The sequence below is a fragment of the Amycolatopsis sp. NPDC001319 genome, from assembly GCF_042896185.1.
Lineage (GTDB): Bacteria > Actinomycetota > Actinomycetes > Mycobacteriales > Pseudonocardiaceae > Amycolatopsis.
Window position 1 is genome coordinate 389,324 of sequence record NZ_JBIAWY010000002.1, and the last position, 57,671, is coordinate 446,994.

The window sequence follows — 57,671 nt, forward strand, 5'->3', positions numbered from 1 at the left end:
GGACCTGGTAGTGATCGAGTCCGGCTTCGTTCTTGGCCTGCTGGAAGCATTCCTCGATCCGCCAGCGGGTGCCGGCGATCCAGGCCAGGTCCAGCAGCGTCGAGCGGCGGGGTCCATAGCAGACGTAGTAGGCGATCTCGGACGGATCCGAGAGTGAGCGGCGGGCGAGCAGCCAGTGTCCGCGCCCGGGCGGCCAGCCGATCCGGATCGGCACTCGCGCCCAGTCGTACTCGCGCGGCCCGTGCGCCCCGGCCCCGACCGACAGCCTCCGCCACGCCCGGGCAGGCAGGCTAGCGATCAGCTGGTCGGCTCTGGCTTCGCGACCGCCGGTGGTGACCAGGGTGTCGTTGACCTTGGTGGCCAGCACGTGTGCGGCGTCGTGTGCTTCCAGCCACAACCGCAGGTATTTGACCTGACCGTAGGCTTCGTCAGCGGTGATCCACCCGAAGGGCACCTTTGTGGCGAACGCCCGCGCCAGCATCGCCATGGCCTGGCGCGGCTTGGTCTCGAACCCGGTCCCTTCCGGGATCCCCGCCCGCCGGCACCGGGCGGGGTCGGCGATCCAGGGCTCGGGCAGATACAGCTCGCGGTCGATCAGCGCATGCCCACGCTCGGAGGCATAGGCCAGGAACGTACCGATCTGACAGTTCTCGATCCGCCCGGCAGTGCCCGAATACTGCCGCTGCACCCCGGCCGACATCGTGCCTTTCTTCAGGAACCCGGTGTCGTCCACGATCAGCACCCCACCCGGCTCACCCAGATGCTCGACCACGTAGTCGCGAACGTCGTCACGAACACCGTCGATGTCCCAGTCCGCCCAGCGCAGCAACCGCTGCATCCCATCCGGCGACACCTCACCGGCCTGCTCGGCCAGCGTCCATCCGTTCGTCCGCTCCAAACCCGCGACCAGCCCGGACACATACTCCCGCGCACGATTACGCGGCTCAGAACGCGCGAACCGGCCCCGCTCATGCACCCGGTCCAGCTGATCCATCGCCACATCGACCACCACCACGATGATCTACCACAACACCACCAACTGCCGTTGCAGTATAAGCCTGGAACCCGCTGGCCAGAGTGATATGGATCTGCGATCGCCCAGCCAATGCGTGGTCTGTTACACGTGATCTCGCAGCTCGCCCGCACTGCGGGCAGCCGATCTCTACCGCTCAGCGTTGGCCTCGTTCCGATGTCCCCCAACGGCCTAACAGTCAGCCAGCCGGGTTTGGACACCGTGCGGGAAACCGGCGCCGGTCATGCTCGTATCTCTCGGCCCTCGGAAATGCGGAGTCGTCCAAAACGGGCGTGACGCAGCACTCAGCTCCAACGGGCAATGTTGCCGGACTACCGGACCACAGCTTGATCGTTGTTACGGCCACGATCGATCACCCGGCCCTACTATTCACCCCGCTCGCTGGTCCCAACCACATGCTCACAACGAAAGGTTCTCTCATGCGCTCTTCGAGAAGGGGTAGAAGACCCCTACGGAAACTGCTGGTGGTGCTGGTCGCCTGCCTAAGCCTCGACGCCGCCGTACCGGCCATTGCGCACGCCCAGGCGGCGACACCGAGCCAGGCACCGGCCCATGCGCCGGCGAAGTCTCGCGTCACGAACGCCGATCACTATCCGTCGCGCGCGGCCGCGCTCACCGCATACTGGACGCCGCAGCGGGAGAAGAAGGTGTTGGCCGCCCACCCCGACGTCGTGCAGGGCCTTCTGTCGGCCAAGGCCACGAACCCACAGGCCAGGAAGTTCCTGGCGGATGTGCCGAGCGGGACGACAGTGAAGAGTGCCGCCGTTCAAGTCCCGGCCCAGGAAGGCGATGACGATCTATTCGCGGGCCTGAGGTCAAAGATCGGTCTTCTGCTGTTCGAGGACAGCGCCGGAAACGCAAACATCTGCACGGCATTCTCGATCAGCCCGGGCCAGAACGCCGGCCTCATCCAGACCGCCGCCCATTGCGTCAAGGACGCACACGGCTGGTCCCAGAACACCTTCTTCATCCCCGAATACGGCGTTTCCTGGGACGCGGTGAACAACGTGCCCACAGGTCCGTGGGGTGGCTTCGCCGGTGACGGGATGTGGTCGGGCCTCAACGACGCCGAGATCGCGCAGCAGAACATCGACATCTCACGCGACTTCGCCTTCATCAACATCGACCCGAATCCCGCCGGCCAGCGCCTCGTGGACGCCGTCGGAGCCCTCGCCACGATGCGCCCGAACAACGTGGAAGACGAGTTCGTCGCCGATGTGTTCGGCTACCAGAGCGGGGACGCGGGACAGCCCGGGCTGACGGAGTGCACCGACCCCGGCGCGGAAAAGGTCACCACGAACGGCCTTGAGACCTGGCTCTCGTCGTTTTGCGTCGGCAGCCCGGGTAACAGTGGAGGCCCGATCTTCGTCTGCGTGCAAACGTGTGACAACACCTTCCAGACGCCGTTCGTCGTGGGCAACACCGCCTGGTCCAATGGCCAAAGCATCACCTCCGGCCCCATGTACAACGGCGCTGTGCTGGCGATGTGGGAGTTCGCTCAGGGCGGTCTCGCGGTTCCGGACCCCAACAATCCGCCCACCGTGCCCACCGACCCCGATCATGACGAGCTGCTGGCCATCCCCTCGTCCGCGGACAGCGCTCCCCAGCCGGCGTCACGCACTGCGTACTACACCAGCTGGTCGATCTACGCCAACAACTTCCCGCTCAAAGACCTCGACACGCGAGGTGCCGCCGGGAAGCTGACCACGCTGAACTATGCGTTCGAAAACATCGACCCGGTCAACCTCACGTGTTTCGCGGCGAACAAGGCCGGCTCGTCGGACGAGAGCGACACGACCGGCAACGACGGCGCCTCTGACGCCTGGGCCGACTACCAGGTCGGGTTCAACGCCGACAATAGCGTCGACGGCTCCACCGACGCCTGGGACCAGCCGTTGAAGGGCAACTTCAACCAGCTCAAGCAACTCAAGGCGAAGCACCCGAACCTGAAAGTGCTGCTCTCGCTGGGCGGCTGGACGTACTCGAAGTACTTCTCCGACGTGGCGGCCACCGACGCCTCGCGCAAGAAGTTCGTGAGCTCGTGCATCGACCTCTACATCAAGGGCAACCTGCCGGTGCTCGACGGCAGCCCGGCCGGCGGCCAAGGTGCCGCCGCGGGGATCTTCGACGGGTTCGACATCGACTGGGAGTTCCCAGCCAGCGGCGACGGCCACGCGGGCAACCACTTCAGCGACGCGGACACGGCCAACTACGCCGCGCTGCTCCAGGAGTTCCGTACGCAGCTCGACGCCCTGGGCGGCAAGCACTACAGCATCACCGCCGCCCTGCCCGCCGGGCCGACCGACATCGCCAAGCTGCCGCTGCCCCAGCTCTCGGGCGTGCTCGACATGGCCGACGTGATGACGTATGACATGCACGGTGCCTGGGAAGGCACCGGGCCGACCAACTTCAACGCGCCGCTGACCAACGCGCAAGGCAACCCGGCCTTCGCGCAAGGACTGGACGTTTCCGACACCGTGTACCGCTACGTCACCCTCGGCGGCTTCCCGGCGTCGAAACTGTCCATCGGCATCCCGTTCTACGCGCGCGGCTGGTCCGGCGTCCCCGACGGCGGTCAACACGGCCTCTACCAACCGGCCACCGCCCCGTCACCGGCCTTCCCGCTCTCCCAGCAACCGGGCGTCGCCTTCTACAAGGAGCTCAAGGACGCCGGTAAGCTCAACGGCTACTGGATGGACGGGGCTTCCAAGAGCACCTGGGCCTACGACGGCACCAACTGGTGGAGCGTCGAAACTCCGCAATCGATCTCCTACAAACTCCAGTTCGTCCACGACCAGAACCTCGGGGGCGTGATGATGTTCTCCCTGGAAGGGGACGACGCGAACAGCAGCCTGCTGAACGCTTCGGTGGGTATCACGCAGTAGCAACGGATTACGCCCTGTCCTGCCCCGGTTTTTGAGGCAGGACAGGGCTTCTCATTTCGCTGTGATCGACGAGCTGGGCGTCCCGGTAGCACTCGCCGATAAAACAACACTCAAGAGCGTGCCTCGTATGGATCTTGTGGCTGGTGGTACATGATCGTGTGCCGTGGTCGATGCGTTGTCCCGGCGGTTGGTGCCGGACGAGGGTGCGCGTGGCGAATGCTGCCACCGTCGTTCGGGGTCACGGTGCCGACCGCGCATCGCCGGTTCACCGAATGGACCAAAGCCGGTCTATGGCCCCGGCTGCACCGGGCTGTCCTGGACGAACTGGGTAGTCAAGGCGAGATCGACTGGTCCCGGGCAGTCCTGGACGGAGCATCGGTGCGCGCGAAAAAAGGGGACCCATGACCGGCCCAACCCGGTCGACCGCGGCAAGCCCCGAATCGAAGACCCATGTTCTGTCCGACCGCGCCGGCCTGCCCCTGGCGGGCGCGGTACTCGCCGCCAACACCCACGACTCCTCCGCCCTCACACCTCTGGTCATGGCGATCCCGTCGATCAGGTCCCGGCGCGGACCCCGCCGCCGCAAACCCGGCAAGCTGCACGCCGACAAGGCCTACGACCAGGCCGACCCGCGGGACCGGGTCCGCGACCGCGGCATCGCCGCGCGCATCGCCCGCACAGGCATCGAGACCAGCAAGAAACTCGGCAAACACCGCTGGGCCATCGAACGATCCATCGCCTGGCTCTTCGGCTACCACCGACTGACCATCCGATATGACCGCCACGCCAACCACTTCCGCGCCTTCCTCACCCTCGCTGCCACCCTCACCTGCTACAAGAAACTCACCAAATGAGACACACTCTTAAGATTCCCGCAGTGAACTCGACTGTGACTACCAGCCTCGTGTCGTGGGTCGCGTCTTTGAACGCGCAGGTTCAGGGCGCGGCTGTCTCGGCAACAGCAACGCTGGTCGGCGTCTTGGGGACGGCGTTTGTGGCGGTCGCCGGGTTCAGGCATGCGCGACGGCTGTCCGAAACGAACCTGATTGGCCACCGCCAACAGATCGTCTCCGAGCGGCGATTTGTGGTGTACGAGGACGCGGTCAAGTACCTGCTCAAGCTGGCGCGGCTCCGCCCTGAGAACTACAACTTCTGGCCGGAGATGAGCGACTACCCGCCGGCAGAAACTGAGATCACCGGCGAGGAACACGTCGACATGGAAGCGCGGCTTGTGGCCTGGGCATCGCCTGAGATTCGCGCGCTCTGGAAGGAGATGGAAGAGGCGGATCACGTGGCCGACGTCGCTCGGGACACCGTCCATTTCCTGAAGGGCCGGGCTGCGTATGGCGTACCGAGGGACCCCGTGAGCGCGGAGGAGATCGCTGCGCGCGAGTCCTAGGTCACTGACAGTACGCATGAGGCTGGCCGAAAAGGGACAAAAGTAATTGAAGCTATGCAGGCTAAACTACTCAGCGTGAGTCGCCCTTTGTAGGTCTCCACCTACAAGTGGGTGGCCTCTTGACCATCTCGTCGACCTGGCGTAGCCCGATCACGTCGTGTCGAGGGGGCACTTCCGTCCGGTCTGGAGCCTGCCGGCCGAACTGCCCCTTTGACACGGCGTGATAGCCCTCGGGGAGGTCGGCGAGGTGGCGACAGGTCACTCACGGACGCAACGGGCCTGCGCTTCTCGATCATCTCGGTCGGGTCGTCCCGGCGTCCGCCGCGACCTTCGCCAGGGACATGCCCGGGTAGCCATCTTCGACGAGTCGCCGGATGGTCGCCTTCAGCACCGCGTCGTCGACCTCGCGCGTGCGCAGCCGCCCCGCCGTCGCTCGGCGACCGTTCACCTCGGCCATCCCCGTCCTTCCGTCACCTGGAGGTCGAGTGTAGAAGCCCGGCGGTGCCCGAATGGGATTCAGCCGTTTTCTACGACAAGTCGTGCCTGATTGGGCCCCCACCGTCCGCACCGCCATCACCGCCCTGGGCAGCTACGACCTCACCAACACCGGCGAACTCCGGAACATCAGCGGCTCGTGACCGGGGCGCCCGACCGCGGCCGTGATTGCCGCAGCACGGGCATCTCGATCGTGACGGACGGGCCGGGTGATCACCCACAAGCGGCGCCCGGTCACCGCCGGCAGGATCGCCTCCTCCCCCTCAAGAGCAGAACGGAGTGACCAAAGCCACATGATGGCGATAGTTTTGTGTACTTGGATGCCGTCCATGCCAACGCAGAGGTCCACACCCGGCAATCGCGTCCTCGCAAAGGTCGCCATCCGGGTCATGCCGTTCCTGGCTCTGTTGTACTTCGTCAACTACCTCGACCGTGTGAACACCGGTTTCGCTGGACCGAACGGAATGAACAAGGAACTTGGGCTCACCTCCACCGCGTTCGGGTTCGCATCGGGCATCTTCTTCCTGGGGTACCTGATCCTGGAAGTCCCGAGCAACCTCGCACTGCACCGCTTCGGCGCGCGCCGCTGGCTCGCCCGAATCATGATCACCTGGGGTGTGGTCGCAACCGTGCTGGCCTTCGTACCCAACGCGACAACGCTAATCATCCTGCGGTTCCTACTCGGCGTCGCCGAAGCGGGCTTTTTCCCGGGCATCATCCTGTACCTGACCTACTGGTTCCCAGCAGCACAACGCGCGAAAGCAGTCGCATTGTTCATGGCGGCGATCCCCGTCTCCTCGGCCATCGGCTCGACCGTCTCGAGCCTGCTCATCGCGCACGGCGACGGTGTCTTCGGTCTCACCGGCTGGCGGTTCATGTTCCTCGTGGAGGGCATCCCTGCGATCCTGCTCGCGTTCGCCACCTGGTTCTACCTCACCGACCGGCCGGAGAAGGCCAAGTGGCTCACCGAGGACGAGCGCGCGTGGCTCTCCGACGAGATCGCCGCGGAGCGCCGGGCCACCGAAGCCGAGCACCACTGGCCACTGAAGAAGGCACTCACCCATCCCCGGATCCTGGCGCTCGCGTTCGTGTACTTCGGGATCACTTACGGATTGTTCGCGCTGGGCTTCTTCCTGCCCACCATCGTCTCGGGTTTCGGCGCACAGTTCGGCACGAAGCTCTCGGTGACTCAGTCCGGCCTTGTCACCGCGATCCCGTACGTGATCGCGGCCGTCGTCATGGTGTTCTGGGCGCGGCACGGCGATCGCACCGGCGAGCGGAAATGGCACGTGGCGCTGCCCATGATCCTCGGCGGTGTCGCGATTCCCATCGCGTTGTACCTCGGCAACCCCTACGCCGCGATGGTCGCGGTGACCATCTGCGCCGTCGGCGTCTGCTGCGCGCTGCCGACGTTCTGGACACTTCCGTCGAACTTCCTCTCGGGCACCGCGGCCGCCGGCGGGATCGCGCTCATCAACTCACTCGGCAACATCAGCGGCTTCGCCGCCCCCTATGTCACCGGTTGGCTGCGCGATCTGACCGGCACCCAGCGCGCCGGACTGTGGGTCGTCGGCGCCTGCATGGTCGCCGGGGCCCTGGTCGCCGTCGTATTAGGAGCCAAGCCACGGACTCTCGCCCCGACCGCGTCGAAAAAGTCCCACCCTAGGACAGGGCGAACCGAAGAAGGGGACTTCCACCGGTAGTGGGAGTCCCCTTCCGTTGTTGCTGCGTCGTCGCGACCGGATTAGGCGATTGCTTCGGTGATGTCCAGGCTGGCGCGTAGCCGGGTGTCGACCCATGTGCCGACCGGCGGCGAGACTGTGTTGCCGAAGCCGTCGACCTGGTCGACCGCGGCCAGGTCGTTGAGGCGGAACCGGCGGCGCCGGGTGGCCGGCCGGTGTGTCGCGGTGCGGCTGCGCGCCGACGCCGTGCGGCACTTGCGGGCCGCCATCAGAGGTCGCCTTCCTGGTCTAGAAGCACGGGCAGGCATCCGCAGTCGTCGTCCTCGTCGTGGTGGTAGCCGATGCAGCGGTCATCGGTGCAGCCGCACTCATCGTCGTGCCAATGCTCGGTCTGGAAGTTGCGCCGCGCCCACTCGGCGGGGGTGATGCCGGCGTCGCGGAGCTGTTCGCGGGCTTCGTGGTTGAGGTCCGTGTCGGTGTCCTCTGCGTCAATGGAGAAGGTGTTCGTGGTGGCGGTGGTCGCCTGCCTGCCTCCGACCTGGGTAGAGTCGGGGCCGGTCGGGCCAGCTAGTCCCTGGCCCGACCGTCTTTCCTGGTCAGCGCTGCTCGGTGGCGCCGCAATCGGATTTGCAGCAGACCCAGACCGCCGGGTCCACGTTGGATTTCACGAAGCAGTGGCCGTCGCCGTTGGCGGGGTCGCAGTTCATCGGGCGCACCTCCTCTCGCGGTGGTCGTCGGGCGGGCAGGTCTGCGGGCCGAGTTGCTGGGCGAGGCGGTGGCGCAGCATCACGAGGTGCTCGATGACCTTGTCGAGTTCGGCGAGGGCCCGGGTACCGGCGTGGGCGCGGCCGGCGGCGGACAGGCTCTGCCAGTCACCGAGCGCGGCCCACTGGCCCAGGCGGATCGCGACGCCGGCGTTGAGGGCAGATTGGATGTGCTGAATCCGGCTGATCAGCTCACGGCAGTCGCCGGTGGGCATCGTGTTCGGCGATCGCTGGTCGTGTCGGGGATCAGAGGTAGATGCGGCTGGTGAGGAACGCGGCCGGGTTGTCGGCGCGGCCGACGAAGGCGCGGTCGTCGGAGCTGACGCTGGCCAGCACCCGGGTCTGGGTTTCGCCGGTCGCCTGGCAGCGGTCGAGCACCTTGTGCTTGAGGGCGCCGTAGGCGTCGGCGCTGGCGATTATGTGCAGGTCGCGGGGGACATGTCGCCTATCGCGTCGGCGAACTCCTGTTCAAGCGTCCGCGAGTCGTCCTGCCGTGCCGGCTGCGTCAGCACGGGGATCGGCTTGGACACCGGCACGTCGTCGGTTTCGACGGTCGGCCAATTCGGGCCGTCGGTGTTCGGCCGTGCGATCAGGTTGGTGAGGGCGGCGGCCAGGTCGTCGCGGTTGGCGTGCATGATCGCCAGGAACGCGGCGTCCTCCTCGGCGTCGAGGTAGCGCTCGTCGTTCTGCAGCGTGGCCTGTCGCTGCAGCCGGTCCAGCTCCAGCGAGTTCGGCTCCCGGCGGAACCGCATCTCGAACGCCTCCACTAGCGCGGCGGTCTTCTTTGTCACCGCGCGCCGGCGAAAGCTGAACAGGTCCATCGCCCGCTGGTCCATACCCACGATCTCGCGGGCCGTCCCGTCCGGGCGCGTGGCCACGCGCAGGCCCAGCGACTGCGCCAGGTGCTCCTCGGTCGTGCGCTCCCCGACCGCCGCGGCGGCGCCCCGGAACTTGTGGATCGCCTTCGAGTCCAGCGTGCGCCACTTGCCGTCGGAGCCCTGCACGCGGTTGAGGATCGGGTTGTGGATGTGTAGCTGCGGGTCGTGATTGCTCGAGTCGTGCTGGAAAAACGACGCGATCACCCAGTCATGCGCGTCAAGGAACCGACCGGCGGTGCCGCCGTGGTGCCCGACCCGGGAGTAGCCGGCGTGCTCGGACAGGTAGTCAAGTGCCGCGCGGTTCCCGGCCCAGATCTCGTCCTCGACCGCGTCGCGGTGCGCCCGCCACGACGCCGCCGCCACCCTGGCGTCGTCCCGGCGCCGCGACAGCTCGGCCAGCTCCCCCGGGTCCGCGCTGCCCGCACCGGCCGCCGCCCCGAGCGCAGCGGTGAGACGTTCAGCCGTCCGTTCAGCCTGAACCTGCTGCGCCTCGAACGACGCGTGCAGCACCGTCACCGACTTCTGAACGCTGAACGTCACGTCCAAAAACGGGACGTTCTTGCGTGCGCTTTTGTTCGCCTCCAGCCGCAACTGCTCGCGGCGTTCCCGTCGCGAGCGAGCGCAGCCGCAAGACCGGGAAACGCCTGTGGCAGGCCGGCGCCGCGACAGTGGGGCTCGCCGCGGCCATCACCGCCGTCGTCTCGTTCGCGCCCACCGGCGACGGCCCGCTGACGCCGCCGCGAGCGGCCGCCGACCCCGTGCGCGTGCTGCACGGCGCCGCGGCCGAGGCGCTCAAGCTGCCCGACGCCCCACCGCGGCCCGACCAGTTCGTGTACGTCAAGACCCAGTACGCGTACAGCGACCGCGAAGCCTGGATCTCCGCCGACGGCAAGCACGACGGCTACGTCAAGCAGGACGGCCAGGCCTTCCCGTTGCCGGCGTGCGTCGACGGCAAGTACCGCGTCGAGGGCGCGAACAATCCGGCCGCCAACGGCACCGAAGAGCCGTGTGTCGTGATGCCGGCCTACCGGACCGACCTGCCGACCACCACCGACGCGATGTTCAGCTACCTGAACAAGAACACCAGCGGCGACGCGAACGCCATGGGCAAGGACGTGCAGATGCTCGTCGGCGAGGCCTACCTGCCGCCGCGGACCAAGGCCGCGCTGTTCGACGCCGCCGCGAAGGTGCCGGGCCTGCAGGCCGTGGACCACGTGAGCGACGCGGCGGGCCGCCCGGGCGTCGGCATCACCTGGCCCGGCCACGACGTGACCCTGGTCTTCGACGCGACGACCTACACCTACCTCGGGACCACGCAGGGCGCCGTCGTCGGCTACGGGATCGTCGACCGGGTGGGGCAACTGCCGCGCTGAGGGCTCAGCGGCCGGTGAAGCTCGCCTTGCCGGGTCCGTCGGCGAGGAACGACTTCACCGCGCCGCGCAGGTCCTCGGTGTCGAACAGCTCGGCGGCGATCGAGGTGACGTGGGCGTTGGCCTCGGGCACGCCGCCGTGCTCGAAGTGGGCCAGCACCCGTTTGGTGGCCGCGTGCGCCTGCGTGGGGCCGGCGGCGAGGCGGGCGGTGAACTCGCGCGCCGCGGCGTCGAAGCCCTCGTCGGGCAGCACGCGGTTCACCACGTTCCAGCGTTCGAGCGTCTCGGCCGGGTAGGTGTCGCCGGTGAACACGAACTCCTTGGCCCGCGCCACTCCGGCGCGGGCGGCGAGGCGCTGGGTGCCGCCCATCGTCGGCGTCAGGCCCACCACCTTCTCCACGAGCCCGAACTTCGCGCGCGAAGCGGCCAGCAGCAGGTCGCACGCCACGGCCACCTCGAACGCCCAGGTGAGGCACAGGCCGTGCGCGGCGAACACCGTGGGGAACGGCAGCGCGGCGATGCGGTCGGGCACCCTGAGCAGCTCGTCGAAGAACACCTTCGCCTCGGCCGGCGAGCCCTGGGCGTCGAAGAGCGTGACGTCCACACCGCCGCTGACCACGCGGCCCTCGGCTCGGATGAGCAACGCCCGCGCCGGCCGGGCTTCGAGATCGGTGATGGCTTCGAGCAGGTCGCGTTGCCGCGAAGCGGTGTAGAGGTTGAGCGGCGGGGCGTCGATCGTCAGCACCGCCAGGCCGTCTTCGCGGTCGAGCCGGGTCACGCGTTCTCCTCGTTGTCCAGCAGCTTGTCCCAGTACGCCTGGGCCGTGGGCCGCCATTCCACGTGCTTGCGGTGGAACAGCTCGCTCGCCTTGCGGCCGCTCCACTCGGCGGGCAGCAGCTCGGCCGGCAGCCGCGGGTCGAGGAACGGGAAGCGCCGCCATTCGTGCACCAGCTCGGTCTGCGCGCGCAGGACGGCCGGGTCGCCCGCGGGGCGCAGGCCGGTGAAGCGGTCGATGAAGTCCTCGTAGCGGTCGGTCAGCTCCGAGAGGTCCCACGACCGCTCGACCATGCTCTCCTGCTCGCCGACCTCGCCGTACGCGGCCGTGAACGACATCGCCTGGGCGTCGAGCTGCAGCTCCGCCACGATCTGCTGCGCTTCGTGCTGCCGGCTCGGGTCGGGGCTCACCCACACGCCCGCGACGGGCGAGCCGAACCCGGCCCACGTCAGGCGCGTGCGCAGGCGGTGGCGCAGGTCGCGTTTGGCCTCGGGCACCGACACGATCAGCATCAGCCAGCGGCCTTCCCACGCGACGGCCTCGCGCCCGAACGCGTAGATCCGGTCCGCGCCTTCGGTGAGCAGGCGGCGGCCCGGCGGCGTGAGCGACCAGCGCACGCGCCGCCCGACGCGTTCGGACACCAGCCAGCCCTCGGCGGCGGAGCGCGCGAGGGCCTGGCGCGCCGACTTCTCCTCGATGTCCAGCATGCCCAGCGCTTCGACGAGCATGGACGTCCACACGGGACGGTCGCGGGGCAGCACGTACTCGCCCAGCACGGTCATCAACAGGGACCGGGCACTCGCGTGGCTCACCTCGCGGCGCCTGCTGACCGTCGGCCGCGGCGCCACCGAGCGGGGTTCCCGCTGCTTCGCGCGCTGGCCGAGCGTGACCGACGTGGCGGGTTCCGCCATCGCTTTCACCGACCTCACTGCTCCGTGGTACGTAACCCGCCCAGGCTACCCACGTTCAGTGACGGGGACGACACTCGACACACTGGGAGCGCGTCGTCGGCCGGAAGCGCCACCCGTAGAATCAGCGGGGAAATGAGCGCAACACTCGTCGCGAAGGGCCTGGCCTCCGGCCACGGCGACCGCATCCTGTTCTCCGGCCTCGACCTGGTCGTCGCTCCCGGCGACGTCGTCGGGCTGGTCGGCGTCAACGGCGCCGGCAAGTCCACGCTGCTGCGCACCCTCGCGGGCCTGCAGCCGCCCGAGTCGGGGGAGGTCCGGCTGAATCCGCCGACGGCCACCGTCGGTCACCTCCCGCAGGAGCCCGAGCGGCGGCCGGGGGAGTCGGTGCGGCAGTTCCTCGCGCGCCGCACCGGGGTCGCGAAAGCGCAGCGTGAGCTCGACGCCGCCACCGAAGCGTTGACGGAGGGCTTGGCGGGTGCCGAAGACACGTACGGCACGGCGCTCGACCGCTGGCTCGCCCTCGGCGGCGCCGACCTCGACGACCGCGCGGGCGAGGTGGCGGCGGAGCTGGGGCTGGCCGTCGACCTCGACCAGCCGATGGTCTCGCTCTCCGGTGGGCAGGCCGCGCGCGCCGGGCTCGCGTCGCTGCTGCTGAGCCGGTACGACATCTTCCTGCTCGACGAGCCCACCAACGACCTCGACCTCGACGGCCTCACCCGCCTCGAGCGGTTCGTCACGGGACTGCGCGCCGGCACGGTGCTCGTGAGCCACGACCGCGAGTTCCTCGCGCGCACCGTGGACCGCGTCGTGGAGCTGGATCTCGCGCAGCAGCAGGTGAACACGTTCGGCGGCGGCTACGAGTCCTATTTGGAGGAACGCGCCGTCGCGCGCCGCCACGCGCGCGAGGACTACGAGGAGTACGCCGCCACCCGCTCGGCGCTGGAGGCGCGCGGGCAGATGCAGCGCTCGTGGATGGAGAAGGGCGTCAAGAACGCGCGGCGCAAGCAGACCGACAACGACAAGGTCGGCCGCAAGTTCCGCAGTGAGGCCACGGAGAAGCAGGCGTCGAAGGCGCGCCAGACCGAGCGCATGATCGAGCGCCTGGAGGTGGTGGACGAGCCGCGCAAGGAGTGGGAGCTGCGCATGGAGATCGCGGCGGCCCCGCGCGCGGGTGCGGTCATCGCCACGCTCCGCGGTGCCGTCGTGCACCGCGGGCCGTTCACGCTCGGTCCCGTCGACCTGCAGGTGGACTGGGCGGACAAGGTCGCCATCACGGGCGCCAACGGCGCGGGCAAGTCCACTTTGCTGGCGGCTCTGCTCGGCCGGCTGCCGCTCGACGAGGGCAGCGCCGCGCTCGGATCCGGCGTCGTCGTCGGCGAGGTCGACCAGGCGCGCCGGCTGTTCCTCGACGACGTCCCGCTGGCCGACGCGTTCGCGCGCGAGGTCCCGGAGCTGCCCGACGCCGAGGTCCGCACCCTGCTCGCCAAGTTCGGCCTCAAAGCCGCGCACGTGCTGCGCCCCGCAGCCACGCTCTCCCCGGGCGAGCGCACCCGCGCGGCGCTGGCGTTGCTGCAGGCGCGCGGGGTGAACCTGCTCGTACTCGACGAACCCACCAACCACCTCGACCTGCCCGCGATCGAACAGCTCGAGTCCGCTTTGGACCGCTACCCCGGCACACTGCTGCTCGTCACCCACGACCGCCGCATGCTCGACGCCGTCTCGGTCACCCGGCGCTTCGACGTGGCGGACGGGAAGGTCACCGAGTCCTGACCCGTCAGCCGGCGTCGGCGTCTGGCGGATGCTTACCGGGCTGTGCGAGAACCGACCGCCGCCCGGTCTGCCGTGGTGACCCGTGCCCGGCATGGCAGCGGGTCGGCCGGGCGCGTGCGTGGAGTCCGGTGGCGGCGGCTGGTGAGTTCCCGTTCGGCGGATTCTTGCCGCGCAAGGCGAAACGCCCGGTGTTCCGGTGATCGAGACGAGTCAGCCGGCTGTGGCGTCGACGCTCGGCGGGCGCGTGCCAGACCGACCGCTGCCCGGTCTGCCGTCGTGACCCGTGCCCGGCATGGCAGCGGGTCGGCCGGGCGCCCGTTCGACGGGACCCTTGCCACGCAAGGCGAAACGCCTGGTGTTCCAGTGAGCGGGATCCGTCAGCCGGCCACGGCGTCGACGCCTGTGGTGTGCGTGGGGTGGACCACCACGAGGACTTTGCCCGGTGAGGTGGCGTAGCCGACGAACTGGTCGACGCCTTCGGCGGGCAGGTAGCGGCGCGCGATGAGCTCCGAGCCGCTGCGGACGCGGGTGGGGTCGGTGACGATCTCGGCCGTGCCGTTGACCGAGACGAAGCTGTAGGGCGCCACGTCGTCGTGCACGGTGAGCGCGACTTCGGCCGAGGCGGCGATCGCGCGGCCTTTCACGCTGTCCTGGGTGATGTTGACCAGCAGGTCGTCGCCGTCGGTAGCGAACCAGACGGGGACGGCGTGCGGGCGGCCGTCGGCACGGACGGTGACGAAGATGGCGCTGCGGTTGCCTTCCGCGAGGAAGGCGCGGGCGCGCTCGGCGGACATCGGGGTGGCCATGGTGCGTTCCTCCAGTGGTCGGGCCCGGCACACCGGGTCACGGTTGCGGCCACCGTAACCCGGCGCACCGACAATCTCGGCTCACCGGAAGTTTCAGCCGATCGGCGAAATCCCGATCCGCACTTTCAAGGCCGATCGGTGAGGTACCCGCCCATCGTCGTGAAGTAGTCGGCCGCTGCCAGGTCCGTGCCGTCCTCCGTGCGCACGCGTTCGACCAGCAGCCCGGGGGAGTGGCCGCGGCGCGCTTCGGGACCGGCGACGATCACCACGCCGTCGCCCTCCTTGATGAAGATGCGGCCCGGCGTGCCGCCGTAGTGCCCGGCCGACACCGACGCGCGCACGATCCCCAGCGGAAGACCGCGGTGGTAGGCGAACGCGTTGGGATACGGGTCGGACTGCGCGCGCACCAGCCGTTCGATGTCCGGCGCGGGCCACGTCCAGTCGATGAGACTGTCGCGCGGGGCGCGTTTGTGGAAGAAGCTCGCCTTCGACCGGTCCTGGGCGATCGGCACCACGGTGCCCGTCCCGATGAGCGAGAGCGCCTCGGTGACGATCGGCTCGATGAGATCCACCGTGCGGTGGAACAGGTCCGTGGTCGTGTCCTTCGGGCCGACCGGCACGGCGCGCTGCACCACGATGTCGCCGGCGTCGAGCTCCGCGTTCATCAGGTGGGCGGTCACGCCGACCTCGGGTTCGCCGTTGACCAGCGCCCAGATCAGCGGCGAGAACCCGGCGTACGCGGGCAGCAGCGAGTCGTGGACGTTCAGCGTGCCGTGCGGCGGCAGGGTGAAGATCTCCGGCGGCAGCCAGGTCCGCCAGTTGTTCGCGACGATCAGCTCCGGCTCCGCGGCCTTCAGCTCGGCCAGCAGCTCGGGATCGTCGGGGCGGTTGCGCAGCAGGGCGCGGATTCCGTGGGCCTCGGCCAGCTCGGCCACCGAATCGTCCCAGATCTTCTCGTACGCGTGGTCGCTCTTCGGGTGCGTGACCACGAGGACGACCTCGTGACCGGCGTCGATGAGGGCCCGCAAGGTGCGGTGCCCCCAGGTCTGGTAGCCGAACATGGCCACGCGCATCGGCGAATCCCTTTCGCGTTCGAGGGGACGAACATCACCCACACGGTACTAGCTGAGCCTGTCCTAAGTTAGGTTAGGGTTTCCTGAGCTTTTTGAGTCGGAGCTGAGCCGAACCGAGATGCGGCAGTGCCGCGCTAGGGGACTTTCATGTCACGAGCAGTGGTCGATGGCCAGGTGCCGGTGTACGACGTGGTCGGGGTGGGGTTCGGACCATCGAACCTCGCCCTCGCGATCGCGCTGACCGAGCACAACGCCGCGCCCGGGTCCGGTGACACGGTCACCGCGCACTTCCTCGAGCGCCAGCCGCGGTTCGGCTGGCACCGCGGGATGCTGATCGACACCGCGACGATGCAGGTCTCGTTCCTCAAGGACCTCGCGACCATGCGCAACCCGACGAGCGAGTTCAGCTTCCTGAACTACCTGCACGCCAAGGGCCGGCTGGTCGACTTCATCAACCACAAGAACCTCTTCCCGCTGCGCATCGAGTTCCACGACTACTTCGAGTGGGCGGCGGCCAAGGTCGACGACGTCGTGTCCTACGGCAGCGAGGTCCTGTCGGTCGAGCCGGTGCGCGACGGCGACGAGGTGGTCTTCTTCGACGTCCGCGCGAAGTCCGGCGACGAGATCGTGGAACTGCGCGCCCGCAACCTCGTGCTGGGCACGGGACTGCGGCCCAACCTGCCCGAAGGCGTCAGCGGAAGTGAGCGGATCTGGCACAACAGCCAGCTGCTGCCGCGCGTCGAACGGTTGCGCGGCAGCGAACCGAAGCGGTTCGTGGTGGTCGGCGCCGGCCAGAGCGCGGCCGAGGCCGCGGCACTGCTGCACGACGAGTTCCCGCACGCCGAGGTATGCGCGGTCTTCGCGCGCTACGGCTACAGCCCGGCCGACGACAGCTCGTTCGCCAACCGCATCTTCGACCCGGATGCGGTCGACCACTTCTACAGCGCCAGCGAGCCCGTGAAGGACCGGCTGATGCGCTACCACGGCGCCACGAACTACTCCGCGGTCGACCTCGACCTGATCGACGACCTCTACCGCCGCGTCTACCAGGAGAAGGTGCTCGGCGTGGAGCGGCTGCGGCTGTTCAACGTCTCCCGGCCCGTGGACGTGACCGACCACGGCACCCACGTGCGCGCGACCGTCGAATCGCTGACCACCGGTGAGCGCGCGGTGCTCGACGCCGACGCCGTCGTCTACGCCACCGGCTACCTGCCCGCGGACCCGACGCCGCTGCTCGGGGAGCTCGCCGCGGGCTGCCGGCGGGACGCGGAAGGCCGGCTGCGCGTTGAGCGCGACTACCGCATCACCACCGACGCCGCCGTGCGCGGCGGGCTCTACCTGCAGGGCGGCACCGAGCACACGCACGGCATCACGTCGTCGCTGCTGTCCAACACCGCGGTGCGCGTCGGCGAGATCCTGCAGTCCATTGTGGATCGCCGGGCCGCCGTGGCCCACCTGCCCGAGTACGCGGTGAGCGGCACGCGCTGACGGCGCTGCGCCCAGTCAGTCCAGCTTCAGTCAACGGTGGAGGTTCCCGGATGACCGGCGTCGTGCCCGGTTCCCCTTTGACCGCGGCACAGGCCGGGGTCTTCTTCGCGCAGTCGCTCGCTCCCGCGGACCCGGCGTACCGCATCGGCTGGTACGCCGACGTGCGCGGCCGCCTCGACCCGGCGCGGCTCGCGGACGCGGTGCGGCGGGCGGTCGGTGAAGCCGAGGGACTGCACGTGACAGTCGAGGCCGACGAGACCGGCGTGCCGCGGCAGGACCCGGCGCCGTGCGCGGCCGAGGTGCCCGTGGTGGATCTGTCCGGCGAGCCGGACCCCGAGGCCGCGGCGCACGCGTGGATGCGGGCGGCGCTGGCGGAGCCGGCCGACCTCGCGCGCGGGCCGTTGACCGCGCACGCGGTGCTGGTGCTGGGACCGGACCGCGTGTGGTGGGCGCAGACGTTCCACCACCTGGTGACCGACGCCTACGGCCAGGCAGTGCTCACCCGGCGGGCCGCGGAACTCTACGACGGCGGCAAGTCTACTGTGGACTGGAGTGTGGCGCCGCTGCTGACGGCCGACCGCGAGTACCGGGAATCGGCCGCCCGGAAAGCCGATCGCGAGTACTGGCGCGAAAAGCTCGCCGGCCGGCCCGATCCGGTGCGGCTGGCCGGGGGCGAGGGAGAGGTGGTCCGGCGGTCGGTCACGCTGCCGGCCGCCCGCGCCGACGCGCTGCGGAAGTTCGCCGGGAACCACGGCACCCGCCTGTCGCGCGTGGCGATCGCGGCACTCGCCGCCTACGCGCACCGCGTGACCGGCGCCGAGGACCTCGTGCTCGGCCTGCCCGTCGCGGCGCGGCCCGACGCCGCGCTGCGCGACCGGCCCGGGATGCTGTCCAACCTCTTGCCGCTGCGGGTTTCCGCGCGGCCCTCGACGACGCCGGCCGAGCTGGTCGCCGCGCTCACCCGTGAGGTCGCGGACGTGCTCGACCACAGCCGCTACCGCGGCGAGGACCTCGCGCGCGAGCAGAACCTGACCGGCGGGATGCACGAGCTCACCGGGCTGAGCCTCAATTTCCTGCCGGAGGTCTCGGTCTCGTTCGGCGAAGCCACGGCCACGGTGCACAGCGTCGCGCTCGGCCCCGTGACCGACCTCGCCGTCACCGCCCACGACGCCGGCGCGGGCGGCGGCCTGCGGCTCGAGTTCGCCGCCGCCGGCACACCCGAGACGCTCGCCGAGCACGAACGCCGGTTCCTCGCCGTCCTCGATGCCATGGCCGCGAGCACCGACCGTCCGATCGCGGCGATCGACCTGCTCACCGAGCGCGAACGGCAGCTCGTGCTGACCGACTTCGCGACGGCCCCCACCGAGGCGCCGGAACTGACCTGGCCCGAGGCGTTCGCCCGCGTCGTCGCACGGCAGCCGGACGCCGTCGCCGTGGTCTGCGAGGGCGAGCAGCTCACGTATGCCGAGCTGGACGCCGCCGCGAACCGCTTGGCGCGCCTGCTCACCGCGCGCGGGGTGGGAGCCGAGGACGTGGTGGCGGTGGCGCTGCCGCGCTCGGTCGACCTGGTCGTGGGCCTGCTGGGTGTGCTCAAGTCCGGCGCCGCGTACCTGCCGCTGGACCTCGACCTGCCCGAGGACCGCCTGCGGTACCTGCTGACGGACTCGGGCGCGTGCGCCGTCCTGTCGGTCACGGAATCCGCGGACCAGCTGCCCGCCGTGGACGAGGTCGTGCTGCTGGACGACCCTGCCGTGCGCGCGGAGCTCGCCGCGCTCGACGGCGGGCCCGTCGACCTCGGCGGGTTGCGGCTGGACCGCGCCGCCTACGTGATCTACACCTCCGGCTCCACCGGCAAGCCCAAGGGCGTGGTGCTCTCGCACGACGGCATCGGCAGCCTGATCGTCACCGCCACCGAGCGCATCGGGATCACGGCCGAGAGCCGGGTCGTGCAGTTCGCGTCGGCCGGGTTCGACGTGACGGTGTGGGACCTCGTGATGTCGCTGTGCGTGGGCGGGCGCGTGATCGTGGTGCCGGCGCACCGCCGCGTCGCGGGCGTCGAGCTCACCGGCTGCATCGCCGATCACGCCGCGACGCACATGATCCTGCCGCCCTCGCTGGTGGCCGCGCTGCCGTTCGACTGCGAACTGCCGAAGGGCGCGGTGCTCATCGTCGGCACCGAAACCGTGCCGCCCGAGCTGATCGCGCGCTGGGCGAAGGATCTGCGCGTGGTCGCCGCGTACGGGCTCACCGAGGCGACGGTGAACTCCACGCTGTGGCCCGCGGAAGCGGACTGGACCGGGCCGATCCCGATCGGACGCCCCGACCCGAACACCCGCTGCTACGTGCTGGACACCGCGCTCAACCCGGTGCCACCGGGCGTGGAGGGCGAGCTGTACGTCGGCGGCCGCGGCCTAGCGCGCGGGTACGTCGGACGCGCCGCGCTCACGGCGGAGCGGTTCGTGGCCGACCCGTTCGCCGGGCCGGGCGAACGCATGTACCGCACGGGCGACCGCGTGCGCTGGCGCGCCGACGGGAACCTCGACTTCCTCGGCCGCGCCGACCACCAGGTCAAGATCCGCGGTTTCCGCGTCGAACCCGGTGAGATCGAGTCGGTGATCGCGGCGCACGACGGCGTCGCGCGGGTGGCCGTGGTGCCGCGCGAAGTGAAGCCGGGTGACCGGCGGCTGGTGGCGTACGTGGTGCCGGAGCAGGCGCCGGGCGCCGACCGGGACGCGGCGCGGGAGGCCGCGCAGGTCGGCCGCTGGAAGGACGTGCACGAGCTGCTCTACTCGGTCGCCGACCGCGACCCGTTCGACGAGGGCTTCACCGGCTGGAACTCCAGTTACGACGGCGAGCCGCTGCCGTTGCGCGACATGCGTGCGTGGCGTGAGTCCACTGTGGACTCGATTCGGGCATTGCGGCCGCGCCGCGTGCTGGAGCTCGGCGTGGGCAGCGGGCTGCTGCTGTCGAAGCTCGCGCCGGGCACCGTCGAGTACTGGGCGCTGGACCTGTCCGAGGAAGTGGTGCGGTTGCTGGAAAGCCGCGTCGCCGACCGGCCGGAGCTGGCGGGCAAGGTGCACCTTCGGGCGCGGCCGGCGCACGAGCTGGGCGACCTGCCGGCCGGCCATTTCGACACCGTGGTGATCAACTCCGTGGTGCAGTACTTCCCCGGCGCCGAGTACCTCCTCAATGTATTGCGGCAGGTCACGGGTCTGCTCGCCCCCGGTGGCTCGGTGTTCGTGGGTGACGTGCGGAACCTGAGCCTCCAGCGCGTGCTGCGAGCGGGTGTCGCGGCCGCGCAAGGGGACGCGACACCGGCGGCGGTCGACGCGGCCGTGGCCCGCGAGGACGAGCTGGTGCTCGATCCGGGCTTCTTCGCCGCGCTGCCCGAACGGATCGCCGCGTTCACGGAGGCCGACATCCGGCTGAAGCGCGCGACGTACGAGAACGAGCTGAGCCGCTACCGCTACGACGTCGTGCTGCGGACGGAAGCCGCGGCCCCGCGCGAAGTCCCGGCGGTGCCGTGGGCCGAGCTGGGCTCGTCCGGCGCGTTCGCGGCCCACCTCGGCCGGCGACGGCTCGAGGCACTGCGCGTCACCGGAATCCCGAACGAGCGGCTCATCCCGGACCTCACGGCGTTGCGGGCGCTGGGCGGCGAACCGGTGCCCGCTCCCGGCGCGGCCATGGACCCGGACGTGCTGGTCGAGCTGGCCGGCGCGGCCGGTTACCAGGCGGCGGCGACCTGGTCGGGGGAGACGGCGACGGCGTTCGACCTCGTGCTGTCGCGCGAGGAGCCGGTCGCGACGTACGCCGGCCCGACCGACGGGCACCTGGCCAACGTGCCGGTGGTCTACCGCGACCCGGCGTCGCTGATGAAGGACCTGCGCGGCCGCGTCGAAGAGGCGTTGCCGCACTACCTCGTGCCCTCGGCGTTCGTGCCGCTGGACCGCCTGCCGATCATGACCAACGGCAAGCTCGACCGCGCCGCGCTGCCCCTGCCCGACTTCGGGGCGCTGGCGCAGGGCCGCTCGCCGCGGACGCCGCGCGAGGTCGCGTTGTGCACGGTGATGGCGGACGTCCTCGGCGTGCCGTCGGCCGGCGCCGACGACGACTTCTTCGCGCTCGGCGGCGACAGCATCTCGTCGATCCGGCTCGTGCTCGGCGCCGCGCAGCACGGTCTCGCCATCACGCCCCGGCAGGTGTTCCAGCACCGCACCGCGGAGGCACTCGCCGCGTGCGCCGGCGAAGTGACCACCGCCGAGGACACGGCGGAGCCGCTGCTGGAGCTGTCCGAAGCGGACTCGGCCGCGCTCGCCTCGCACGCCGAGGTGCTGCCGGTGACCCCGTTGCAGCAGGGATTCTTCTTCCACGCCGCGTACGAGGACGACGACGTCTACGCCGTCCAGGAGATCTTCGACCTCGCCGGGCCGGTGGACCCGCCCACGCTGCGCCGCGCCGTGCAGAACCTCCTCGATCGCTTTTCGTCGCTGCGGTCCGGTTTCCGCCAGCTCGACGACGGCCGGGTCGTCCAGGTCGTGGCGGCGCACGCGGAGCTGCCGTGGCGGGAGGTCTCGCCCGAGGCCGCCGCCGACGCGCTGGCCGCCGACCGCGAGCGCCGCTTCGCCCTCGACCGGCCGCCGCTGCTGCGCGCCACGCTCGTCGGGCGCGAGCGGCTCGCCCTGACCTTCCACCACATCGTGGCCGACGGCTGGTCGGTCGCGGTGATGGTGCGCGAGATCCTCGCCCGCTACGGCGCCACCGAACCGCTTCGGCCCGAGCCCGCCTCGCGGACGGCGCACCTGCGGCGGCTGGCGGCGCGGGACCACGATGCGGCACGGCAGGCGTGGCGGACGGCGCTCGCGGGCATCGAGGAACCGACCCGGCTCGTGACCACCTACGCCGGGCTGGCACCACGGCGTCCGTCGGGGGTGCATTTCGCCGTCGACGCGGCGACCACCGCCCGCGTCGGCGCGTTCGCGCGCGAGCACGGGCTGACGCTCGGCACCGTGCTGCACGGGGCGTGGGGCCTATTGCTCGGCCGCCTGACCGGCCGTGGGGACCTGGTCTTCGGCAGCACCGTGTCTGGCCGCGACCCCGGCGTCGCGGGCATCGAGGACGCCGTGGGCCTGTACATCAACACCTTGCCCGTGCGGGTCCGCTGGACCGGGGGCGACACCGTCGCCGGGCTCCTGCGCCGGCTGCAGGACGAGCAGGCCGCGCTGCTGGACCACCAGCACCTCGGGCTCGCCGAGCTGCAGCGGATCGCCGGCGTGGGCCAGGAGGAGCTCTTCGACACGCTCGTCGTGGTCGAGAACTACCCGCGCGACAACGGCGACGCCGGCGCGGTGCGCGTGACCGGCGTCGAGGTCGTCGACGCGGTGCACTACCCGGTCGCGCTCATCGCCACGCCGGGCGACACACTGGAGTTCGGCCTGAAGTTCGACGCGGCGCGCCTCGACGCGCGGGCGGCCGAGCAGCTCGCGGAACGGTTCGTGCGAGTGCTCGAAGCGTTCGCCGCGGCCCCGGACGCGCCGGTGGCACACGTGGACCTCGTTTCGGCGGCGGAGCTGGAACGGCTGGGGGAGCTGAACGCGACCGCCGTCTCGGTGCCGGAGCAGACACTGCTCACGGCGTTCGAGCGGCACGTGGCCGAGACCCCGGACGCGCCGGCGGTGCTGTTCGAGGACGAGCGGCTGTCCTATGCGGACCTGGACGCCCGCGCGGCGGTGCTGGCCCGGCGCCTGCGGGCTCGCGGCGCGCGGCCCGGGGCGGTGGTCGCGGTGGCCGTGCCACGCTCGGCCGAGCTGATGGTGGCGCTGCTGGGCGTGCTGAAGTCCGGCGCGGCCTATCTGCCGCTCGATCTCGACTACCCGGCCGAGAGGCTGGAGTACATGCTCGTGTCCTCCGGGGCCGCGCTGGTGGTCATCGAACCGGGTACGGCCGCGCAGGTGCCGGCGGGCCCGGAGCAGGTGCCGGTCGACGGTCCGGACGTCGCCGACCGGCCCGGCCCGGTGGCGAGCCCCGACGACGCCGCGTACCTGATCTACACGTCCGGTTCGACCGGCCGGCCCAAGGGCGTCGTGGTCTCGCACCGCGCGATCGTGAACCGGCTCGCGTGGATGCAGCACGAGCACCGGCTGGGTGCCGACGACCGCGTGCTGCAGAAGACGCCGTCGAGCTTCGACGTGTCCGTGTGGGAGTTCTTCTGGGCGCTGCGCGAAGGCGCGGCCGTGGTGTTCGCGCGGCCGGACGGCCACCGTGACCCGGCGTACCTCGCCGACGTGATCCGCAGCCACGGCGTGACGACGCTGCACTTCGTGCCGTCGATGCTGGCCGCGTTCCTCTCCGTCGAGGAGGTCACCGGCGACCCGCGCTGGGCCGCGTCGCTGCGGCGCGTGTTCACCAGCGGCGAAGCGCTGCCCGGCGAGGCCGCGGCGCGCTGGCGGCGGCTGACCGGTGTGCCATTGCACAATCTCTACGGCCCCACCGAGGCGGCTGTGGACGTGTCGTACTTCCCGTTCCGCGACGGTCCGGAAGCGACTGTCCCCATCGGACGTCCGGTGTGGAACACGCGCCTGCTCGTGCTGGACACGTGCCTGCGCCCGGTGCCCGACGGCGTGGCCGGGGAGCTGTACCTCGCGGGCGTGCAGCTCGCGCGGGGCTACCACGGGCAGCCCGCGCTGACGGCCGACCGGTTCGTGGCCGACCCCTTCGGCGAGCCGGGTGCGCGGATGTACCGCACCGGCGACCTGGTGCAGCGCCGAGCCGACGGTGAGCTCGAGTACCTGGGCCGCACCGACCGGCAGGTGAAGATCCGCGGCAACCGCATCGAGCTCGGCGAGATCGAGGCCGTGCTCACGGCGCAACCCGGCGTCCGCGCGGCCGTGGTCGTGGTGCGCGACGGTGCCCTGGTCGGGTACGCAGCCGGTTCCGCGGACACCGACGAACTGCGGGCCGCGCTGACCGCGGTGTTGCCCGCGACGATGGTGCCGAACGCCCTCGTGGTGCTCGGCGAGTTCCCGCTGACCCCGAGCGGCAAGCTCGACACCCGTGCCCTGCCGGCGCCGGTCGTCGCCGCGCCGGTGGCGGCCGGGCAGCGTGGCGATGACCGCGAGTCCGCCCTGGCGGCGATCTTCGCCGACGTGCTCGGGCTGGCCGAGGTCGGCGCCGACGGCGACTTCTTCCTGCTGGGCGGCGACAGCATCACGTCGATCAGCGTGTCGAGCCGCGCTCGCCGGGCGGGGTTCGACCTGAGCCCGAAGGACGTGTTCACCCACCGCACGCCCGCCGCGCTGGCGGCCCTCGGCGGCGCGCCCGTGACGCAGGGGCCGGTGCCCGATCCGGACGGGGTCGGCGACGTGCCGCTGCTGCCCGAGGTGCACCGCCTGCGCGAACTCGGCGACAGCGGCACCGAGTCGATCCGGCTGCGCCTGCCCGCCCACGCGGACACCGAGAGCCTCGCGGCCGCGCTGCAGGCGGTGCTCGACCACCACGACGGGCTGCGGCTCAAGCGCAGCCGCGTCGCGTCCGTGCTGTGGTCGCTAGAGACGCGCCCGGCCGGCGCGGTCGACGCCGCCGAAGTGCTGCTCGCCGAGAACACCACTGCCGAGAACACCACTGCCGAATTCGATCCCGACGCCGGGATCCTGCTGCGGGCGGTGCGGTCCGGCGACCAGTTGCTGCTCACGGCCCACCCGCTGCTGGTCGACGCCCCGTCGTGGCCCACGATCGCCGCCGACCTCGCCACGGCCTGGACGGCGGTCCAGGCCGGGCACACCCCGGTGTTCGCCGTGGTGGAAACCTCGCTGCGCACCCACGCCCGCGCCGTCACCGAGCGGGCGCAGGCACCGGAGCTGCTGGCGGACCTGGAGTACTGGGCCGCGACGCTCGCGCCGGGCGCCGCGACGGTCCCCGGGCCCGGGACGCAGACTGAACGCACCGTGCGGTTCCCGCCGGGCCAGAGCCGGGCCATCGTCGAGCAGCTGCCCGCGTCGGTGCGCGGCGACGTGACCGACGTCCTGCTCACGGCCCTCGCGCAAGCCGGCGGCGAGCTGATCGTCGACGTGCTCGACCGTCCTGAAGGGACACCCGCCGCGGTGGGCGCGCTGCACACCGCGGCTCCGGTGCGGCTGACCGCGACGGACCTCAAGCAGGTCAAGGACCTCGTCCGCGCGGCTCCGGACGCGCTCGGCTACGGCCTGCTGCGGTACCTCAACCCCCAGGCCGCACCCTTGTTCGCCCAGCTCGCCCGCGCCGACGTGCTGCTGCGGTACGCGGGCCGCGTGCCGTCGGGCACGCAGGACTGGGACTTCGCGGCCGGCCCGGGCGCGCCCGCCGGGGCGCACTCGTTGCGCATCGGTGCGGTCTGCGAGGACACGCCGGACGGACCGGTCCTCGCGCTCACCTTCGCCGGTGCCACGCCGGACTTCGTCGACGGCGTGGTCGCCGCACTGGCCGACCTCGCCGCGACGGACGTGGCCGCGGCCGGGCTGACCACGTCGGACCTCACGCTGATCGACCTGGCGCAAGACGAGATCGAACACGTCGAACGGCTGAGCCCGCTGCCACTGTCGGACATCTGGCCGCTCTCGCCGCTGCAGGAAGGCCTGTTCTTCCACTCCAGCTACGACCAGTCGCGCATCGACATCTACACGATCCAGGAGGCCATCGACCTCGACCGGCACCTCGACGCCGGCCGCCTGCGCGCCGCGTGCGCCGCGCTGACGGATCGCACACCCAGCCTGCGTGCAGGCTTCACCAGCGAAGGACTGCGCGGGCCGGTGCAGTTCGTCACGGCCGGCTTCGCACCCCCGGTGACCGAAGTGGACCTGCGCGACCTGTCCGAAGCGGACCGTGAGCGGCGGCTGGCCGAGCTGATGGAGCGCGACCGGACGACCCGGTTCGACCTCGGCCACCCGCCGCTGTTCCGGATCACGCTCGTGCGCCTCGGCGCCGAACGCGACCGCGTGGTGCTCAACCGGCACCTGCTGCTGTGGGACGGCTGGTCCGCGTGGTTGTTCATCGAGCAGCTCTTCGCGCACTACGAGGGCGGCGAGCCCCCGGCCGGCGGGTCCTATGTGGACTACCTGGAGTGGTTGTCGCGCCAGGACGTCGAGGAGGCCTCGGCGGCGTGGCGGTCGGCGTTGACCGGGCTGAGCGAGCCGACACTGATCGGTCCCGGCACCCAGGGCCTCGAGCCCGTCACCCCGGTCAATCTCGACGCGCACCTGACGCCCGAGCTGACCGATCGGCTGCGTGCCGAGGCCCGCCGCCACGGGCTCACCGTGAACTCGGTGCTCAACGCCGCGTGGGCGCTCGTGCTGTCCACGATGGTCGGCCGCCAGGACGTGGTGTTCGGCGCCGCCGTCGCCGGGCGCCCCGCCGCCGTGGCGGACATCGAGACCACGATCGGCCTGTTCCTCAACACCGTGCCCACGCGGGTGCGGCTCGTGCCGGACGAGCCGGTGCTCGACCTGCTGCGCCGCATCCAGGCCGAGCGGATGGACCTCACGCCGTACGAGTTCATGAGCCTCGGCGTGGTGCAGCGCGAGGCCGGGCACCGCGTGCTGTTCGACACGCTGTTCGTGCTCCGCGGCGCCGACGGCGACGAACGCTACGCCGGCCTGCGGCATCGGCACGGCATCACGAGCCTCGTGAACGTCGACGCCACGCACTACCCGTTGACGCTCGTGATCACGCCCGGGCAGTCGATGCGCGTGACGCTGTCCTACCGCGACGACGTGATCGCGGCCGACGAGGCCGCGGTGCTGCTGAGCCGGTTCACCGGGCTCGTCGAGCAGATCGTCGGCGACCTGACCGCACCCGTCGGCGCGCTGGAGACGGTTTCGGCCGGCCGGCGTGCGGAGCTGGCGGAGATCTGGTCGGCCACCGAGCACCCGGTGGTGGGGGACACCATCGCCGACCTGCTGGCCGCCCAGGCCACCCGCACGCCCGACGCGACCGCGCTCGTGTTCGGCGAGCAGACGCTGACCTACGCGGAGCTGGACGAAGCAGTGAACCGGATGGCGCGGCTGCTGCTTTCGCGCGGCGCCGAGCCGGAACGTGTGATCGCGCTCGGGCTGCCGCGGTCGATCGACATGGTCGTGGCGCTGTTCGCGGTGCTGCGCACCGGAGCCGCGTACCTGCCGCTCGAACTCGACTACCCGGCCGACCGCCTCGCGCTGATGCTCGACGACGCCGGTCCGCTGTGCCTGGTCACGACCACGGCCGTCGCGCAGGATCTGCCGCAGGACCTGCCGCGGGTGCTGCTGGACGGCGCCGAAGTGAAGGCCGAACTCGCCGCGTTGTCCGGCCGTGACCTCGTGGACGCCGAGCGCCCGCTGTTCGGGCGCGACCGCGCCGACCGGATGGACCACCCCGCGTACGTCATCTACACCTCCGGTTCCACGGGGAAGCCGAAGGGCGTGGTCACGCCGTACCGCGGCCTGACGAACATGCAGCTCAACCACCAGGAGGCGATCTTCGGGCCGGCCATCGCGTCGGCGGGTGGGCGGCGCCTGCGGATCGCGCACACCGTGTCGTTCGCGTTCGACATGTCGTGGGAAGAGCTGCTGTGGCTCGTGGAGGGCCACGAGGTGCACGTGTGCGACGAGGAGCTGCGCCGCGACGCCCGCGCGCTCGTGGGCTATTGCGACCGGCACCGCGTCGACGTGGTGAACGTGACGCCGACCTACGCGCACCTGCTCATCGAGGAAGGCCTGCTCGACGGCGACGACGCGGCGAGCCACCGACCGGCGCTGGTGCTGCTCGGCGGCGAAGCGGTGTCCGAATCGGTCTGGAACCGCCTGCGCGACACCGAAGGCGTCTACGGCTACAACCTCTACGGCCCCACCGAGTACACGATCAACACGCTCGGCGGCGGCACGACCGACAGCGCCACCCCGACCGTCGGCAAGCCCATCTGGAACACCCGCGCGTACCTCGTGGACAACTGGCTGCGGCCGGTGCCCGACGGCGTGCCCGGCGAGCTCTACATCGCGGGCATCGGCCTGGCCCGGGGGTACCTCGGGCGGCCCGGGCTCACGGCGGAGCGGTTCGTCGCGGATCCCTTCGGCGAGCCCGGCGCGCGCATGTACCGCACGGGTGACCTCGTGCGCCGCCGGCCCGACGGGAACCTCGACTTCCTCGGCCGCACCGACGACCAGGTGAAAATCCGCGGCTACCGCGTGGAGCTGGGCGAGATCGAGACGGCGCTGGCCCGGCACCCGCAGGTCGCGCAGGCGGCCGTGATCGCGCGGCCGGACCCGTCGGCGCCGGGGCTGCAGCGGCTCGTCGGCTACGTCGTGCCGGCCGAGCTGAGCGGCGACGAGCGCGACGCCGCCGAAGCCGACCAGGTCGGCGAGTGGCAGCAGATCTACTCCGACGAGTACACCGAGATCCCGACCGCGCTGGTCACCGAGGACTTCGCCGGCTGGGACTCCAGCTACGACGGCACGCCGATCCCGTTGGCGCACATGCGGGAGTGGCGCGCGGCGACCGTGGCGCGCATCGGGGAGCTGGCGCCGCGGCGGATCCTGGAGATCGGCGTCGGCACCGGGCTGCTGATGGGGCCGCTGGCGCCGCACGCGGAGGAATACTGGGGCACCGACCTCGCCGCGCCGGTGATCGGGAAGCTCGCCCGCGAGCTGGAAGCAGACCCGGAGCTGGCCGCGAAGGTGACGCTGCGGGCGCAGCCGGCGCACGAGTTCGGTGGCCTGCCGCGCGGGCACTTCGACACCGTCGTGATCAACTCCGTGATCCAGTACTTCCCGAGCGTCGACTACCTCACCCAAGTGCTGAGCACGGCGCTGGACCTGCTCGCGCCCGGCGGTTCGCTGTTCGTCGGCGACGTGCGGAACCTGCGCCTGGCGCGGTCGTTCCACACCGCCATCCAGCTCACGCGCGCCGACGCGACGTCCGACGTCGCCCAGCTGCGCCGCGCGATCGAACGCGGTGCCGCACTGGAGAAGGAGCTGCTGCTCGACCCGGACTACTTCACGGCACTCGCGCACACGCTGCCCGGCGTCGGCGCGCGGATCCGCGTGAAGCGGGCCGAGCTGCACAACGAGCTGAGCCGGTATCGCTACGACGTGGTCCTGACCAAGGACGCCACCGGTGAGGTGCCGGTGGCGCAGGCCCCGCGCGTGCTGTGGGACGAGGTCGGCTCGCTCGCGGAGCTGGAGGGCCGGCTGACCGGTGACGAGCTGCGCGTCAGCCGGATTCCGGACGCGCGGCTCGCTGCGGAGTTCGCCGCCATGCGGGCGCTCGACGCGGGCGCGCCGCTGCTCGACGTGCTCGATCGCTTCCACGGCACCGGCGACGGCGTCGAACCCGAAGCCGTGCACCGCCTCGGCGAGCGTCTGGGCTACGCCGTGCACACGACGTGGTCGACCGGCGTCGACGGGGTGTTCGACGCCGTGTTCGTCCGGGCGGAAGCGCCGGTCTCGGGCCTCTACGTGCCCGCGGCGACCGGCACGAACCTCACGCCGTTCGCGAACAGCCCGACCGCCGCGCGCGGCAGCGCCGAGCTGGTGCAGGTGCTGCGCGACGAGCTGAAGCGGCAGCTGCCCGACTACATGGTGCCGGCCGCGTTCGTGACACTCGGCAGCCTGCCGCTGACCGACAACGGCAAGCTCAACGTCCGCGCCCTGCCCGACGCCGAACCCGCCGTGTCGCTGGCCGAGAGCCGGCCGGCGGCCTCGCGCGAGGAAGAGGTGCTCTGCGAGCTCTTCGCCGAGGTCCTCGGCCTCGAGCGCGTGGGTGTGGAGGACTCGTTCTTCGACCTCGGCGGGCATTCGCTGCTGGCCACGCGCCTGATCAGCCGCGCGCGGACCGAGCTCGGCGCCGAGCTGGCGATCAAGGACCTGTTCGAGGCGCCGACCGCCGCGGAGCTGGCCGCCCGGGCGGGCACGGGTGCGCCGGCGAGGCCGGCCGTCGTCGCGCGCGAGCGGCCGGAGCGGATCCCGTTGTCGTTCGCGCAGCAGCGGATGTGGGTGCTCGACCGCATGGACACCACGGCGGCGGCGTACACGTACCCGCTGTTCGTGCGGCTGCGCGGGCCGCTGGAGGTCGAGGCGCTGCGGCTGGCGCTCGGGGACGTGCTGGCCCGGCACGAGGTGCTGCGCACGGTGCTGGCCGAGCACGAGGGTGAGCCGTACCAATCCATTCTGGACTCGCCGGAGATCCCGTTTTCGGTGCTGGCGTGCACCGAGGCCGAGGTGGACGCGCGCGTCGCGGAGCTGGCGGAGCGGCGCTTCGACCTGGCGCGCGAGCTGCCGGTGCGGGTGGACGTGCTGCGACTCGGCGACGACGACCACGTCGTGGCCATACTGCTGCACCACGGCGCGACGGACGAATGGTCCGACCGGCCGTTCCTCACCGACCTGGGCACCGCGTACGAGGCCCGGCGGTGGGGCGACGCTCCCGAGTGGACTCCGCTGCCCGTGCAGTACGCGGACTTCGCCTTGTGGCAGCGGGACTTCCTCGCCGACGCGGAGCCCGAACAGCTGGAGTACTGGACCGGCGTGCTGCGCGGGCTGCCCGACGAGATCCCGTTGCCGGCGGATCGGCCGCGTCCCGCGCAGCCGAGCGGCCGCGGCGGGAAGGTCCGGCTGCCGCTCGACGGTGCGCTCGCCGAAGCCGTGCGCTCGTTGTCGGCGGACGCCGGGGTGAGCTTGTTCATGGTGCTGCAGTCGGCCGTCGCCGCGCTGCTGCACCGGGTCGGCGCGGGCGACGACGTGCCGCTCGGCGCGCCCATCGCCGGCCGCACCGACGCGGCCGTCGACGACCTGGTCGGGTTCTTCGTCAACACGCTGGTGCTGCGCACGGACCTCAGCGGCGAGCCCACGTTCCGTGAGCTGCTGGACCGGGTCAAGGCCGCGGACCTGGTCGCGTTCTCGCACCAGGACGTGCCCTTCGAACGCGTGGTGGAGACGCTGAACCCGCCGCGCGTGCCGGGCCGGAACCCGCTGTTCCAGGTCATGGTCGGCTACCACTACCGGCCCGGCGGTGACCCCGACGTGCTCGGGCTGCCCACCACGTGGCTCGAACCCGGGCACGCGACGGCCAAGTTCGACCTGCACTTCACCCTCGTCGACGAGGCCGGCGCAGCGCCGCTCACCCTCATGCTCGAATACGCGGCGGACCGCTGGACGGCGGAGTCGGCGTGGCGGCTGCTCGCCCGGCTGGGCTCGTTGCTGGCGCAGGCCGCGGCAGAGCCTTCGGTTGCGGTGGCGGCTCTCGACGTGGTCGCCGACGGGGAGCTGGCGCGCCTGGAGTCCTGGAACGCGACCGCCCACGACGTGCCGGCGGTGACGCTGCCCGAGTTGTTCGAGGCTCAGGTGGCGCGGACGCCGGATGCCCCGGCCGTGGTGTTCGAGGGCGCGGCTCTGTCCTATGTGGAGCTGAACGAGCGGGCCAATCAGCTGGCGCGGTGGCTGCGCGAGCAGGGTGCCGGGCCGGAGTCCGTGGTGGCGGTGTCGTTGCGGCGGTCGCTGGAGCTGGTGGTGGCGTTGTACGCGATTCACAAGGCGGGTGCGGCGTATCTGCCGTTGGACCCGGACTATCCGGCGGAGCGGCGGGAGTTCATGCTTGCCGACGCGGCTCCGGCCGTGGTGCTGGACGGGCCGGTCGACGTCAGCGGCTACGACTCGGCGGATCTCGGTGTCCGGGTGGCGCCGGGTGCGCCGGCGTATGTGATTTACACGTCGGGTTCGACGGGGCGGCCGAAGGGTGTGGTGGTTCCGCATCGAGGGATTGTGAACCGGTTGCTGTGGATGCAGGACGAGTACGGGTTGACTGCGGATGATCGGGTGTTGCAGAAGACGCCGTCGAGTTTCGATGTGTCGGTGTGGGAGTTCTTCTGGCCGCTCCTGGCTGGCGCGACGCTGGTGGTGGCCAAACCGGAAGGGCACAAGGATCCCGCCTACCTCGCGGGCCTGATCCGGCGGGAAGGCGTGACGACTGTCCACTTCGTCCCGTCGATGCTGCGGCTGTTCCTGGAGGAAGCCGCGGGGTGCACCGGGCTGCGGCGGGTGTTGTGCAGCGGTGAGGCGTTGCCGTCCGACGTCGCGACGCGGTTCGCCGAGCTGCTCCCGGCCGAGCTGCACAACCTGTACGGGCCGACGGAAGCATCGGTCGACGTGACGGCGTTCCCGGCGACCGGCCCGTTCGACGGCCCGGGTGTCCCGCTGGGCCGCCCGATCTGGAACACCGGCACCCACGTGCTCGACGCCCGGCTGCGGCCGGTGCCTCCGGGCGTGCCGGGTGAGCTGTACCTGTCCGGCGTGCAGCTCGCGCGGGGGTACCTCGTGCGGCCGGGGCTGACGGCGGAACGGTTCGTGGCGAGCCCGTTCGGCGCGCCGGGGGAGCGCATGTACCGCACGGGCGATCTCGCACGGTGGACCGAAGGCGGGGTGCTCGAGTTCCTCGGCCGCGTCGACCACCAGGTGAAGGTCCGCGGCTTCCGCGTCGAGCTGGGCGAGATCGAGGCGGCTCTCACCGCGTTCGACGGCGTCACCGGCGCCGTGGTGGTGGCCCGGGACGAGCGGCTCGTCGCCTACCTCACCGGTACGCCGGGTGACGTGCGGGCGGAGCTGGCGAAGACCCTGCCGGAACACCTGGTCCCGGCGGTGGTCGTGCCCCTCGGCGAGTTCCCTGTGACCCCCAACGGCAAGCTGGACCGCGCCGCCCTGCCGGATCCGGAGTTCACGACGGCCGGCGGTCGCGAGCCGCGGACCGACCGGGAACGCGAGCTGCGGGACCTCTTCGCGGCGGTGCTCGCCGTGCCGGCACCGTCGATCGACGACGACTTCTTCGCCCTCGGCGGCCATTCGCTGCTGGTCATGCGGCTGGTGTCGCGGATCCGCGCGGCGGGCGCCGAGATCAGCGTGCGGGACGTCTTCGAGGCACCGACGGTGGCGTCGCTGGCCGAGCGGCTGACCGCGCCGACCGGGGACCGGCCCGAACTGGTGGCGGCGACCCGGCCGGAGGTGCTGCCGCTTTCGGCGGCGCAGCAACGGCTCTGGTTCCTCTACCGCCTGGACGGCCCGACGTCGACGTACTCCGTGCCGCACGCGTGGCGGCTGCGGGGCGCGCTGGACCTCGACGCGCTGCGGGCGGCGTTCGCCGACGTCGTCACCCGCCATGAAGTGCTGCGCACGGTCTTCGAGGAGCACGACGGAGTCCCGGCGCAGCGGATCCTCGCAGCTGTGCCTCTCGGCGCCGTGCCACTCGACTTCGCGGTCGAGCGCGTGACCGACGTGGCCGCGCGGATCCGGTCCGAAGTGGACATTCCGTTCCGGCTCGACGAGGCCCCGCCGGTGCGCGTGCGGGTGTTCGCCGTGGCCGAGGACGAGCACGTGCTGCTGGTGCTGCTGCACCACGTGGTCACCGACGAGTGGTCCGAAGGGCCGCTGTTCGCCGACCTCGCGACGGCCTATCGCGCCCGGCTCGACGGCGTCGCTCCCGAGTGGACACCGTTGCCGGTGCAGTACGCGGACTATGCGTTGTGGCACCAGGCCATGCTCGACGGCGAGCAGGAGAGCCAGACGTCGTTCTGGAGCGAGGTGCTCGCCGGGTTGCCGGACGAGCTGGACCTGCCCGCCGACCGGCCGCGGCCGGCGGAGTCGAGCCACCGCGGCGCCACGGTGACGTTCGAGGTGCCGGCCGGGCTCACGGCACGGCTGCGCGCGGTGGCGATCGAGCACGACACCAGCATGTTCATGCTCGGCCAGGCCGCCGTCGCCACACTGCTGCACCGCCTGGGCGCCGGCACCGACATCCCGCTGGGCGCGCCGGTGTCCGGCCGCACGGACGAGCGGCTCACGGACCTGGTCGGGTTCTTCGTGAACTCGCTGGTCCTGCGCACGGACCTCGCCGGCGATCCCGCGTTCGGCGAGTTGCTGCGCCGGGTCCGGGCGACCGATCTGGCCGCGTTCTCCCACCAGGACTTGCCGTTCGACCGGGTGGTCGAGCTGGCGGAACCGGAGCGTTCGCTGGCGCGGCACCCGCTGTTCCAGACCATGGTCGTGTACCTGCCGGAGGGCGCGGACACGCCGCAGTTGCCGGGTCTGGAGGTCGTGCGCGAGGACGTGGCGCAGGACGTCGCGAAGTTCGACCTGGAGTTCGGGTTCCTGGAGCAGCCGGGCGGTGCGATCGCCGGCGCGATCGAATACAGCGCGGACCTGTTCGACGGCGCGACCGCGGAGTCGTTCGCGACCCGGCTGGTGCGGGTGCTGGAGCAGGTGGCCGCCGATCCGTCGGTGCCGGTCGGGTCGCTCGACGTGCTGTCGGACGCGGAATCGGCGCTGCAGAAGAGGTGGAACGCCACGGATCACGACGTGGCCGGGGCGACACTGCCGGAGCTGTTCGAGGAGCAGGTCACCCGGACGCCGGATGCCCCGGCCTTGGTGTTCGAAGACGCCTCGCTGACGTACGCGGAGCTGAACGCGCGAGCCAATCAGCTGGCGCGGTGGCTGCGCGAGCATGGTGCCGGGCCGGAGTCCGTGGTCGCGGTGTCGTTGCCGCGGTCGCTGGAGCTGGTGGTCTCCCTCTACGCGATCCACAAGGCTGGCGCGGCCTACCTGCCGTTGGACCCGGACTACCCGGCGGAGCGGCGCGATTTCATGCTTGCCGACGCGGCTCCAGCTGTGGTCCTGGACGGCCCGGTCGATGCGTCGGGCTACGACAGCACGAACCTGGGGTTGAGGGTGGCGCCGGGTGCGCCGGCGTATGTGATTTACACGTCGGGTTCGACGGGGCGGCCGAAGGGTGTGGTGGTTCCGCATCGAGGGATTGTGAACCGGTTGCTGTGGATGCAGGACGAGTACGGGTTGACTGCGGATGATCGGGTGTTGCAGAAGACGCCGTCGAGTTTCGATGTGTCGGTGTGGGAGTTCTTCTGGCCGCTCCTGGCTGGCGCGACGCTGGTGGTGGCCAAACCGGAAGGGCACAAGGATCCCGCCTACCTCGCGGGCCTGATCCGGCGGGAAGGCGTGACGACTGTCCACTTCGTCCCGTCGATGCTGGAGGTGTTCCTCGGCGAGCCGGGTGCCCGCGCGTGCCTGAGCCTGCGGCGCGTGCTGTGCAGCGGTGAGGCCCTGCCCGCCGACCTCGTCGCGAGGTTCGACCTCGACGCCGAGCTGCACAACCTCTACGGGCCCACCGAGGCGTCGGTCGACGTCACCGCGGCACCCGCGCGGCTGGCGCCCTCGGGCCGCGTCCCGATCGGACGTCCGGTATGGAACACCCGAACCCACGTCCTCGACGCCCACCTGGGGCCGGTGCCACCGGGTGTGGCGGCGGAGTTGTACCTGTCCGGAGTGCAGCTGGCGCGCGGTTACCACGCGCGCCCGGGCCTGACGGCCGAACGGTTCGTCGCGAACCCGTTCGGCGCGCCCGGCGAGCGGATGTACCGGACCGGCGACCTCGCGCGCTGGACGGCGGACGGGGAGCTCGAGTTCCTCGGCCGCGCCGACGACCAGGTGAAGATCCGCGGCTTCCGCGTTGAGCTCGGCGAGATCGAGGCCGCGCTGGCCACGCACCCGGCCGTCGCGCAGGCGCGCGTGATCGTCCACGAAGGACGGCAGCTCGTCGCCTACGTCGTCGCGAGCGGGGCCACGGACGATCTCCTCGACCACGTCGGGAAGACGCTGCCCGAGCACATGGTCCCGGCCGCCGTCGTGCCGCTGGCCGAGCTGCCGCTCACCCCCAGCGGCAAGCTGGACCGCCGGGCACTGCCGGCGCCCGAGTTCGAGACCGGCGACGACGCTCCGGCCACGGCCCGCGAGGAAGTGCTCGCGGAGCTGGTGGCCGGCGTGCTCGGGCTGCCGCGCGTCGGCGTGCGCGACGACTTCTTCCGCCTCGGCGGCGACAGCATCGTCGCGATGCAGCTCGTGGCCCGCGCGCGGACCGCCGGTCTGCTGCTCGGCGCGCGGGACGTGTTCCGCCATCGCACGGTGGCCGGGCTGGCCGAGGTCGCGGGGGAGGTGCCGGCCACGCCGTCGTCGGACGACGGCCGGTCGCTGCTCGACCTCACCGACGCGGAACGCGCCGAGTTGCAGGCGACCGCAGCCGACGCGGCAGAGGTCTGGCCGCTCACTCCGTTGCAGTCGGGATTGCTGTTCCTGGCCACGGCCGACACCGAGGGCCCGGACGTCTACACGGTGCAGTTCGGGTTCGACCTCGCCGGCCCGCTCGAAGCGTCCCGGTTGCGGCAGGCGGTGCGCGATCTGCTGGAGCGGCACCCGAACCTCCGCACGAGCTACCGGTACCTCGCCTCCGGGCGGCCGGTCGCGCTCGTCGCGCGCTCGGCCGAGCCCGAGTGGCGGGAGGTCTCGGACGACGCGCTGGAGGCGCAGCTCGCACACGAGCGCCGCCGGTTCGACGTCACCGCCGGGCCGCTGCTGCGGTTCCTGCTCGTGCGCTTCGCCGACGGCCACCACCGGCTGGTGGTGTCGCACCAGCACCTGCTGCTCGACGGCTGGTCGGTCCCGCAGCTGCTGGCCGAGCTGTCCGCGCTCTACGCCGGACGCGCGCTGCCGCCCGCGTTGCCGTACCGCGGTTACCTGGGCTGGCTGCGGGACCAGGACGAGGCCACGGCCCGGGCGGCGTGGCGCGACGCGCTCGCCGGGCTGGCCGAGCCGACCCGGCTCGCGCCCGCGGACCCGGATCGGGCCCCCGCGTTGCCGAAGCAGCGGACGCTTGAATTGCCCCGCGAAGCGACCGCCGAGCTGACGGAGCTGGCACGCGAGCGCGGGCTCACGGTGAACACGCTGGTCCAGACGGCGTGGGGCCTGCTGCTCGCGTCGCTGACCGGGCGCACCGACGTGGTGTTCGGCGCCACGGTCGCGGGCCGGCCGCCGGAGCTGCCGGGCGTGGAGCGGATGCTCGGGCTGTTCATCAACACCGTGCCGGTACGCGTGCGCCACGATCCGGCCGAGCCGCTGTCGGCGCTGCTGGAGCGTGTGCAGGAGGAGCAGTCCGCGCTCCTGCCGCACCAGCACGTCGGCCTGGCCGACATCCAGCGCGAGGCCGGGCTGGGCGAGCTGTTCGACACGCTCGTGGTGTTCGAGAGCTATCCCGGTGCCGAGGACGACCCGGACGACGGGCTGCGGGCGACGATCGTGGACCACCGCGACTCCACGCACTACCCGCTGACGTGGGCGGTCGAACCGGCCGAACGGCTCCGGCTCACCGCCGAGTACCGCACGGACCTGTTCACCGACGAGGACGCCGAGCGCCTGCTCGCCGGCATGGAGCTGCTGCTGGGCGAGATGGTGTCCGCAGTGGACCGTCCGGCCGGGACGGTCGACGTCCTGCCGGCCGAGCTGTCGCGGCGGATCCTGCGTGACTGGAACGCCACCGCGCTCGCCGTGGAGCCGTCGACCGTGGCGGGGCTGTTCGAGGCCCAGGTGCGGCGCTCGCCCGATGCCGTCGCGGTCGTCGGCGGGGCGACGTGGACGTATGCGGAGCTGAACGCGCACGCCAACCGGCTCGCTCGGGCTCTGGTCGAACGCGGCGCCGGGCCGGAGACGCTGGTGGCGCTGGCGTTGCCCAGGTCGGCCGACGTGCTGCCGGCGATCCTCGCCGTGCACAAGGCCGGCGCGGGCTACCTGCCGCTCGACCCGGACTACCCGGCCGAACGGCTCGCCGCGATGCTGGCCGACGCCCGGCCCGGGCTGCTGGTCACCGTCGCGGACGTCCGCGGGGTCCTGCCCGAGTTCGGCAACACTGTGCTGCTGCCGGATCTTCTGGCGACAGAGGTGTCCGAAGAGGACTTGACGGATGCCGACCGGCTGCGTCCGCTGCGGCCCGAGAACCCGGCGTACGTGATCTACACATCCGGCTCGACCGGCACGCCGAAGGGTGTCGTGGTGCCGCACGCGGGGCTGGTGAACCTGTTCCACAGCCACCGGGCGATGCTGCACCGGCCGGCCGTGGCGCGCACCGGGCGCGAGCACCTGCGGGTGGGGCACGCGTGGTCGTTCTCGTTCGACGCGTCGTGGCAGCCGCAGCTGTGGCTGCTCGACGGCCACGCCGTGCACGTCGTGCCCGACGAGGTGCGCCGCGACCCGGAACAGCTCGCCGAGCTGATCCGGCGCGAAGGACTCGACTTCATCGAGGTCACGCCGTCGCTGTTCACGCAGCTGGCCGACGCCGGACTCGTCGAGGGCGACCGCTGTCCGCTGGCCCTGGTCGGCGTCGGCGGCGAGGCGGTGCCGGACGCGCTCTGGCGGCGGCTGGCCGAGCTGGACGGGACCGAGGCGGTCAACCTCTACGGGCCGACGGAGTCCACAGTGGACGCGCTCGTCGCGCGGATCGCCGACAGCGAACGGCCGCTCGTGGGCCGGCCGGTGGCCAACACCCGCGCGTACGTGCTCGACGGCTCGCTGCGGCCCGTGCCGCCGGGGGTGACCGGGGAGCTGTACCTCGCCGGCGGCGGCCTGGCGCGCGGGTATCTCGGCCGGTCGGCCCTCACGGCGGAGCGGTTCGTGGCCGACCCGTACGGCGAACCGGGCACGCGCATGTACCGCACGGGCGACCTCGCGCGCTGGACGCCCGACGGCCGGCTCGACTTCGGCGGCCGAGCCGACGACCAGGTGAAGATCCGCGGCTTCCGCGTGGAGCCGGCGGAGATCGAGGCGGCGCTCGACCGGCACCCGGCCGTCGCGCAATCGGTGGTCGTGGTGCGCGAGGCGCGGGTGAAGCAGCTGGTGGCGTACGTGGTGCCGGCCGCGCCGGTGGACGCGGCCGAGCTGCGCCAGTACGCGGTATCGGCGCTGCCGGAGCACCTGGTCCCGGCGGCGTTCGTGGTGCTGGAGCGGCTTCCGGTGCTGGCCAACGGGAAGCTCGACCGCGCGGCCCTGCCCGCGCCGGACTTCTCGGCCCAGGCCGGCGGCCGCGCGCCGTCGACCGACCGGGAGCGCGAGCTGTGCGCGCTGGTCGGCGAGGTGCTCGGCGTGCCGGGCCTCGGCGTCGACGACGACTTCTTCGCGCTGGGCGGCGACAGCATCGTGGCGATGCAGCTGGTGGCCCGCGTCCGCGCCGGTGGGCTGCGGATCTCGCCGCGCGACATCTTCCGGCACCGGACGGTCGCGGGGCTCGCGACAGTGGCCACCGAGGCCGGCGTGGCGAAGTCCGTGTCCGACGACGGCACCGGCACCGTCGGGCTGACCCCGATCATGCACGCGATGCGCGAGCTGGGCGGACCGATCGCCGGGTACCACCAGGCGGCGTTGCTGATCACGCCGGCGGAGGTGACGAGCGAGAGCCTCACGGCCGTGCTGCAGGCGGTGGCCGACCGGCACCCGATGTTGCGGGCGCGGCTGGACCGGCAGCCCGCGCGGTGGGCGCTGCGGGTGCCCGAGCAGGTGGACGTGCGCGGCTGGGTGTCGCGAGTGGACGTTCGCGGGCTCGCGGGCGCGCAGCTGGAACGCGTGATCGCGGCGGAAGCTCTGGCCACGCGAGCGCGGCTCGACCCGGACGCCGGCGCGATGCTGCGGGCGACCTGGTTCGACGCGGGTCCCGAGCGGGGCCGCCTGCTGGTGCTGGTGCACCACCTCGTGATCGACGGGGTGTCGTGGCGGGTCCTGCTGCCCGACTTCGCGGCGGCGTGGGAGGCCGTGGCCGCCGGGCGGAAGCCGGAGCTGCCGCCGGTGGACGTGTCGTTCCGGCGGTGGTCGGAGGCGCTCGCGGCGCGCGCGGTGGAGCCGGCTCGCGCGGCGGAGCTGGACCGGTGGCGGTCGGTGCTCGCGGGTGGCGATCCGTTGCCGCTGCTGCGTTCGCGGGATCCGGAACTGGACGTCGAGTCCGGACTGGCGGCACTGTCACTGACCTTGCCGGCGGCGGTGACGGGCCCACTGCTGGGCCGCGTGCCGGCGGCTTTGCGGGCGACCGTGAACGACGTCCTGCTCACCGGCCTCGCCCTCGCGGTGGCCGACTGGCGCCGCCGCCACGGCGTGGGCGAGGGCACGGCGACGCTCGTCGACCTCGAGGGCCACGGCCGCGAGGACGAGCTCGCCGGCGGTGGCGACTTGTCGCGCACGGTCGGCTGGTTCACCAGCGTCGTGCCCGTCCGCCTCGACCTGGGAGAGCTCGACCTCGCCGACGCGCTGGCGGGCGGCCCGGCGGCGCGCACCGCACTGGAGCGCGTGCGGGCCGAACTGGACGCCGCACCCCTCGCGGGCATGGGCTTCGGGCTGCTGCGGCACCTGAACCCCGTGACCGGGCCCGAGCTCGCGGCGCTGCCCGCGCCGGAGATCGAGTTCAACTACATGGGCCGCTTCGGCCACGCCGGCGAGGGCGACTGGGAGTACGCCCCCGAGGGCGACGCCGCCGACCTCGGCGCCGACCCGGGCAAGCGTGTCTCCCATGCGCTGACCGTCAACGCCCTCGCCGAAGACCGGCCCGAGGGCCCCGCATTGGCGGCCTACTGGTCGTGGCCCGCGGCCCTCGCACCCCAAGCGCGGGTGCGCGACCTGGCCGAAACGTGGTTCCGCGCGCTGGGCGCCCTGGTGCGCCACGCCTCCGACGACTCTCAGTGAGAAAGGAAAACACCATGACCAACCCCTTCGAGAACCCCGACGGCACCTACCTCGTGCTCGTCAACGACGAGGGCCAGCACAGCCTGTGGCCCCAGTTCGTCGCCGTTCCGGCCGGCTGGACCACCGCCTTCGGCCCCGACGCCCGCCGGCCGTGCCTCGACTACGTCGAACAGAATTGGACCGACCTGCGCCCGAAGTCCCTCATCGAGGCCATGGAATCCTGACGCGGCAACGCGAAACCGCCCGGCCGGAGACGTTCCGGCCGGGCGGTTCGGCGTTTCAGGTCGGCGGCTCCCGCTCGGCCAGGCGCCGGGGTGGCCGGGACTTCGCGCCACCGACGGGAGCCTTCTCAGCGCGGCGCGGAGGTTGGGCTGCGAGGTGCCGTGCTTGCCGCGGCGCCGGATTCCCTTGCGCCAAACGACAACGCCCGGCCGGAGGACGTCTCCCGGCCGGGCGTTGTGCGTGCGTGGGGGATCAGGCGGCGGGCTTCACGTCCGTGGCCGGGTTGCCGTCGACGGCGGCGGTGAGCTGGGGGACGATCCGCTCGAGCGTGTAGGGCAGGCTGAGCACGCTGACGAACGACGTGGCGCTGCCGTAGGTGCTCGGGTCCTCGATGAAGACCTCGCGCTTCTGCTTCGCGACGTTCAGGCCCGAGTACAGCTTGTCCTTCGCCAGGGTCGCCTGGCCGCCCGGGATGGTGTCGACGATCCAGACCAGGGCGTCGACGTTGAGCAGGTCGGTGCGTTCCGCGCTGATGTTCGCGCCGAACTTGTCGCCGATGAGCCGGTCGAGGTTCGGGGGCAGCTTGAAGCCCAGCGACGTGAGGATGCGCGAGCGCGGGTCCTCGCTGCCGTAGACGAAGTAGCCGTCGTACTGGGTGGCCATCAGCGCGGTCTTGCCGGCGAACTCCGGGTGCGCGGCGCGGGCCTTGGCGAACTGGTCTTCGACGCCGGCGACGAGCGTGTCGGCTTCCTTGGCCTTGCCCACTGCCTTGCCGACCGTCTTGGTCGTCTCCTGCCACGGGATGCCGTAGTCGTTGTACTGCTTGGGCTGCGCGATCGTCGGCGCGATCTTCGACAGGGTGGTGTACTGCTCCTGCGTGAGCGCGGAGTACAGGCCGATGATGAGGTCCGGCTTCAGCGCGGCGATCTTCTCGAACTGCGGCCCGTCGGCGTCCTTGAGCACGGTCGGCAGGGGAGCGTTGCCGAGCTTCGCCTTGGCCCACGGCGCGATGGCGCCGGGGAAGTTGCCGAGCCAGTCGGTCGTGCCGACTGGCACGACGCCGAGCGCGAGCAGCGAGTCCTGCTCGGTCAGGCCGACGGTGACGACGCGCTGCGGCGCCTTCTCGATCGTCGTGGAGCCGTACTTGTGCTCGATGGTGACCGGGAACGCGCCGGGGTCCGTGGCGCCGGACGCGCCGGTCGAGCCCGGCGCGGCGGGGGTGTCGGAGCCGCACGCCGTGAGCGTGCCGGCGAGCACGAGCGCCGCGGCGAGCGCGCCGGCGGTCCGGGCGCGCCCGCGCGCGGCGGACAGGAGGGAGAAGCGGGCCATCGTCGGTCCTTTGCGGTCGCTCTCGATACGGTGTCGATCAGTACCAATCCGACCACCGTCACGGCCGAATGGCTTCGTAGCAACGGTTGCGTGCTGCTTGGGGTGCGGCCTGCTTTTGGTCGGACTAGTAATCAGGTTTGCCTAACCTAAGTCAGACCGCCTGGCTGATGCAACCACCGTCCACTGCGGCGAGCCTCACTCCGTTACGGAGTCGCCCACCCGGCGTGTCCCCGACCACGCGGCCCACAACGTCGCGTACCGGCCGCCCGCGGCGACCAGCTCGTCGTGCGTGCCCGTCTCGACGACCGTGCCCGCATCGAGCACCACGATCCGGTCCGACGCCGCCGCCTGCGTGAGCCGGTGGGCGACCACGAGCCCGGTCCGTTCCTGCAGCGCCGCCGCGGCGGCTGCTTCCAGCGTTTTCGCGCCCGCGCTGCCCGCTTCGGCCGTGGCCTCGTCGAGGATCGCCACCGGCGGATCGGCCAGCACGAGCCGCACGAGCGCGAGCTGCTGCGCCTGCGTGACCGTGAGCTGGTGCCCGCCGTCACCGACGACCGTGTCCAGACCGTCGGGCAGCGCCTCGGCCCACTCCAGCGCGCCGACCGTCGCGAGCGCCGCACGCAGGTCCTCTTCGGACGCTTCGGGTCGCGCCAGCCGCAGGTCGTCGGCCAGCGTGCCGCTGAAGACGTGCACCTCCTGGCTGATCAGCGCCACGGTCCGCCGCGTCTGGGCCGGGCCGAGCTCGATGAGCGGCACGCCGCCGAGCGACACCGAACCCGAGCCCGGCTGGTGGATCCCGGCGATGAGTTTCGCCAGCGTCGTCTTGCCCGCGCCGCTCGCGCCGACCAGCGCGACGCGTTCGCCGGGCGCCAGGTCGAGGTCCACCTCGCGCAGCACCGGGTGACCGTCCACATAGGAGTGCCGCAGCGCGCCGGCCTTCACCGACGAGTCGACCGGCCGCGCCGGCTGCCGCGGTTCGACCGGTGCGGGCAGGTCGGCCACGCCGATCAGCCGCGCGAGGCCGGCCGTGGCCGCCTGGGCGTCGTCGACGAGCGCGAGTGCGGTGTTGATCGGGCCGAACAGGCTGTGGAAGTACAGCGCCGCCGCGGTGGCGACGCCGACCGTCGCGAGGTTCGCGCCCACGAGCAGGTACCCGGCCGCGAGCACGGCCGAGAGCCCGACGAACTCCGCGAGGTTCAGCCGGCCGAAGAACCGGGTCACCAGGCGGATTCCGCGCAACGCCAGCTCGACCGCGCCGTCCGAACGTTGCCGCACGCGCTCCACGTGCTCGTCGGCCAGCCGGAACGCGCGCACGGTCTTGGCGCCGCCGATCGTGTCGAGCAGCTGCTGTTGCTGTGCACCGACCGCGGCCCGTTGCGCCGCGTACAGCGGCTTCGCCTGCCGGACGTACCAGCGCACGGTGTGGAGCTGGATCGGCACGGCGAGCAGGGCCGCGAGGAGGAACCGCCAGTCGAGCACGGCCATGGCCACGAGCGTCAGCACGATCGTGAGCACCGACCGGCCCAGCTCCGGCAAGGCCTCGCGCACGGCCTCCGCGACGACCGACACGTCGTTGGTCACCCGGGTGGTGAGGTCGCCGGAACCGGCCTTCTCCACCTGTTCCAGCGGAAGCCCCAGCGCGCGGTCCACGAACCGTTCCCGCAGATCCGCCAGCATCGTCTCGCCGAGGCGGGCGAGCATCGAGGTCCCGATGGCCGTGGCGATGGCCGAAGCGACCGCCACGAGGACGAGCTCCACGACCGGCGTCACGAGGTCCGTGGCCGGGCGGTGCTGCGCGACGATGTCGACGACGCGGCCCAGCAGCGCCGCGGTGAGCAGGCCGACGGCCGTGGCGGCCACGACGAAGGCGAAGGACCCGGCGGCGCGCGCCTTCGAGCGGCGCAGCAGTTCGCCCAGTACCGCGCGGATGCGGTGCCCGTCCGCGGTCGGGAGCAGCTCGCGGGTGCTCACGAAAGCACCGCCGCGCGGTAGTCGGCGCGCTCGCGCACGAGGCCGGCGTGCTCACCTTCGGCGACCACCCGCCCCTCGTCGAGCAGTACCACGCGCTCGGTGGCCGCGAGCAGCGCCGGGCTGGTCGTGACCACGATCGTGGTGCGGCCGCGGCGCAGCCGGGCGATGCCGTCGGCGATCCGGGCTTCGGTGACCGTGTCGACGGCGGTGGTCGGGTCGTGCAGCACGAGCACCGGTGTGTCCGCCGCCAGCGCCCGTGCGAGCGCGACCCGTTGCCGTTGCCCGCCCGAGAGCGAGCGCCCCCGTTCGGTGACGGCCGTGGCCGCGCCGGACGGCAGCGTGCTCGCCACCTCGTCGGCGGCCGCGGCCGCCAGCACTCCGTCCGGCACCGCCGGACCACCCGCTCGCACGTTCTCCTCCAGGGTTCCTTCGAACAGATCGGCGTCGTGGGCGGCCACGAGCACCACCTCCCGGACGCGGTCCGGGTCCACAGTGGACAGGTCGACCGCGTCGACGCGCACCGTGCCGGTGCCGGGATCGGCGAAGCGGCCCAGGCAGTCGAGCAGGTCGGTGGCCATCGCCGGGTCTGCGGTGACGATCCCCAGCAGCTGTCCGCCGGGCACGGCCAGGTCCAGCTCCCGCAGCTTTCCGTGTGTCACGCGGGAAAGCTCGATCCCGCCCGCGGCCGGCGCCGGCAGGGAAGCGGTGCCCTCGGGCACGGCGAGCGGCGAGTTGAGCACGGTCGCGACGCGCCCGGCGGACGCGCGGCCCTGGGCGAACTGGCCGTTGACCCACGCGAAGATCGAGAACGGGGTCTGCAGGAACTGCGCGAGCCCGACCGCCGCGACCAGGTCGCCGACGCTGATGTCACCGTTGGCCGCGAGGTTCCCGCCGACGAGCGCCACCAGCGCGATGAAGATGCCCGTCAACGCGAGCAGCGCGCCGTTGTGCCACGCCTGCGCGCGGGCGGCGCGGACGGTGGCCAGCAGCGAATCCCGGCTGGTGCGGCGATACCGATCGACGGCGGCCGGTTCCGCGCCGATGCCCTTGAGCACGCGCAGCCCCGCCACCAGGTCGGCCGCGACACCCGACGCGTGCGCCGCGCGCTCCTGCTCGACCTCGCTGCGCTTCTCCAGCGGCTTGCCGATCAGGTGCGCGAGCAACAGCAACGGGGGAGTGCCGAGCAGAACCAGCAGGCCGAGGGGCACGGACATCCGCAGCAGCACGACCGCGCTGACCACGAGGCCCGCCAGCGCCGAGACCCCGAACGGCAGCGTTGCGTTGATCATCCCGACGCGCCGCGCGTCCGAGGTCCCGATGCTGGCCAGCTCACCCGCGAGCGCGCCGGTTTCGGTGCCACCGCGCGAATGCAGCACGCGCCGGGAGAGCGAGAGCCGGATGTCGTGCGCGGCGCGCTCGGCCGCGCGTTCCGCGGCCCGCGCGCCGAAGCGGTAGCTGGAGGACAGCACCAGGAACACCACCGCGAGCACCCCGAGCCAGGTGATCAGGGTGAGCACGGAGCTGTCGGCCACGGCACGGTCGATGACCACACCGATCACCACGGGTACCAGAGCTTCGCCGCCCTGGTGCGCGGCGGCGAGGATCGAGGAGAGCGTCACGGCCCCCCGCTGTCCGGAGATCGCGCGCCGCAGCACGTCCCGCCCGGTCGTCGCTGCAGCCGTCGTCACCGGCGCCCTCCCTTTCGCTCGACCTGCCCAGCGTGCCGCCTGCACCGCGTCTTGATAGGTAAGGCTAGTCTAAGAACCGCCCGCGAAGGAGTGCCCGGTCCGCAGGAGGTGTCGGTGGTCGTCAGCGTCAGCCCACCCGTGGCGGCGGGGCCACCCGCGCACCGGGGGCGGGGCCGAACCCTGCGCGGCGGCGGCCTGGTGTGTGCTGTCGCGCTGCTCGTGCTGGTCATGCTGGTGAGCCTCTGGGTGGGCTCGAAGAGCATCCCGTTCGGCTCGACCTGGTCGGTGCTCTGGCACAACGACGGCAGCGCCGACGCGGTCATCATCCACGACCAGCGGCTGCCGCGGACCTTGCTCGGCGCCCTCGTCGGCGCAGCTCTCGGCCTTGCGGGAGCGGTGATGCAGGCGCTCACGCGCAACCCGCTCGCCGACCCGGGCCTGCTCGGCGTGAACAACGGCGCGGCCGCCGCGGTGGTCTCGGCCATCGCGTTCACCGGCGTCACGACCGTGCTCGGCTACGTGTGGTTCGCGTTCCTCGGCGCCGCCGTCGCCTCGGTGGTGGTCTACCTGCTCGGCACCGCGGGTCGCGGCGGCGCGACGCCCGACCGGCTCGTGATGTCGGGCGCGGCGCTCACCGCCGTGCTGCAGGCCTACATCGGCGCGGTGCTGCTCATCGACCCCGACACGTTCAACCAGTTCCGGTTCTGGAACGTCGGCTCGCTCAGCGGCCGGCGCGCGGACGTGCTGGTGCAGGTGTCGCCGTTCATCGCGATCGGCATCGTGCTGGCGCTGCTGCTCGCGCGGCCGCTCAACGTGCTCGCGCTGGGCGAGCAGACCGGCAAGGCGCTCGGCGCGCACATCGGCCGCACACGAGTCCTGGGCGCGATCGCGGTCACCCTGCTGTGCGGGGCTTCGACGGCGGCCATCGGACCGATCGCGTTCATCGGGCTGGCGGTGCCGCAGGCCGTGCGGATCCTGGTGGGTCCGGACCAGCGGTGGGTGCTGCCGTACTCGATGATCCTCTCGCCGGTGCTGCTGATCGGGTCCGACGTGATCGGCCGCATCCTCAACCCGCCGGAGGAACTGCAGGTGGGCATCGTGACCGCGTTCCTCGGCGCGCCGGTGTTCATCGCGCTGTGCCGGCACCGGAAGCTGGCGCGCCTGTGACCGCGATCGAGGACCGTCCCGTCCGGACGCGGCGGGTTTCGCTGCGCGTGACACCACGCGCGTGGGTGGTGGGCATCGTGCTCGCCGTGGTGCTGTTCGGGCTGAGCGCCGTGAGCATGACGACGGGTGACTACCCGCTGTCGGTGCTCGACGTCGTGAAGACGCTCTTCGGCTTCGGCGACGCGGGCACGGAGTTCATCGTGACCACGCTGCGGCTGCCGCGGCTGCTGCTCGCGGTCCTGGTCGGCGCGGCGCTCGCGGTGAGCGGTGGTGTGCTGCAGAGCCTGTCCGGAAACCCGCTGGGCAGCCCGGACGTCATCGGGTTCACCGAGGGCTCGGCGACCGGCGCGCTGCTCGTGATCGTGCTGGCGCACGGTGGTTCCGGCGAGGTGGCGCTCGGCGCGCTCGCCGGTGGCGTGCTCACGGCGCTGGCCGTCGGGCTGCTCGCCTACCGGCGCGGGCTGCAGGGGTTCCGGATGATCCTGGTCGGCATCGGGGTCGCGGCCATGCTCACGGCCGCCAACTCGTACCTCATCACGCGGGCTTCGCTGCAGGACGCGTACGCGGCGCAGGCGTGGCTGGTCGGCGGCCTCAACGGCCGCGGCTGGGACGAGATCTGGCCGGTCGCGATCGCCGTCGCGGTGCTGCTGCCGCTCGCGTTCGGCTACGGCCGGCGGCTCGCGCTGCTGGAGATGGGCGACGACTCGGCCAAGGGGCTCGGGGTGCCGGTGGAGCGCAGCCGCGCGGTGCTGCTCGCGGTGGCCGTGACGCTGTGCGCGATCGCCACTGCCGCGACGGGACCCATCGCGTTCGTCGCGCTCGCCGCGCCGCAGCTGGCGAAACGGCTGGCGCGCTCGGCGAAACCGGCGCTGGTGTCCTCGGCATTGATGGGCGCGCTGCTGCTCGTGGCCAGTGACCTGGTGACGCGCCTGGTGTTCGGCGAGGAAGGCCTGCCCGTCGGCATCGCGACCGGCGCGATCGGCGGGCTCTACCTGATGTGGCTGCTGTCGAACCAGTGGCGGCGCAACCGCGGCTGAGCCTCAGACGGGCTGCTCGATCGGCGCCGGCTCGCCGAAGCGGGCCAGCGCGAGCGCCGCGGTGACCGCGAGCACGAACCCGGCGATCGCCACGACGACGAAGCCGGGCCGCGTGCGGTCGCCGAGCAGCACGACGCCGATGAGCGAGGGCAGCACGGTCTCGCCGAGCACCATCATCGCGGTCGACGTGGTCACGCTGCCGCGCTGCAACGCCGTGGCGTAGAACAGCATCGCCAGGCCGCCGGACACCGCGAGGATGTACAGCGCGGGGTCGGTCAGCAGGTCGAGCGGGGCGAGACTCGGGATGACCCGGCCCGCCACCGCGACCAGCCCGAAGCACAGCCCGGCGATCAGCCCCAGCGCCGGCGTGCGGACGCGTCGCCCGGCTTTGCCCGCCGCGATCCCCGCCAGCCCGAGCACCACCACGGCGCCCGCGAGCGCCAGCCGGAAGCCCAGGCCCACCTGGTCCGAACCTTCGCTCTGCGCCGCCGAACCCAGCAACGCCAGGCCCGCGCACACCACGGCGACGGCCGCCCACTCGCGCGCCCCGAGCCGCACGCCGAACACCCGCGCGGCCACGGCGGTCACCGCCAGGCTCGCCGCCTGCGTGGCCTGGACGACGAACAATGGCAACACGTGCAGGGCGGCGATCTGCGCGACGAACCCGAGCACGTCCAGCCCCAGGCCGGCCACGTACTTCCACTGCCGCAGCACCCGCAGCAGCAACCGCGGGTCGACCCCCGCGCCCGCGTCGGGCGTCGCCTTCGCCGCCACGGCCTGCATCACCGACGCGACGCCGTACGCCACGGCCGAGAGCAGCGCACACAGCAGTCCCCACACCATGACCGTCACCCTATTCCGGGCGGGGTGGCGGAGGTCAGGCCGTTCCCCCGGCGGAGGCGCCCTCAGGCCAGCTCGAGGAGGACGCGGTCCTCGGCTTCGCGACCGCCCGGCCCGTGGTTGCGGATGATGCCGACGATCTCGTCGAACAGGGTCGGGCCCGCACCTCGCCGCGCGGCGGCGATCCTGGCCTCGATCGAGGGCCGGTTCGACGGGTGGCAGGTCCGGAGCAGCTCGGTCAGCCGGAGGATCGTCGCCTCGTGACCGAGCGCGGCCCGAGACGTCCGTGAGTCGAGCCAGCGCAGGACCCAGCCGCCGTCCGGGGTGCCGAAGCCGCCCCGGAGCACGTCGTTGAACGCGTCGAGACTCCCTCGCCAGCGGTAGCCGTCGAGCAGCCCGGAGAACTCGCGGGTGAACCCCGCGAAGTCGGAGAACCGGGACCCGTCGATGACCAGGACCGGAAGGTCGTCGTGGCCGGTCATCGTGCCAGCATGCCCATGCCCCGCGTTGTAGGCTGCCGGCCATGTCGAACACGAGTTCGAAGGTCGAGCGGGCCCGGCCCGACCCGTTGAGCGGCGACGAGCTGACCGTCCAGCTGCGGTTCCTGGACTTCCTGCGGGCGACCGCGGTGAACAAGGTCGCGGGCCTGAGCCGGGAGCAGGCGGCCGCGGCGCCGCTGCCGAGCTCGCCGCGGATGAGTGCGCTCGGCGTGCTGAAGCACCTGACGGCCGTCGAGCGGTGGTGGCTCTCGATCGAGGCCGGTGGGGCCGACGCGCCGTCGTTGTGGGCGGGTTCGCCGGACCCGAGCTGGGACCTGGCCGGCGAGGACGACCCGGCGTCGGTGGTCGCCGCTTACCGCGCGGAGTGGGAGCGGTCGGCGGCGGCGCTGGCGGGGCTCACGCCCGGGGACCGGACGCGCCGCGGTGGGGCGTTCACGGTGCGGTGGGTGCTGGCCCACGTCGTGCAGGAGACCGCCCGCCACGTCGGGCACCTCGACGCGCTGCGCGAGCTGGCCGACGGTGAGGTGGGGGAGTGAGCCGATAGGCTGCGCCCATGGCAGACCAGCTGTACTTCCGCCAACTGCTCGCCGGCCGGGATTTCGCGGTCGGGGACCCGGTCGCGACGCAGATGGTCAACTTCGCCTACCTGATCGGCGACCGCGAGTCGGGTGAGGCCGTGATCGTGGATCCGGCCTACGCGGTGGGCGACCTGGTGCAGGTGCTCCACGACGACGGCATGCGCCTGACCGGCGTGCTCGCCACGCACCACCACCCCGATCACGTCGGCGGCGACATGATGGGCTTCTCGCTGCCCGGCATCGCCGAGCTGCTCGCGATCCAGCAGGTGCCGATCCACGTCAACACCGAAGAGACCGAGTGGGTCCGCCGCGTGACCGGCGTGTCCGGCACCGACCTGCGCGCGCACGACCACGACGACGTGCTCGGCGTCGGCGCGATCGACATCCGGCTGCTGCACACGCCCGGCCACACGCCGGGCAGCCAGTGCTTCCTCGTCGGCGACCGGCTCGTCTCGGGCGACACGCTGTTCCTCGAGGGCTGCGGCCGCACCGACTTCCCGGGCGGTGACTCCGACGCGATCTACCGCAGCCTCCAGTGGCTCGCGACGCTGCCCGGCGACCCCGTCGTCTACCCGGGCCACCAGTACTCGGCCGAGCCGTCGGCCGCGCTGTCCCACGTGAAGGACACCAACTTCGTGTTCCGGCCGCGTTCGCTCGACGAGTGGCACCGGATGTTCGGCGCCTGACGCCGTCCCACTCCTCGGATCGCCGGCGCCGTTCCGGGCGTGCACAGGCGGCACAAGCGCCGTGCCGGTTCCAGTGCCTGGGAGCCGGCGTGGGCTTTGTTGACGCGGTCCGCCGGATCGGGTGAAGCTCGGGTCATGAACCTCGGCGCGCTGCTCGTGAGCCGCCTGCACGTCGACCTCCGGCAGCAGGCGAGCGCGATCTGCCGTTCCTGCTGAGCGTTTCCCCTTTCCCCGTAGCAAAAACCCGTACCCGGGAGAAATCCGTGTCGATTTCCACCACGGGTGTGCTGACGCGCGCCCGAAAACCCGAAGCCACCGGGCCGCCCAGGCCCGCGCAACGACCGGCCAGGCGCCGGATTTCCCTGCGGCGCTGGATCAGCCCGGTCGTGCTCGTGGCCGCGTGGCAGCTGGCGAGCTCCACCGGCGTGCTGCCACCGGAGAAGCTCAGCGCCCCGTGGACGGTGCTGACCAGCGCGGTCGACCTCGCCCGCACCGGCGAGCTGGGCAACGCGTTCGTCGTGTCGCTCGGCCGGGTCGGAGCGGGGTTCGCGCTCGGCGCCGTCGTCGGCGTGCTGCTCGGGATCGTCGCCGGGCTGTCGCGCTGGGGCGAGGCACTGGTCGACCCGCCCGTGCAGATGCTGCGGACGCTGCCGTTCCTCGGGCTGATCCCGTTGTTCATCCTGTGGTTCGGGATCGGCGAGGAGACGAAGATCGTGCTCGTGGCCCTCGGGGTCGCGTTCCCGCTCTACCTGAACGTCCACTCGGGAATCCGCACGGCCGACGCCCGGCTGGTGGAAGCGGCGCGGGCACTGGGTTTCACGCGCGGTGAACGGCTGTGGCACGTGATCCTGCCCGGCGCGCTGCCGCAGGCACTGGTGGGCTTGCGGCAGTCGCTCGGGCTGGCGTGGCTCGCGCTGATCGTCGGCGAGACCGTGAACGCCGACGCAGGCCTGGGCTACCTCATCAACAACGCCCGCGAATTCCTCCGCACCGACGTCGTGGTCGTCGGCCTGATCGTCTACGCGATCCTCGGCCTCGTGACCGACGCGCTGGTGCGGCTCCTGGAACGGAGGGCGCTGCGATGGCTGGCCCCGTGACGCCGGTGGTCGCGGTGCGCGACCTGACGAAACGGTTCGGCGAGCGGACCGTCCTCGACGGACTGGAGCTCGAGATCGGCCGTGGCGAGTTCGTCGCGCTGCTCGGCCGGAGCGGCTCGGGCAAGTCGACGCTGCTGCGCGTGCTCGCCGGGCTCGACACGGAAATCGACGGCACCGCGCACGTCGAGGGCACCGTGTCGGTCGCGTTCCAGCAGCCGCGCCTGCTGCCGTGGCGCAAGGTCTGGCGCAACGTTGTGCTCGGCCTGCGCCGCGACGACGGGAACCACTCGCGCGATCGCCGCGTCGCCGAGCAGGCGCTCGAGGAAGTGCGCCTGTCCGGGCACGAGGACGACTGGCCGCTGACGCTGTCCGGCGGTGAGGCACAACGGGTTTCGCTCGCCCGCGCGCTCGTGCGCGAGCCGGACCTGCTGCTGCTCGACGAACCGTTCGGCGCGCTCGACGCCTTGACCCGCCTGGCGATGCACCGGCTCGTCGAACGGCTGTGGCGCACGCACGAACCCGCGGTGCTGCTCGTGACCCACGACGTCGACGAGGCCCTGCTGCTCGCCGACCGCGTGCTGGTCCTCGACGAGGGCCGCATCGTCTCCGAACACGTCCTCGGCCACCCGCGGCCGCGGACGGCCACCGACCACGCCGACGTGCGCTCACGCGTGCTGGCCGACCTGGGAGTGACCGAAGGTGCACCTGCGTAACACCGTCCGCGCCGCCGCAGCCGCGGTGCTGTTGTTCGGCGGGCTCACCGCTTGCTCCTCGTCCGGAGCGGCGACCGGCCCCGCGCCCGTGCCCGCCCCCGTTTCGGCGGCCGACCTGGCGAAGGTGATGCTGCGCGTCGGCGACCAGAAAGGCGGGGTGAAGTCGCTGCTCACGGCGGCGAACCTGCTGTCCGACGTGCCCTACCGCATCGAGTGGTCCACGTTCACGTCCGGACCGCCGCTGCTGGAAGCGGCCTCGGCCGGCGCGATCGACATCGGCCGGGTCGGCAACACGCCGCCCATCTTCGCGGCCGCGGCCAAGGCGAAGATCTCGGTGGTCAGTGTCGCGAAGAGCAACGTCGAGCGCGAGGCCATCCTGGTGCCGCCGGACTCGCCGCTGAAGGACGTGGCTTCCCTGCGGGGCAAGACGATCGCGGTGTCGAAGGGCAGCTCCGCCCACGGGCAGCTGCTGAACACGCTCAAGCGCGCCGGGATGTCCACGAAGGACGTGAAGCTGTCGTTCCTGCAGCCGTCCGAGGCCTACGCGGCCTTCACCCAGCACCAGGTGGACGCGTGGGCGATCTGGGACCCCTACACGGCTCAGGCGCAGCTCGACGCCCACGCCCGCGTGCTCTCCGACGGCCGCGGCAGCTCCAACGGGCTCGCGTTCGAGACCGCGAGCACCGCCGCACTCGCCGATCCGGGACGCAACTCCGCCATCCAGGACTTCGTGAAGCGCGTGGTCAAGGCGCAGCTGTGGGCCAACACCCACCGCGACGCCTGGGCGAAGGCGTGGGCCGCCGAGACCGGCCTGGAACCCGCGGTGGCGGAGAAGGCCGTGTCCGCCGGCCGCGACGAGCCGATCCCGCTCGACGACTCGGTCGTCGCCTCGGAGCAGCAGCTGGCCGACGCCTTCACCGAAGACGGCACCCTGCCCGGGAAGGTCGACTTCGCGGCGTTCGCAGACCGCCGCTACGGGCCCGACATCGAAGCCGTGAGGAGCAACGGATGAGCCTGAAACTGCACTGGTTCCTGCCGACGAGCGGCGACGGCCGCACGATCGTGGAACGCTTCCACGCCAACAAGTCCCTGGGCCGGGCCGCGCAGCGACCGGCCGACCTCGACTACCTCGCCCAGATCGCCCGGGCGGCCGAGCAGCTCGGGTTCGAAGGCGTGCTCACGCCCACCGGCACGTGGTGCGAGGACGCGTGGCTCACCACGGCCGCGCTGATCCGCGAGACGCGCCGGCTGAAGTTCCTCGTCGCGTTCCGGCCCGGCGTCATCTCGCCGACGCTGGCCGCGCAGATGGCCGGCACGTTCCAGCGCCTGTCGTCGGGCCGGGTGCTGCTCAACATCGTGACCGGCGGCGACGCGGTGGAGCAGCGCCGCTTCGGCGACTGGCACGACCACGACGCCCGCTACGCCCGCACCGACGAGTTCCTCACGATCGTGCGCGGCGTGTGGTCGGGCCGTCCGTTCGACTTCTCCGGCGAGCACCTCGAAGTCGCGGGCGCGACGACGCTGGCCGCGCCCGATCCGGTGCCACCGCTGTACTTCGGCGGCTCCTCGCCCGCGGCGCTGCCGGTGGCCGCGCGTCACGCCGACGTCTACCTGACGTGGGGCGAGCCGCCCGCACAGGTCGCGGAGAAGATCGGGAAGGTGCGCGCACTGGCCGCGGCCGAGGGCCGGACCGTCCGGTTCGGCGTCCGCCTGCACACCATCGCGCGCGACACGTCGGCGGAGGCGTGGGCCGAAGCGCAGCGCCTGCTCGACGCGCTCGACCCTGCGCAGGTCGCGCAGGCGCAGGCGCAACTCGCGGCGAGTGAGTCCGAGGGCCAGCGCCGCATGGTCGCGTTGCACGGCGGCCGCCTCGACGCGGGCGCGCGCGGGCTCGAGATCCACCCGCACCTGTGGGCCGGCATCGGCCTCGTGCGCGGCGGCGCGGGTACGGCGCTGGTCGGCAGCCACGAGGAGATCGCCGACCTCATCGAGGAGTACCACGCGGTCGGCGTCTCGGAGTTCGTGCTGTCCGGCTACCCGCACCTGGAGGAGGCGTACTGGTTCGGCGAGGGCGTGCGGCCGGCGCTGGCCCGGCGCGGTCTCCTGGCCGGCGAGCCCGTGCTGCGGTTCCGGGAAGAGCTTGCGCAGCGGAGCGCGACGGCGGCCCAGTAGGTCAGGTCCAGCGGGTCGAGGCGTAGACCACCACGTTGTCGCGATAGGACCGCGCGGCGGCGTCGAACGCGCCGCCGCAGGTGATCAGGCGCAACGCGGCGCCCGGGGCGGGACCGTAGACGGCGTCGGTCGGGAAAGCGTCCTTCGGGTAGCGCTGCACGGCGTCGACGACGAAGCGGGTGGCGGCGCCGTCGGAGCGCTCGACGCGGATCTCGTCACCGGGCCGAAGCTCGCGCAGGCGGAAGAACGGCGCCGGCCCGGACCGGGAGTCCACGTGGGCGGCGATCACCGCCGGCCCGGGATCACCCGGTACCGGGCCGGCGGCGTACCAGCCGACATCGGCGAAGCTCGCCGGCGCCCGCAGCTCGTGCGCCGGGCCGAGGGCGAGCGGGACCAGCCCGCGCACGTCGATCGCGATCGCCGGGATCGTCAGGCGGACCGGGCGCACGTCCGCCGAAGGAAGCAGCGGTCCGACACTGCCCGCGGTCGGAACGGGCGAGGTCGGCACAGTGGCGGTGGGCTGAGCGGAAGCCGGCGTCACCGCCGGGACCACTGTGGACGGTGCCGGCGTGCACGCGGCGCAGACCAGCGTGACCGCGCAGCACACCCGGATCAGGTCAGCGCGCACGGCCTTCCCGAATCCGCCGGACCAGCGGCGTGAGCACCAGCACGAGCAGGAACAGTCCGACGCCGCCCGCGAACCACCGTTCGGAGTGGTCGCCGCCGGACGCGGTGGCGCCGCCTCCGGTCTCGACGCCGAGCTTCGGCGGGTTGGGCAGGCCGGCGCCGTCGGAGATCGGGGTCGCCCTCAGCGCGCCGTTGTCCTGCGTCACCAGCAAGGTGGTCGACGAACCGGCCGCCACGGGGACGTCGGCGTCCGCCTTGACGCTGCCGCTCGTCAGCTGCACCGGGACGGTGCCTTCCGGCACCTCGGCGTACGGCGTCGTGTCGCCGTAGGCCGCGTTCGTGGCGAGTGCCATGCCGCCCGCCGCGCCGACGGTCACCGGGGCGGGTGCCGCCGACCCCTCGACCACGCGCACACGGCCCTTGCCCGCACCGGGCGCGGTGAGGTCGTCGGTCACGAGGCTGCCGTGCAGCGTCCCGTCCGGGCCGTTCTCGAACACCAGCAGCGAGTAGGCGTTCTGCTGCTCCACGGAGATCGTGGCGCTGAGCGCGGGCGCGGTCGTCGGCGCGGCGTCGGCGGGCCGCATCGAGAGCGTGTACTGACCCGGGTCCAGCGACGAGTACGGCGTGACGGCGCCGTAGCCCGCCTTGCGGATCACCACCTTCTCGGGTTGCCCGAACGGCGCGAAGTAGATGTCGACCGGCGGCACCCCCGGCGACAGGTGCCCCACGCGGATCCAGCCGACGCCGGGTCCGGGGCCGGTGGCGGCGCCCGCGGCGGGAGCGATCGTGCCCAGCAGCAGCCCGGCGGCCGCGAGGAGACCGGCGGGTCTCAGGAAGGTTCGAAGACGCATCGGAGGGACCTTTCGGAGGATCAGGGTGCGGTGAACGAGGTGAGCAGGCCGGGCGGGGCGAACGGCGGGTAGGTGACGAGCACGCCGCCGGCCGTCCGCACGACCGAGGCCGGGCGGAACACGGCGCGCTGCCCGGCGTAGAAGCGAGTGGCCGTGTCGTCGGCGCCGGTGACGAGCACCTGCCGGCGCGGCTGCCCCGCCGCGTCTTCCCCGGGCACGGGCGGGAACGCCGCCACCCGCACCGGCTGCTGCGACGCGAACGCCGCCAGCGTCGAGATCAGCCGGGGATCGAGATCGCCCCGGCTGAGCACGGCCCGCGTTTCCGGCACGCAGTTCACGCGTCCGGACCTGGTGAGCGCGGCGCCCGCGAGGGCCCGCGCGGTCTTCTCGCCGTTCTGCTCCGGCCCGAGCCGGGCGACGGTGACCTGTCCCGCGCCGTTGCCGAACACCGCCGCCGCGTCGGGAGAGTCCACTGTGGACGTCCGGGCGAGCGCCGCTGGGGTGAGCGCGGCCCAGTCGGGCGGCGGGTTCGCGCCGGCCGCCGTGACGAGCAGCCCGGTCGGCCAGCCGCCGGCCGCCAGCGTGGTCCAGGTGGTGTCGTCGACGAGCACGCGGGAGCCCGCCGCGTTGGCCTGCAGCCAGGTCCGGGCCTCGACGGCCGGGTCCGCGCCGGCGGGCCCGGGGCGCAGCGCGGTGAATCCGTGGGCCCAGCTCAGCCCGAACGCCGCGGTCAGGACCACCACGCCCACGGCGACGCCGGCCGCGGGCCGTGCGGGCGCGTGCCGGTGCTCCGGTTCGTGGTGCGCCGCGACCACTGCGTGCGCCACCCCGGCCGCGACCAGCGGCGTGAGGGGCAGCAGCAGGGCCAGCACCGCGGTGGCCGGCAGATCCGGGACCGTGAGCAGACCGGCCACGAGCAAACCCGACACCGCGAGCGGCCGTACCGTCGCCACGAACAGACCGGCGATCAACGCGAGCACCGACACCGCCGTGAGCGCCGGGTCGAACACCAGCCACCGGGGCAGGGCCGGCTCGCCGCCCGTGGCGAGGACAGGGCGTAACCACGCCGCCAGCGGGCCGAAGGCGAGGCCGAGGCCGAGGTTCACCACCACCGCGACCAGCCCGGCCCGTGCCGGGGAACGGCGCAGCAGCAGCCAGCCCGCGGCGGGCAGCAGGAGCAACGCCGGCGGTGAGGTCAGCACGGAGGCCAACAGGCAGCCCGCGCCCAGCACGTCCTCGCCGGGCGAGCGGGGCGCCGGTCCACTGTGGTCGCCGGTTTCGTTCGCGGCACGGAGCGGAGTGGCGACGAGGCACAGGCCGG

At 72.1% G+C, this 57,671-nt stretch carries 34 protein-coding genes and 1 pseudogene (2 of these 35 running past the window's edge); 17 read left to right on the forward strand and 18 right to left on the reverse strand.

Annotated features, from left to right (window positions below):
• Window positions 1–1,012: the 5' portion of an IS701 family transposase gene (locus ACFY1H_RS07585; RefSeq protein ID WP_386945941.1), read on the reverse strand. The gene continues 116 nt to the left of window position 1, outside the view; only the first 1,012 of its 1,128 coding nucleotides appear in the window; its start codon is at window positions 1,010–1,012; the stop codon falls past the left edge of the window.
• 485 nt (window positions 1,013–1,497) lie between these two features.
• Here ACFY1H_RS07585 and ACFY1H_RS07590 point away from each other — a divergent pair, with 485 nt between their 5' ends.
• From ACFY1H_RS07590 to ACFY1H_RS07600, 3 genes and pseudogenes are all read left to right on the forward strand, one after another.
• Window positions 1,498–3,918 carry a glycosyl hydrolase family 18 protein gene (locus ACFY1H_RS07590; protein WP_386945325.1) on the forward strand — a complete coding sequence of 807 codons (2,421 nt, stop codon included), beginning with the start codon at window positions 1,498–1,500 and terminating at the stop codon, window positions 3,916–3,918.
• A 201-nt stretch (window positions 3,919–4,119) separates the two neighbouring features.
• A pseudogene (locus tag ACFY1H_RS07595) lies at window positions 4,120–4,772 on the forward strand (IS5 family transposase); the annotation flags it as partial.
• Between the two features lie 23 nt (window positions 4,773–4,795).
• Window positions 4,796–5,317: a hypothetical protein gene (locus ACFY1H_RS07600; RefSeq protein WP_386945327.1), complete on the forward strand. Its 522-nt coding sequence runs from the start codon at window positions 4,796–4,798 to the stop codon at window positions 5,315–5,317.
• 292 nt (window positions 5,318–5,609) lie between these two features.
• Here the strand turns inward: ACFY1H_RS07600 and ACFY1H_RS07605 are convergent, their stop codons facing one another.
• Window positions 5,610–5,774 (reverse strand): hypothetical protein, encoded by a 165-nt coding sequence (locus ACFY1H_RS07605; protein WP_366576385.1) that lies wholly within the window; start codon window positions 5,772–5,774, stop codon window positions 5,610–5,612.
• 367 nt (window positions 5,775–6,141) lie between these two features.
• Between ACFY1H_RS07605 and ACFY1H_RS07610 the strand changes: the two genes are divergently transcribed.
• Window positions 6,142–7,515 (forward strand): MFS transporter, encoded by a 1,374-nt coding sequence (locus ACFY1H_RS07610; protein WP_366576988.1) that lies wholly within the window; start codon window positions 6,142–6,144, stop codon window positions 7,513–7,515.
• A 41-nt stretch (window positions 7,516–7,556) separates the two neighbouring features.
• Here ACFY1H_RS07610 and ACFY1H_RS07615 read toward each other — a convergent pair whose 3' ends face one another.
• The 4 genes from ACFY1H_RS07615 to mobF all read right to left on the reverse strand — a co-directional run bounded on the left by ACFY1H_RS07615 (window position 7,557) and on the right by mobF (window position 9,676).
• Window positions 7,557–7,763: a hypothetical protein gene (locus ACFY1H_RS07615; RefSeq protein WP_386945330.1), complete on the reverse strand. Its 207-nt coding sequence runs from the start codon at window positions 7,761–7,763 to the stop codon at window positions 7,557–7,559.
• Window positions 7,764–8,197: 434 nt separating this feature from the next.
• The gene (locus tag ACFY1H_RS07620) at window positions 8,198–8,473 is read right to left on the reverse strand and encodes a hypothetical protein (protein WP_386945332.1); all 276 of its coding nucleotides are present in this window, start codon (window positions 8,471–8,473) and stop codon (window positions 8,198–8,200) included.
• Window positions 8,474–8,504: 31 nt separating this feature from the next.
• The gene (locus tag ACFY1H_RS07625; RefSeq protein WP_366576379.1) at window positions 8,505–8,636 is read right to left on the reverse strand and encodes a hypothetical protein; all 132 of its coding nucleotides are present in this window, start codon (window positions 8,634–8,636) and stop codon (window positions 8,505–8,507) included.
• 38 nt (window positions 8,637–8,674) lie between these two features.
• Window positions 8,675–9,676: a MobF family relaxase gene (mobF, locus tag ACFY1H_RS07630; protein ID WP_386945334.1), complete on the reverse strand. Its 1,002-nt coding sequence runs from the start codon at window positions 9,674–9,676 to the stop codon at window positions 8,675–8,677.
• 23 nt (window positions 9,677–9,699) lie between these two features.
• On the opposite strand from mobF, the gene ACFY1H_RS07635 reads away from it, so the two are divergent.
• The gene (locus tag ACFY1H_RS07635) at window positions 9,700–10,509 is read left to right on the forward strand and encodes a CU044_5270 family protein (RefSeq protein WP_366576376.1); all 810 of its coding nucleotides are present in this window, start codon (window positions 9,700–9,702) and stop codon (window positions 10,507–10,509) included.
• Between the two features lie 4 nt (window positions 10,510–10,513).
• Here the strand turns inward: ACFY1H_RS07635 and ACFY1H_RS07640 are convergent, their stop codons facing one another.
• Both ACFY1H_RS07640 and ACFY1H_RS07645 read right to left on the reverse strand, forming a co-directional pair.
• Window positions 10,514–11,284, reverse strand: coding sequence for an enoyl-CoA hydratase/isomerase family protein (locus ACFY1H_RS07640; RefSeq protein ID WP_386945337.1), 771 nt, complete (start codon window positions 11,282–11,284; stop codon window positions 10,514–10,516).
• Window positions 11,281–12,192, reverse strand: a complete 912-nt coding sequence (locus ACFY1H_RS07645; protein WP_366576373.1) for a PaaX family transcriptional regulator C-terminal domain-containing protein — start codon at window positions 12,190–12,192, stop codon at window positions 11,281–11,283. The genes ACFY1H_RS07640 and ACFY1H_RS07645 overlap by 4 nt, the downstream gene beginning before the upstream one ends.
• A gap of 132 nt (window positions 12,193–12,324) precedes the next feature.
• Here ACFY1H_RS07645 and ACFY1H_RS07650 point away from each other — a divergent pair, with 132 nt between their 5' ends.
• Window positions 12,325–13,962, forward strand: a complete 1,638-nt coding sequence (locus ACFY1H_RS07650; RefSeq protein WP_386945339.1) for an ABC-F family ATP-binding cassette domain-containing protein — start codon at window positions 12,325–12,327, stop codon at window positions 13,960–13,962.
• A gap of 377 nt (window positions 13,963–14,339) precedes the next feature.
• On the opposite strand, the gene ACFY1H_RS07655 is transcribed toward ACFY1H_RS07650, so the two are convergent.
• Together ACFY1H_RS07655 and ACFY1H_RS07660 are read right to left on the reverse strand one after the other, a co-directional pair.
• Complete coding sequence (locus ACFY1H_RS07655; RefSeq protein WP_366576369.1) at window positions 14,340–14,768, reverse strand: PPOX class F420-dependent oxidoreductase; 429 nt, start codon at window positions 14,766–14,768, stop codon at window positions 14,340–14,342.
• Between the two features lie 125 nt (window positions 14,769–14,893).
• Window positions 14,894–15,841: a methionyl-tRNA formyltransferase gene (locus ACFY1H_RS07660; protein ID WP_386945342.1), complete on the reverse strand. Its 948-nt coding sequence runs from the start codon at window positions 15,839–15,841 to the stop codon at window positions 14,894–14,896.
• A 147-nt stretch (window positions 15,842–15,988) separates the two neighbouring features.
• Here ACFY1H_RS07660 and ACFY1H_RS07665 point away from each other — a divergent pair, with 147 nt between their 5' ends.
• The 3 genes from ACFY1H_RS07665 to ACFY1H_RS07675 are packed head-to-tail and all read left to right on the forward strand — an operon-like array spanning window position 15,989 to window position 41,096.
• The gene (locus ACFY1H_RS07665) at window positions 15,989–17,329 is read left to right on the forward strand and encodes a lysine N(6)-hydroxylase/L-ornithine N(5)-oxygenase family protein (RefSeq protein WP_366576365.1); all 1,341 of its coding nucleotides are present in this window, start codon (window positions 15,989–15,991) and stop codon (window positions 17,327–17,329) included.
• A gap of 50 nt (window positions 17,330–17,379) precedes the next feature.
• Window positions 17,380–40,872 carry a non-ribosomal peptide synthase/polyketide synthase gene (locus ACFY1H_RS07670; RefSeq protein ID WP_386945344.1) on the forward strand — a complete coding sequence of 7,831 codons (23,493 nt, stop codon included), beginning with the start codon at window positions 17,380–17,382 and terminating at the stop codon, window positions 40,870–40,872.
• Window positions 40,873–40,886: 14 nt separating this feature from the next.
• On the forward strand, window positions 40,887–41,096 hold the full coding sequence (locus ACFY1H_RS07675; RefSeq protein ID WP_386945346.1) for an MbtH family protein: 210 nt from the start codon (window positions 40,887–40,889) through the stop codon (window positions 41,094–41,096).
• Window positions 41,097–41,346: 250 nt separating this feature from the next.
• On the opposite strand, the gene ACFY1H_RS07680 is transcribed toward ACFY1H_RS07675, so the two are convergent.
• The 3 genes from ACFY1H_RS07680 to ACFY1H_RS07690 form a co-directional block, all read right to left on the reverse strand.
• Window positions 41,347–42,423, reverse strand: a complete 1,077-nt coding sequence (locus ACFY1H_RS07680) for an iron-siderophore ABC transporter substrate-binding protein (RefSeq protein WP_386945348.1) — start codon at window positions 42,421–42,423, stop codon at window positions 41,347–41,349.
• A 195-nt stretch (window positions 42,424–42,618) separates the two neighbouring features.
• Entirely contained in the window at window positions 42,619–44,394 is a 1,776-nt protein-coding gene (locus tag ACFY1H_RS07685) for an ABC transporter ATP-binding protein (protein WP_386945350.1), read from the reverse strand.
• The gene (locus tag ACFY1H_RS07690) at window positions 44,391–46,082 is read right to left on the reverse strand and encodes an ABC transporter ATP-binding protein (protein WP_366576357.1); all 1,692 of its coding nucleotides are present in this window, start codon (window positions 46,080–46,082) and stop codon (window positions 44,391–44,393) included. Before ACFY1H_RS07690 ends, ACFY1H_RS07685 begins: the two co-directional genes overlap by 4 nt.
• 138 nt (window positions 46,083–46,220) lie before the next feature.
• Here ACFY1H_RS07690 and ACFY1H_RS07695 point away from each other — a divergent pair, with 138 nt between their 5' ends.
• Complete coding sequence (locus ACFY1H_RS07695) at window positions 46,221–47,249, forward strand: FecCD family ABC transporter permease (protein ID WP_386945942.1); 1,029 nt, start codon at window positions 46,221–46,223, stop codon at window positions 47,247–47,249.
• Window positions 47,246–48,286, forward strand: a complete 1,041-nt coding sequence (locus ACFY1H_RS07700) for an iron chelate uptake ABC transporter family permease subunit (RefSeq protein ID WP_366576353.1) — start codon at window positions 47,246–47,248, stop codon at window positions 48,284–48,286. The genes ACFY1H_RS07695 and ACFY1H_RS07700 overlap by 4 nt, the downstream gene beginning before the upstream one ends.
• A gap of 3 nt (window positions 48,287–48,289) precedes the next feature.
• Here ACFY1H_RS07700 and ACFY1H_RS07705 read toward each other — a convergent pair whose 3' ends face one another.
• Both ACFY1H_RS07705 and ACFY1H_RS07710 read right to left on the reverse strand, forming a co-directional pair.
• A complete protein-coding gene (locus ACFY1H_RS07705; RefSeq protein ID WP_366576351.1) occupies window positions 48,290–49,129 on the reverse strand; it encodes a DMT family transporter in 840 nt (279 codons plus the stop codon).
• 62 nt (window positions 49,130–49,191) lie between these two features.
• Entirely contained in the window at window positions 49,192–49,608 is a 417-nt protein-coding gene (locus ACFY1H_RS07710; RefSeq protein WP_386945352.1) for a barnase inhibitor, read from the reverse strand.
• A 41-nt stretch (window positions 49,609–49,649) separates the two neighbouring features.
• On the opposite strand from ACFY1H_RS07710, the gene ACFY1H_RS07715 reads away from it, so the two are divergent.
• From ACFY1H_RS07715 to ACFY1H_RS07740, 6 genes are all read left to right on the forward strand, one after another.
• Window positions 49,650–50,162: a DinB family protein gene (locus ACFY1H_RS07715; protein WP_386945354.1), complete on the forward strand. Its 513-nt coding sequence runs from the start codon at window positions 49,650–49,652 to the stop codon at window positions 50,160–50,162.
• Between the two features lie 17 nt (window positions 50,163–50,179).
• Window positions 50,180–50,890, forward strand: a complete 711-nt coding sequence (locus ACFY1H_RS07720) for an MBL fold metallo-hydrolase (protein WP_386945356.1) — start codon at window positions 50,180–50,182, stop codon at window positions 50,888–50,890.
• A 263-nt stretch (window positions 50,891–51,153) separates the two neighbouring features.
• Window positions 51,154–51,987, forward strand: a complete 834-nt coding sequence (locus ACFY1H_RS07725) for an ABC transporter permease (protein WP_366576344.1) — start codon at window positions 51,154–51,156, stop codon at window positions 51,985–51,987.
• Complete coding sequence (locus ACFY1H_RS07730) at window positions 51,972–52,700, forward strand: ABC transporter ATP-binding protein (protein ID WP_386945358.1); 729 nt, start codon at window positions 51,972–51,974, stop codon at window positions 52,698–52,700. Before ACFY1H_RS07725 ends, ACFY1H_RS07730 begins: the two co-directional genes overlap by 16 nt.
• Window positions 52,693–53,712 carry an ABC transporter substrate-binding protein gene (locus ACFY1H_RS07735; protein WP_386945944.1) on the forward strand — a complete coding sequence of 340 codons (1,020 nt, stop codon included), beginning with the start codon at window positions 52,693–52,695 and terminating at the stop codon, window positions 53,710–53,712. Before ACFY1H_RS07730 ends, ACFY1H_RS07735 begins: the two co-directional genes overlap by 8 nt.
• Complete coding sequence (locus ACFY1H_RS07740) at window positions 53,709–54,872, forward strand: LLM class flavin-dependent oxidoreductase (protein ID WP_386945360.1); 1,164 nt, start codon at window positions 53,709–53,711, stop codon at window positions 54,870–54,872. The genes ACFY1H_RS07735 and ACFY1H_RS07740 overlap by 4 nt, the downstream gene beginning before the upstream one ends.
• A gap of 1 nt (window position 54,873) precedes the next feature.
• Here ACFY1H_RS07740 and ACFY1H_RS07745 read toward each other — a convergent pair whose 3' ends face one another.
• The 3 genes in view from ACFY1H_RS07745 to ACFY1H_RS07755 are tightly spaced (at most 20 nt apart) and all read right to left on the reverse strand, a layout consistent with a single transcriptional unit that may run on beyond the window.
• Window positions 54,874–55,500, reverse strand: coding sequence for a class F sortase (locus ACFY1H_RS07745; protein ID WP_386945362.1), 627 nt, complete (start codon window positions 55,498–55,500; stop codon window positions 54,874–54,876).
• Complete coding sequence (locus tag ACFY1H_RS07750; RefSeq protein ID WP_386945364.1) at window positions 55,490–56,350, reverse strand: DUF4397 domain-containing protein; 861 nt, start codon at window positions 56,348–56,350, stop codon at window positions 55,490–55,492. The genes ACFY1H_RS07745 and ACFY1H_RS07750 overlap by 11 nt, the downstream gene beginning before the upstream one ends.
• 20 nt (window positions 56,351–56,370) lie before the next feature.
• Window positions 56,371–57,671 carry the 3' portion of a glycosyl transferase gene (locus tag ACFY1H_RS07755; protein WP_386945366.1) on the reverse strand. The gene runs 529 nt beyond the window's last position, so only the last 1,301 of its 1,830 coding nucleotides appear in the window; the start codon falls outside the window, past its right edge — the gene reads right to left on this strand; it ends in the stop codon at window positions 56,371–56,373.

Bases quoted from the DNA above. Each gene is read 5' to 3' on its own strand.
- ACFY1H_RS07605 (WP_366576385.1), bottom strand. From the start codon at position 5,774: ATGGCCGAGGTGAACGGTCGCCGAGCGACGGCGGGGCGGCTGCGCACG.
- ACFY1H_RS07610 (WP_366576988.1), top strand. From the start codon at position 6,142: ATGCCAACGCAGAGGTCCACACCCGGCAATCGCGTCCTCGCAAAGGTC.
- ACFY1H_RS07615 (WP_386945330.1), bottom strand. From the start codon at position 7,763: ATGGCGGCCCGCAAGTGCCGCACGGCGTCGGCGCGCAGCCGCACCGCG.
- ACFY1H_RS07620 (WP_386945332.1), bottom strand. From the start codon at position 8,473: ATGCCCACCGGCGACTGCCGTGAGCTGATCAGCCGGATTCAGCACATC.
- ACFY1H_RS07645 (WP_366576373.1), bottom strand. From the start codon at position 12,192: ATGGCGGAACCCGCCACGTCGGTCACGCTCGGCCAGCGCGCGAAGCAG.
- ACFY1H_RS07650 (WP_386945339.1), top strand. From the start codon at position 12,325: ATGAGCGCAACACTCGTCGCGAAGGGCCTGGCCTCCGGCCACGGCGAC.
- ACFY1H_RS07655 (WP_366576369.1), bottom strand. From the start codon at position 14,768: ATGGCCACCCCGATGTCCGCCGAGCGCGCCCGCGCCTTCCTCGCGGAA.
- ACFY1H_RS07660 (WP_386945342.1), bottom strand. From the start codon at position 15,841: ATGCGCGTGGCCATGTTCGGCTACCAGACCTGGGGGCACCGCACCTTG.
- ACFY1H_RS07665 (WP_366576365.1), top strand. From the start codon at position 15,989: ATGTCACGAGCAGTGGTCGATGGCCAGGTGCCGGTGTACGACGTGGTC.
- ACFY1H_RS07670 (WP_386945344.1), top strand. From the start codon at position 17,380: ATGACCGGCGTCGTGCCCGGTTCCCCTTTGACCGCGGCACAGGCCGGG.
- ACFY1H_RS07675 (WP_386945346.1), top strand. From the start codon at position 40,887: ATGACCAACCCCTTCGAGAACCCCGACGGCACCTACCTCGTGCTCGTC.
- ACFY1H_RS07680 (WP_386945348.1), bottom strand. From the start codon at position 42,423: ATGGCCCGCTTCTCCCTCCTGTCCGCCGCGCGCGGGCGCGCCCGGACC.
- ACFY1H_RS07705 (WP_366576351.1), bottom strand. From the start codon at position 49,129: ATGGTGTGGGGACTGCTGTGTGCGCTGCTCTCGGCCGTGGCGTACGGC.
- ACFY1H_RS07710 (WP_386945352.1), bottom strand. From the start codon at position 49,608: ATGACCGGCCACGACGACCTTCCGGTCCTGGTCATCGACGGGTCCCGG.
- ACFY1H_RS07715 (WP_386945354.1), top strand. From the start codon at position 49,650: ATGTCGAACACGAGTTCGAAGGTCGAGCGGGCCCGGCCCGACCCGTTG.
- ACFY1H_RS07720 (WP_386945356.1), top strand. From the start codon at position 50,180: ATGGCAGACCAGCTGTACTTCCGCCAACTGCTCGCCGGCCGGGATTTC.
- ACFY1H_RS07730 (WP_386945358.1), top strand. From the start codon at position 51,972: ATGGCTGGCCCCGTGACGCCGGTGGTCGCGGTGCGCGACCTGACGAAA.
- ACFY1H_RS07740 (WP_386945360.1), top strand. From the start codon at position 53,709: ATGAGCCTGAAACTGCACTGGTTCCTGCCGACGAGCGGCGACGGCCGC.
- ACFY1H_RS07750 (WP_386945364.1), bottom strand. From the start codon at position 56,350: ATGCGTCTTCGAACCTTCCTGAGACCCGCCGGTCTCCTCGCGGCCGCC.